The sequence below is a fragment of the Candidatus Nitrotoga sp. BS genome, assembly GCF_927797785.1.
GTDB lineage: Bacteria > Pseudomonadota > Gammaproteobacteria > Burkholderiales > Gallionellaceae > Nitrotoga.
In genome coordinates, this window is the sequence record NZ_CAKMLL010000099.1 from 1 (window position 1) to 57,671 (window position 57,671).

The window sequence follows — 57,671 nt, forward strand, 5'->3', positions numbered from 1 at the left end:
CAAGTGCATAATTAAAACAAAATTAAATCAATATGTTAAAATTGTTTCTTAAGAGTACTGACCCCGTGCGTTTCGTACGTTTTGCCTTGGCAAGTGAATGATATTTCGTTTGCCACCAATATCGTTTGGGTTAGACAACTACATGGCATACCTCCGTATCGAACTGCACATTAACCTAGTGGATGCGAGGAATGGCAGTATCAGATTGGAGTGGGGTGGGCAAATAGGTGATGGAGTAGATGGGGAGCGGCGAAATGTTGAATCTTACTTGATGGTTCGAGGCTTTGCGGTTTTAGGTTTTGAGGCAGATTGAGCTGCAGACTCCTTTGTGGCAGCTACCTTAACCAAGAGGCGAGGGCCAGTTATTTCACCCTCCTCCGTCGTTGCCATAAGCCTCAGAACAGTGGATTTTTCAATAGCAAACGGAGCAAATACGATTGCAGTACTGAGGATTGTTCGCGTGGAGGTTTCATCTAAAATCTGACTTGATACTGTAAGGTTTTCTTTTGGAATATCAACTCGAGCTAATTCAATATCAACGTCCTGCACGACCCGAAGCGTCAATGATTTAAGTGGCCTTTCTTTTGGAGTCAGAATCGATGCAAACACACATAGCTTTGGCAATGTAATGGGTGCCATTTGAACAACGAGCTCACCTTGGTAACACCCCATAAATGACAACTTGTTACCTACCTCTTGTCGGATATCGTCGCAAAAGATTGCCGTTATCAAACAAGCATCATTCATTTTCATTGTTCATCCTCAGGTGAAATTGCTTCCAAAATTACCTCTACTGGCACTCCAAGCGCCCGAGCAAGTTTTTTTACTGTACTGACCTGTGGATCAACATTGCCGAGTTCAATCCGCGCGATATGAGGCTGGCTTGTACTGGCTCGTTTCGCGAGCTCTACTTGCGACCAGCCTTTTTGAAGGCGAAGCAGTGCAATTGAAGCAGGCTGGTTACTGTAAAAACATTTCGCTACCCATTGCCGACCTTTGGTAATCGCTTCCGATACCTCGTTGGACTGTTCAAACTCGGCGACTAAATCATCAATGTCGATGGCACCGGGAATTTCTGGGAGCTTTGCAGGAACAGTAAATTCCATGCGAATCACATTACATGGTGCTGTACTAGTCGGTTGCTCCTCAAAAACCTTAGTAGGTAGTAATGCTAAGGTCTTTGTAGGCTTTACGGATGCGGCTTGTAATTTCATGATCTTTTTTGTAGTTAAAATTCCGATTAACGACGGCTAATACATAGTATTGATGCGACTTTGGCGCATATGCGTATATTATGCGATAGCGCAAACTACCTTTTGGTTCTGTCCAAATTTTCAATCGCCAAATGTTGAGTCCGGCATTCCAAAACTCATACCACTTGCTCACGTGGTAAGTCGCCGAGTAGTCAGCCCCAAAATCATGGTCAAGCAACGAGTCAATGATTTTAAGGTCGTATTTGGCCTGTTGCAGTAGAGCGACCACTTTACCAGCAGCAAACCGATCACTCACCATCAACTGCCTCAAATCATCAGCAGCATCAGGATGAATCGTCAGCGCGGATACGATACCCAATTAGGTATTGCTCGTCAAGTTGCGAGCTGGATAGACCGAGAATCCCTGCGTTAGCAGAGTGCTAAAGATGGGTTGAGTCATCGCGTTATGCTGACAGTAGTTGAAGACGCGAGAAAATGCTTCATTAGTGAATTTCATGTGGCAGAAGGTTAGCATAAATGTGGGTTATCACCTTCATCAATGATGCCGGCCCAGATGTCTTAATTACTCTGTCTAAGGCGCACTTATGCATAGAGGGATAGCCAAATTTATATTCCTGCCGCATACCAGTATCTGAAATGAATGCTATTTTACGGTGAACGACCACGATAGAAGACGTTGGCCTCATCAACCACATTCATCGGTGATGCGCGCGAACTCCACTACTCCCAGGTTTTCCGCGCGCAATTGCGCATCTATTCCCAGCCGGACGAAATCATCTTCAGATAAATAGGCCTTGAGCGTGTTACGCAGGGTCTTGCGCCGTTGTCCGAAAGCTGCGGCGACAATTTGTGAAAATAATCTTTCGTTTTGCACCAGTACTTCGCTGGCTGGCAGCGGGATCAAGCGCACAATGGCGGAATCCACTTTGGGTGACGGACGAAAAGATTCCGGCGGGACGTCGAGTAACTTTTCCATGTAAAAACGGTATTGCAGCATCACCGATAAGCGACCGTAGGCTGGGGTTGATGGTTCGGCCACCATGCGCTCCACGACTTCGTTTTGTAACATAAAGTGCATGTCGTGTATGCGGTCGCAGTAACCTGAAAAGTGGAACAACAGCGGCGAAGAAATGTTATAGGGCAGATTGCCGACAATGCGCAAGGGCGCGGGCAATTGCGCCAGATCAAATTTAAGTGCGTCGCCCGCATGGATGATCAGCTTATCCTGCGGATAGTCTTTTTCCAGGTGCGCGATAATGTCGCGATCAATTTCCACTACGTGCAGTTGATTAAGCCGCTGCAGCAATGGGCGCGTCAGCGCACCCAGGCCGGGGCCGATTTCCACCATGATATCCGCCGCTTCTGGGCGGATCGCCCGAACGATGTCGGCGATGATTTGCTCATCCACTAGGAAGTTTTGACCAAACCTTTTACGTGCTTTATGCATGGGAATACCAGGAAACTGTCATTTTTGATTTCGCGAGGAAAACGACTTCTCGATCAAGGGAGGGCTGGATCATGCAGTCTTTCGTGTTGTGCCATATCGGCCGCCATTTGAATCGCTTCAAGCATGCTGCCTGCCTCGGCACGCCCACTACCGGCCAGTTCCAGCGCGGTGCCGTGATCCACGGAAGTACGAATGATGGGCAGGCCCAGCGTCACATTCACACCCCGTCCAAAGCTGGCGTGCTTTAATACCGGCAACCCTTGGTCGTGGTACATGGCCAGCACGCAGTCACATTGGGCAAGCCGTTGCGGGGTGAAAAGTGTGTCGGCGGGTAAGGGTTCGCTGACATTTATACCTTGCGCACGTAACCGATTCAGCACCGGAATTATGATGTCGATTTCTTCGCGCCCAAGATAGCCGCCCTCACCTGCATGAGGGTTGAGACCGGCAACCAGAATGCGCGGCTGGGCAATGCCGAAACGCTCTATAAGATCACGTTGAATGACGTGCAGTACATTTTCCAATAGTGCAGGTGTAATTGCGTCGGCTACCTGCCGCAAAGAAAGGTGAGTAGTGGCTAGTGCCACACGCAGCCCACCACCCACTAGCATCATGACCTCTTGCTCGGCATGCAATTTTTCCGCTAGAAATTCAGTGTGTCCCGTGAAAGGAATGCCGGCATCGTTGATGACACCTTTGTGGACAGGCAAGGTGACCATGCCCGCGAATTCGCCCGACTGACAACCTTGCATCGCGCGGATTAGCAAATTGAGAACATGCGGGCTGTTGGCTGAATTTAGCTGGCCGGCCTGGACGGGTTGTGCCGTCGGCACATGCAGTACGCTCAAATGGCCGGGTGGCAGAGGCGATATTTGCTGCGGATCATAATCATGCCATTGGATACTTAGCCCAAGCAGAGTCGCGCGCTGTTGCAGCAAATTCTTGTCGGCCAGCACCACCAGTGCCTGTTCATGACGAGCCAATTGCAAACATAGGTCAGGGCCAATGCCGGCGGGCTCACCGGCTGTAACAGCCAACAAGTTGGCCTGCGCCATTAGATCGCTTTTTCAGGGCGATACTCGATGGTAGCCCCGTCGCGTAACTGGCGCAGCCAGTTTTGATAGGCAGCGTCAGATTTATCGGCACGTATCGCCAATTGCGCCTGCTGTTTTTTTTGTTTCTCACTTACATCGGCGTTTCGGCGATCTAATACCTGAATCAGATGCCAGCCGAAGGGAGACTGCACGGCGCTACTCATCTGTCCGATCTCCAATAGATTCATCGCGGCTTCAAACTCGGGTACCGTGTCGCCGGGTGAAAGCCAGTCCAAAGCGCCACCCTTCGCAGCACTGCCGTCCTCAGAATATAGTTGAGCCTGCTTGGGAAAAGAAGCACCCTTCTCTATCCGTTGTTTAATAGCTAACAGACGGCTCTTGGCCTCCTTCTCAGGCACCAGTTCGCTGGTTTTGATCAGGATGTGACGTGCTTGGGTCTGTGTAATGACCACAGAGCCCGCTTTGCTGCGTTTATCAAGTAGTCTGAGGATGTGAAAACCGTTCGGACTGCGGAATACTGGGCTGGTCTCACCGGGAGCCATTTTTTTCAGTTCGTCCATAAAAATGGAGGGCGTGCGATCAGCCGATCGCCAGCCGAGATCACCGCCTGTCAAGGCGTCCTGGGCATCAGAAAACCCTGCCGCCACCTGAGCGAATTCCGCACCATCTCGTAATTGTGTCAAGGCTTGCTCGGCGCGAAGTCGGATAGTCTGGATTGTTTCGGCATTGGCCTGTTCCGGCACCAGTACCAAAATGTGTACCAAATGGAATTCCTCATCCTTACCCAGTTTCTTGGCCTGGGTCTTCAGGTAATTTTCGATCTCGCCCTCACTAATCACCAGCTTACTGTCCACTTCGCGATCACGCAGACGAGCATTGATAATTTCGCCACGAATCTCCTCTCGGAATTTTTTGAATTCCACACCTTCTTTCTCCAGTTGGGCGCGAAATTCGGTCAACGTGGAGAATTTATTTTCCTTGGCGATGCGCTGCATGGTTTTTTCGAGTTGGACATCATCAATTCGTATGCCGGTTTCCCTGGCAAACTGGGCGAGCAACATTTCCGTGATCATCCGATCCAGTATCTGTTTTTTCAACATTTCTGTATCGGGTAACGTCGTACCCTGTTTTTTCAACTGGCGCTCTACGATGCTGAGCCGGTCTTCAAGTTCATAGCGGGTAATTGCATCGTTGTTTACCACTGCGACAATTTGATCGATCAATTTACGCTGAGTTTGCGACGTGTTTTTTGTCGTTGTATCGGGGGTTTGCAAATCGACGTCCGACGGTAGGATTTTATTTTGCGACGGTATTTTTTGTGTTATGTCAGGGCCGTGCTCATCAATAGCAGGCAGTGTGGCCTGAGTTTTCGATGTGTTTTTTTGCGTTACGACTGGTGCGGGCAAATCAGCGACGGGGGGTACGGCTTTAGCTTCCAACTTGTTTGCTTTCGTTGCACCGGAAATTTTCTGCTGATCAGCGGCGGAGACGTTTGCCGTGCAGGCTAGTGACAAAAGGAGTGCCAGCATCAACTTGATATGCAGCATAATAATCTTTATTCCTAAGTGAAAATTTGTTAACGAAATCCCTGCTCTGGACTTACTACTATGGGGGTGTTCAGTTTGGTAAAGCCGGCAATACTCTGACGCAACGCATTCAACGGATCGGAGCCTATCCTGACCAGGCCACTCAATTCCAATTGCATAAAGATGCCGGTCGAAACCTCATTGGTGGCTGTAGCAAAACGTTGTGCCACCACTCGTGCTGTCCAACAGCAGGCATTATACTCGACCCCGGTCAACAGCTCCAAAATACGATTATCCTGTAGGGAATAGTTCCAGCGTGCCATCGCATGCCAACGTTGCGACAATGGCCATTGGGTAGATATGTCCACCTGTCTCAGGCTGTTACGCGTAAAACGGTAACCCAGGTTGAGTACTTTTCCACTTTCCGGCTGGTAACGCGCGCCCACGTTTAATTTCTCTGTGCGCGCTTGGTTGGGGTTGTACTGTAAAGCGCTATTCAGCGACCACGCGGGTGTAACCTGACCTAAAACAGCAAGCAAAATATCCGATTTGCTGTTGGTGGCTTCTACAGGGCTCACCAGATTTACCAGCGGTGTCTTAAAGCTGAAGCGCTGACCTATGGCTACACGCAACCGTTCCGCACCACTATTCGCATCGAGCAGACGTGAGGTAAGCGACAGTGTGACTTGTTGGGCATCACCAATACGATCGTTACCGAAAAAACGGTTCTCGGTAAACATCTGAGCAAAGTTGAAGTCGGCTTGGGCTGTGTCGAAATTCGGCAGTTGGTTCTGATTGCGATATGGAATGTACAAGAAATAAGCGCGCGGCTCCAGCGTCTGCACGTATTCACGCTTCCCCACTTTCCAATCACGTTCCAGCGCCATGCCGCTATCCAGGCTGACTATCGGCAAGGTGCGGCTTGAATCGGGTAACGCCCCCACATTGTTCGCACCCAGCGAATAATCAGTGTAGTGCACGCCAAATTTTGGAGTCATATAAAATGAAGGGGCGGTAATCAGCGGGTAGCTCAAGCTAGGGTACATCACCAAACGCCGCCCATTAACACTAGTGGGATGGCTGAAACTCACCAACTCTCCGGTAAACGCCATATCTCCCCCAGCCAGCGGACGTAGCGCGCCCAGGGTTATTTGTGGCAAGCGGCGATATGGCTCCGCCACTGGCGCGGCCGGATCTTGCAAGGTTTGATAGCTCTGCATCCGAGCTGTGGCATTCCACCAGCCACCGCCATAGTTCAGTACGCCTTCACGCACCAGATTGGTTAATGACGTCTCGCTCAATAAGTTCGACATATCACGGAAATATGCATCGTCTGATACGTAGTTGAGATTTGTCGATGCGCTCAAGCCATTACCAAAATTATGGGCATGCCTGAGCGATGACCGCAAACGGGTGCTATTCGTAAGCGTATCATTGGGCAGTATGTCCAGATGAGCCTCGCCGGCATAATTTGTGTCCAGATAGCGAAATTCGTTTTTCACCATCAATCCCCGCTTGGCCATCACGCGCGGTTCTATGGTTGCATCACGGTTGGGCGCGATATTCCAGTAATAGGGCAGTGACACTTCGCTACCGCTCCTTGCTGTACTTCCGAATATTGGACCCAGAAAACCAGATTGACGCTTGTTGGTGAGCGAAAAATTCATCCACGGCATATACAAAATAGGTACACCCAAAAACTCCACGCGCGCGTTGCGTGCCACTCCTACTTGGCTGTTACTGTCAATTTCCAGTTGGCTCGCCTTTAGCAACCAGTCGTCATTGCCTATAGGACACATGGTATATTCCACATTCTGCACGGAGTATTTCTGCTGGCCTTTCATAAGCAGGATGTCGGCATTCCCACGGGAATTGTTGGCGGCTAACGTGAACACCGGCTTCGTCATTTCACCGATGTTTGTATCCAGATTGAGCTTCACATGCGGGCCTTGCATTTGCATGCCGTTCTGCTCTAGGCGTACCGCGCCATCGGCAACCAATTCTTGGCTGGTTTGCTGGTACACCACACGATCAGCGAATACCGTCTGGCCGCGCTTGCGCAACTCGACGTCGCCGCTAGCAACGATCTGATTTTCAGTCTGACCTTCTAAACGCTGTGCCGAAATGTAAGCAGGAGTCTCTTCTGTACCCTTAGGCATATTCATGAACGTACGATCGAGCTTCAGCAGCAATGCATCACCTTTGGCATAAACCATAGGCGTAAAAACACTGAGCAGGGAAAGCGCAACGAGGTTAAGACGAAGATGCATGGAGCAGGGTCGACAAATTTAAGATGCTAAAATCGCACAAATCCACGATTTAGGCAATCCAAAATCAATAATGAAACGTCAACAACAGATTAAAGCATGGCTGCATAGCAAGTTTCCCGATAGTTTATTCAATCTTTCGCCAGCCTCTGCCGATGCCAGCTTCCGCCGCTACTTCCGCGCTACTTTCGCCGATCGCACGCTGATAGTGATGGATGCGCCGCCTCAAAATGAAGACTGTCGCCCGTTTATTCATGTTGCCCAACTGTTCAGTGCAGCTGGGGTGCATGTGCCGCAGGTGCTGGCACAGGATCTGGAACAAGGCTTTCTGTTGCTGACTGATTTGGGCAACACCACTTACCTGCAAGCACTTCATACCAGCAATGCACATGAACTATACGGCGCCGCCACCGATGCGTTGGTCACTATTCAGCTGGCGAGCCGCGAATTTGAATTGCCGCCTTATGATGAGACACTACTTCTGCGCGAAATGAACCTGTTTCCGGAATGGTATGTCGCTAAACATTTGCAGGTCAAGCTGGACGAGAAACAAAACGCGGCGTTAGAAACCGTGTTTCAGCGCATTCTCCAAAACAACTTGGCACAGCCGCGCGTGTTTGTTCATCGTGATTATCATTCACGTAACTTGATGGTCAGCACACCGAATCCGGGCATTCTGGATTTTCAGGATGCAGTCTATGGGCCGATCACTTATGACCTGGCTTCGTTGTTTAAAGATGCTTATATTCACTGGGAAGAAGCTGAAGTACTGGACTGGCTGATCCGCTATTGGGAAAAAGCGCGCAAGTCTGGTCTACCGGTACACAATTCTTTTTCCGATTTTTTCCGGGATTTTGAATGGATGGGCGTACAGCGGCATTTGAAAGTGCTGGGTATCTTTGCCCGACTGTATCACCGGGACAACAAGGATGGTTATCTGAAAGACATACCGCTGGTGATGGATTATTTGCGCCGTGCTTGTGAACGCTACGTGGATTTAAAACCTCTGCTGCAGATACTGGATACACTGGAGAAAAAACAACCAGTGGTAGGGTACACCTTTTGAAAGCCATGCTACTGGCCGCCGGACGTGGTGAACGCATGCGTCCGCTCACTGACCACACGCCCAAACCTTTATTGCAAGCCGGCGGCAAATCGCTCATTGTGTGGCATATCGAGAATATGGCAAGAGCGGGCATCTGTGACCTGGTAATCAATCATGCCTATCTCGGCAATCAAATCGAAGCTGCGTTAGGCAATGGCTGCCAGTTCGGCATACGCATTCGCTACTCAGCGGAAAATCCTGTACTTGAAACAGCGGGAGGCATTGCTAATGCATTACCGTTATTGGGTGATGCGCCGTTTGCCGTTATCAACAGCGACATCTACTGCGACTATGATTTTGTTCAACTTCCCGAACATGCGGCTGTACTTAAAGCAAGCGGCGATACCGCACATCTGGTGTTAGTCAACAATCCTGCGCATCATCCCAACGGGGATTTTGGTTTGATCAGTGACAGAGTAGTCAATAACGCACCCGCATTTACTTTCAGTGGCATAGGAATTTATCAGCCCAGCTTGTTCGCCAATATCCCGCGTGGCACCGTTGCGCCGCTCGCGCCGCTGCTACGTGCCCAGATTGCGCTTGGCAAGGTGCGCGGCGAACATTATAGAGGCCGCTGGCTGGACGTGGGGACACCGCAACGCCTTGAAACACTCGACAACGAATTACGTTCACAGCACAATGCCAATCATGTTTAATACCTCTCTTTATGCCAGCCGCCGTAACCGCCTTATTAATCAGATGCAGCGGGGTATTGCTGTTATTCCCACCGCACCGGAAGTACTGCGCAATGGCGACGCGTTTTATCCTTATCGCTTTGACAGCCACTTTCACTACCTAACCGGCTTTGATGAACCGGAAGCCGTACTCGTACTGATTGCTGGCGCTGTCCCGCAGTCCTTTCTGTTCTGTCGCGCGAAGGATATGGAGCGCGAAATATGGGATGGTTTTCGCCATGGACCAGATGGTGCAAAAGAAAAATTTGGCTTCGATGCTGCATTTCCCATCGCACAACTGGATGAAAAACTCACCGAGCTGATGGGCAACCAGTCCGCACTGTTCCATCCGCTTGGCGCTCATGCCCCGTGGGATGATCGCATTCTTGCGCTGCGCGCAAGTGTGCAGGCAAAGGTGCGTAGCGGCATAACCGCACCAAATGAAATTCATGACATACGCATGCTGCTTGATGAAATGCGTTTAATTAAAGATAGTGACGAGCTTGCCATCATGCGGCGCTCCGCCACCATTTCTGCTGCTGCGCATATCCGCGCTATGCGCGCCACTCGCCCCGGCAAAATGGAATATGAACTCGAGGCAGAGCTGTTGCACGAATTTCGCAAAAACGGTGCGCAAGCACCCGCCTATACTTCAATAGTTGCCGGCGGCGTCAATGCCTGCGTATTGCACTACATCAGTAACAACGCACAATTACAAGACGGCGAGTTATTGCTGATAGATGCGGCGTGCGAAGTCGATGGCTATGCGGCAGACATCACCCGAACCTTTCCGGTAAATGGTCGTTTTAATGGTACACAAAAAGACGTATATGAGTTGGTATTGACGGCACAGGCCGCCGCAATTGCAGCCGCACGTCCCGGCTCACACTGGAACGAACCGCATGACGCTGCCGTGCGCGTTCTAGCGCAAGGCTTTGTCGATCTTAAGCTATGCAATGGCAGTGTCGACGCTGTGTTGGAAAGCGGTAGCTACAAACGCTTCTACATGCATCGTACCGGCCACTGGCTCGGCATGGATGTGCATGATGTCGGCGCATACAAACTGGACAATCATTGGCGCGCACTGCAGCCAGGCATGACACTTACTGTCGAGCCGGGCTGTTATATCCGTCCGGCCGATGACGTACCGCAAGCATTCTGGAACATCGGTATCCGCATTGAAGATGATGTAGCCATCACCGCACAGGGCTGCGAAGTGCTGACCGAATCCGTACCTAAAACTGTAACGGCTATTGAAGACTTGATGAAACAGCCATGAATGCACATTGCGACATCGCAATAATCGGAGGTGGCCCGGTTGGCAATGCGTTGATGCTCGCACTGCGCGACAGCGGATTGCGGATTACCATGCTGGAAGCGCGCACCATAGAAAAAGTGAGCACTGACCCGCGTGCCTTGGCGCTGTCCAGTGGCAGCCGTCAGTTACTGGAGAGACTCGGGGTTTGGGAAGGTATAACGCAAGTTTCGTTGATCAAGACTATCCACGTTTCACAGAAAAATTCTTTCGGCCGCACCCTGTTACGCGCCGAAGAACTCGAGGTGTCGGAACTGGGCTACGTGCTGCCCTACACTGCATTGCAAAACGCATTACAAAGTGCTTCAAAGGGGAGCACAACAACCTGTCTCACCGGCGCTGCTGTTACTCAACTACAAAGCACAGCGAATGGTGCATCCATCAACTACCACCATGCTGGGCAGGATCACCAACTTGAAGCGCGCTTAGCGGTGGTAGCCGATGGAGGGAAGTTGCTGGAAGCCACCCATCCGCCGGAAATTCGCGATTACGGCCAAAGCGCCATCATTGCACATGTCACCTGCACCCATCCGCAGCCGGACACCGCTTTCGAGCGCTTTACGATGCAAGGGCCATTGGCGCTGCTGCCATTCAGGGACGGTTACGAACTGGTGTGGACTGCGACACATGAAATGGCGCAGGAAATGCTGCACTGGAATGATGAAACTTTTTTAACCCAACTGCACCAACACTTCGGTGATCGAGCTGGAAAATTCTTAACTCTTGGGCAACGTACCTGCTTTCCCCTGCGGCTCAAGCGCGCGCCCGAAATCACGCTACCGCACACAGTATTGATCGGCAATGCAGCACAGACGTTGCATCCCGTGGCCGGACAAGGTTTCAACATGGGGCTGCGCGACGCATGGGAACTAGCGCAAGCGATTCTTGACTGCGAACCTGAGGCACTTGGTTCAGATGCAATGCTTGCCAACTATCGCAAACAACGTCAGCTTGATCGCCGTGCCGGCATGCATTTTACCGATGGCTTGGTGCGCCTTTTCTCCAATGATCTGTTGCTGCTTAAATCAGGGCGCGCGGCTGCACTTACGATACTGGACTGCCTGCCGGGCGCGAAAAAATTCGTAGCAAGACGCATGATGTTTGGAACCAATGGGTAGCAAACCATGTCTGCCAATACCAAGTGGTTTGGTTTATGAAATTCATCCAGTAACTGTTTTTATTCAATAAGATAACGGATATTTTTTGCTACGGTGGTGTTCATTATTTTTCAAGGTTGCAGTATTTTCTGCCATATGATCGCTTAGGCAAATTTGATTGCACCCTCTGATAACTTCCCTAAATAAAATCCCCCCACAAAGTTTGCAAAGTAGCGATGCCCGCCACAGCAGCCGTCTCGGTACGTAGCAAGCGTGCGCCTAAACGGACAGAAACAAAACCCGCCTGCTGAGCAAGCTCCATTTCGTCCGTACTGAAGCCACCTTCCGGTCCAATCAGTAGGATGGCTTTATCTTGCGGTGTCGGCTGCTCATGCAATGTTGTCAAGGCCTCTGGCAACAGGATAAATTTACTGCCCGGCGCATCGCCCATAGCGGCGATCCAAGAGCGGAACTCCAGTGGAGCGTTAACCTTAGGTAAAACGTTTCTGCCACATTGTTCACATGCTGCAATGGTAATGCCATGCCAATGCTGGGTGCGCTTTTCAGCGCGTTCTCCAGCTAGCTTTGTCATGCTACGTTGAGTCTGCACTGGCTGTATTTCGGTAGCACCGAGTTCAGTGGCCTTTTGTATTACCCAGTCCATTTTTTCGCTACTACACAGCGCCTGCGCTAGCACGATATTTAATGGCGTTTCGCGGTTGACCGTGCAGACCTCCAGTTTTTCCAACACCACACTTTTACCTACGATTTCGCAGATGCGACCATGAAGCTCATTGCCTATCCCATCAAATACCCGAACTTCATCAGTCACGCGCAGGCGCAAAACTCGGCTGGCATGATGTGCGGCGGCTTGTGGCAGCTCAAATTTGGTGCTTGCATGCAGCGGCGGAGGGCAATAGAAACGCGGTGTAGTCATTGATCGATTAGGCATAAATTGTCTGCATGATAATATAACGGCCACACCTAAAAACTCAAATTCGATATTAAGGTCAAAGTTGCTTATTTCAGACATATGCCATGCACTATAAATATTTTTAGTGCTGTATCTTGTTTGGAGTGGGGAATTCATGATGAGTATTGCCGTTGAAACCCGGTTTACAACTGCGGGGGCGGCAAGCGCCATGGCTGGCGGCCCGGTTGCTCGATACCGCCACCAAGCACCGGATCGGTTTATAAGTATCCTGCACTTGGCAGTTGCCCCGCCCGAGCTGCTACGTAAGCGAATAGACAACACCAATCTAAAATATTCAAACGATATTTAAATGAAAAAAATCGGCCGAAATGATCCTTGTCCTTGTGGCAGTGGGAAAAAATATAAGCATTGCTGCGAGCCAAATAGCGAAGTTGGTATGGCTAAAACGCAGTCATCGGCTTTATCAATCTCCCAAGTCATCCAGGTTGCACGAGAACACCATCAAGCTGGGCGTTTGTCTCAAGCAGAAGCTATATACCAGCAAATACTCCAGGTAGCGCCAAACCACCCGGACGCGCTGCATTTATCAGGGTTGATCGCCCTTCGGGGAGGAAAGAACGAGATTGCTATTGGACTAATTAGCAGAGCCATCAGAGTAAATCCATCTAATCCAATTTATTACATTAACTTGGGGAATGCGCTCAAAGATCAAGGTCGGCTAGAAGAAGCGATCCTTAACTACCGCCAAGCGCTTTCGATCAAGCCAGATTTTGCAGAAGCGTGCAACAACTTGGGGAGTGCCCTGAAGGAACACGGTGATTTGGAAGCTGCGATTGAAAGTTTCCGTCGGTCAATCGCATTGAAGCCTAACTTTGCCGAGACGCACAGCAATTTGGGAAATGCGCTCAAAGATCAAGGCCAGCTAGAGGAAGCGATAGCCTGCTACGGCCAGGCACTTCTGCTTAAGCCTGATTATGCCGAGGCCTACAACAACTTGGGAGCTGCTCTTAAAGCTCAAAACAAGCTGGATGCAGCAATCAAAAGTTACCAGAAGGCGATTTCGCTCAAGTCAGATTTTTTTGATGCGCATAACAATTTGGGGAATGCGCTCATGGCACAAGGCAAACTGGATGTGGCTGTTGCGAGCTTCTACCAGTCGCTCTTAATCAAACCCGATGTTGCCGAAGTGCACAACAATTTGGGGAATGCGCTTAAAGATCAAGGCAAATTGGATGCGGCGATTGAGAGCTTCCAGAGAGCGCTCGAGATCAAGTCAGATTTTGCCGAGGCGCACAGCAACCTAGGACTTGCGCTACAGAAGCAAAGTAAAATGGACGAGGCGATTGCCCACTACAACAAAGCACTTTCAATCAAGCCGGATTACGCCGAAGCCTACAACAATTTGGGACTTGCGCTACAGGAACAAGGCAAATTGGATGAGGCGATCGACAGCTACCACAAGGCACTTGCGCTCAGGCCAATATATCCCAAGGCACACAGCAACCTGCTTTTTGCACTGAGTTTTTATTCCAAGTGTTTGCCTGATACCTATCTTGCAGAAGCACGTCATTATGGCAATCAAGTGATGAAGAAGGTCCAACCGTATACAAGTTGGTCCGGTTATCCAGCAAACACAGCAGAACGAGATGGGCAGGCTCTGCGGATTGGTTTGGTCTCGGGAGACTTTAAAGCGCATCCAGTTGGTTTTTTCCTGGAAAGCATACTCGCGAATTTGAACCCTGCTCGGGTAGAACTGGTTGCATACTCGATGTCTCCGCAAGAGGACGAACTCACCGCCCGTATCCGGCCTTATTTTGTTGCGTGGAATATTATCGTGGGTCTAAGCGACGAAGCCGCAGCCCGGAAGATTCACGACGATGGTATTCATATACTCATTGATCTGGCAGGGCATACTGCCAGCAATCGTTTGCCCATGTTTGCACTGAAGCCTGCCCCGGTGCAAGTAAGTTGGTTGGGCTATTTCGCTACGACCGGGTTACCTGGGATGGATTATCTGCTGGCAGACCCGGTATCGGTGCCAGAATCTCACCGGGAGCATTTTACTGAAACAGTGTGGTATTTGCCAGAAACCCGGCTTTGCTTTACCCCACCTGCGAATACAACAGGACTGGAAGTAACTCCCTTGCCGGCAGTACCGAATGGCTATATCACTTTTGGTTGTTTCCAAAATTTTACCAAGGTGAATAATGCTGTGCTGGCCGCATGGGGACGAATTTTCCTAGCTTTGCCAGAAGCTCGACTACGGCTGCAAAGCAGTCAGATGAATTGCCCAACCGCGCGCGAATATTTACAGCATCGCTTAGCCCACGCCGGGATAACGCCGGAGCGGGTAACAATGGAAGGACATGTTCCCAGAGCGGATTATCTTGCGGCGTATGCTAACGTGGATATCATTCTGGACACATTCCCTTATCCGGGCGGCACCACAACCTGCGAAGCTTTGTGGATGGGGGTGCCTACACTGACTCTCGCCGGCAGCACTTTACTCGCCCGCCAAGGTGCAAGCATGCTAGCCTGTGCCGGTCTGGAAGACTGGATTGCCAGCGATGAGGATGACTACGTAACCCGGACGTTGTTTCACGCCACTGACATTGATCGGTTGGCGAAACTGCGGTCAGGATTACGTCAGAAAGTGCTTGCTTCACCACTTTTTAATGCTCCACGTTTTGCCCTGCATCTGGAGGATGCACTGCAAAAAATGTGGGAACAGAAGATGTACGTGGAGTTTGACTTGAAATAAATTTGTGGCGTATCTCAAGAGGCATGCATCACACCAATGCTTGAGATTTATGATCTTGCTTGAAACGTTCTCATTCTGATGTTTAATGGGTAGCCCCAATTTGAACTTCTTTGCAATGTTGTTGTCTTTGTGCCAAGGGTTGAAAAAGCTTAAAGTTCAATATATTTCAGGACTTAACCTATAGTATTCATAGTCTAAGTAATTTAATTCAGTGCTGAATTAGTCTAGGTAGCGTGTATAATCTTTTGTTTTTATATGTGTAGAATTTGTGAGCCCAACTCCTTCCTTCACCGGTGAGCGTTTTTTGCCGGAGTGCAGTGGTGAAATCTGGTATGAGCATTGGCACCGCTATGCCTTGGCGCGCCAGTTAAGCCAAGATTGCACAGTTTTGGATGTGGCCTGTGGTGAAGGCTATGGTGCCGCCATGGTGGCTGAAACTGCATATAAAGTGGTGGGTGTTGATTTATCCGTAGACACAGTTCAGCATGCCAAAAACAACTATCGGCATCATGCAAACCTGCAATTCGTTTCGGCTTCATGTGAATGTTTGCCATTTTCAGACGCAAGCTTTGACTTTGCAATCTCCTTTGAAACAATAGAGCACATTGAGAAACAGAAAGAGTTTATTTCTGAGCTCATGCGTGTTCTGCGCCCGGATGGGGTGTTGATTCTGTCCTCTCCAAACAAGCGCTTGTATTCTGATGCACACGATTATCACAATGAATTTCATGTGCGTGAATTGTATCGACATGAGCTGGAAGAATTGCTACATGATCCTTTCCCGCATATATACTGGTTGGGCCAAAAACTATTGTTTCATTCTGCTATTTGGCCAGAAAATCAAGCCTGCGCTACTGCAGAATATTTGGTTAGCCACGATCAGCAAGTGACTGTATCCAGCCATTTTTCTGTTGAGCCAATGTATTACATCGCAGTGTGCAGTCGTAACCCAGCTATGTTGCCCACCACGCTCAATAAACTTTCTTTGTTTAGTGACAGTGTCGAAATGGTATATCAGGATTATGCCAGACAAACGAAGCGTGTCATGGAGCTGGATCAGCTTCTGAAAGATCGCGAGTGTTTGATTGCTGAACGTGATGGTTTCCTCTCGCTCCGCACTCAACAAATGGCAGAACGTGAAAATCTGATCGCTGAACGAGATGCACTTCTGGACATCCGCACCGAACAATTAAATGAACATACTGAACTATTAAGTGAACGTACCGCACATTTAAGTGTTTGTACAGAACAATTAAATGAACGCACTGAAGAAATAATCAAACTCAATGCACTTCTGGTGTTACGCAACGAACAAATTTCTGAACATGAGCGCTTGAATGTTGCCCTCAACCAGCAAATTGATTATCGCGCCAGTCTTGTTTGGTGGCTAAAATCGCCGTTACGCTTCATTACACGTGCCATCAAAGGGAACTCTTGAATTAGCATGCTATCCCCAGCAATCGACATCATCATCCCGGTATACAATGCATATGAGGACTTGCAGCGCTGTCTCGACAGCGTGCTTCGCACCGCCAAGCCCCATCACTGCATCATCATGATCGACGATTGTTCGACGGATAGCCGCATCGCCGATTATTTTGAGACACTGCGCAGCACAGCAGACCCGCGTTTGTGGCTGCTCCAGAACGATACCAATATCGGTTTTGTCAGCACTGTTAACCGTGCTATGGAGCTCAGTCAAAATGATGTGGTGTTGCTCAATTCCGATACCATCGTTACCTCAGGCTGGTTGGAAAAATTTTTCAGTTGCGCCAATTCAGACCCGCTTATCGGCACAATCACGCCGTTTTCTAACAACGCCGAAATTTGCTCGTTCCCGATTTTTTGCCAAGATAACGCGTTGCCGCAAGGAATGAATGCGGAGGACGTCAATTGTGCCATTGAGGCAGCTTCCCTGCGCGTTTATCCTGACATACCCACCGGGGTCGGATTTTGCATGTTTATTCGGCGCCGTCTGCTTAATAAAATCGGCCTGTTCGATGCGGTTACTTTCGGTCTCGGCTACGGCGAAGAAAATGATTTTTGTATGCGGGCGCTGGCCGCTGGATGGCGCAACGTGCTATGCGACGACACTTTCGTCCAGCATGTTGGAAAATGCTCCTTTAGTACGAAAAAAGAGACGCTGGTTGAAGAAAATATGCAGCGCTTGCTGGCTAAGCATCCCGACTATATGCAGCGTGTCATGGCATTCATCGTGGCCGACCCAATCAAGCCGATCCGTCAGTTGGCACAGTCGTTCCTGGCTCTCACCGGAGCGGCTGGCGAAAGGCCTGGCATCCTGCATATCATGCACGGCCGTAGCGGCGGAACCGAGCAGCACACCCGTAGTTTGATGCACAGTGACGGCGGAAACTACCGCCATTATTTGCTGGTAACCATGGATGATGTCTGGCAATTGAAGGATGCCAACAGCGGTGAGCTGCTGACTTATCTATTCAACCGGCAACCCGACCAGCTGTGGACGGAGTTTCTGGCCGGCCTGTGTGCCAATTTTCGTATCCATTTGTGTCACATACATCACCTGGCTGGCTGTCGACCGGGTTTACTGGAAGCGATGCGTAACCTTGAAATTCCATTTGGTTTCAGTGTGCATGATTTTTTTCTGGCTTGTCCGACCATCAATCTGCTCGACGCTTCAGGTCTATATTGTGGCAGCGAAACTGTAGCATCGCGCTGTCAAAATTGCCTTAATGCCCAGCCAGACTTTCGCGGCATTGACATTGTCGCTTGGCGCGCAGTGCATGCTGAGTTCATTGAACGGGCAGTATTCGTGATTGCTCCTAGTGACTTGGCCGCCGAAATGTTTCGCCGCTATTTTCCGCACGGTAATGTTCGCGTTATCCAGCACGGCGTCGATTTTACTGCCAACCAAATTAATGCGCTGACATCGGCGCTACTGCTGCCGAAGGATACGGTTCAAAGTATCGGTGTATTGGGTGCCATCGGCCCGGTCAAAGGTGCCCGTCAACTGGAACGCTTAGTGGCACGCAGCCGCGAACGCAAGCTGCCATTTCGCTGGGTTGTGGTCGGCTACATGGATCGCCAGTTTCAGCCCTATCAGACTGCCGACGCCATATTGACAGTGCATGGCCAATACACACCGGATCATATGGAAGCCTTGCTCGACCATTATCGAATTAACCTGGTGGTGTTCCCGTCCGCCGGCCCGGAAACCTATTGCTACACTCTGACCGAAGCCTGGATGGCTGGACGACCAGCATTGGTACCACCGATCGGCGCGTTACATGAGCGTGTGCAAACGAATGGTGCCGGCTGGATCATGCAAGACTGGTGTGATACGGATGCTATTTTAGATGACATCATTTCGATATTACTACCGGAAAACAGTACCGATTTTGCGCTCAAGCAAGCACAGGCGCGGGCAGTGCCGGTCGCCTCGGTTCGCGACATGGCTAACGCAACCGAGATGGTATACCACGAAGTTTTGTCACACCAAATCGTCAAATTTGCCGCACCGTTGCCGCAAATTACCCTTTATACCGCGCTGCAAACCGCGCTGGGATTGGCTGCTGCCGACAAGCACCGTGCGCTATCAATCGGTGAGCATTGGTTGCTGCGGCTTGCACATCTCGGCTTGCGTTTGCGTTATACACTGCTTGGCCGGTGGCTATATCGCATCATCCCAGTTAGATGGCAACAAATCCTTAAGCAACGTCTATTGGCATAGGTATCCTTCACCCATCTATCCCTGAACGATTTGGGGAAATGGCGTATTTATTAGCTTTTCTGGATGTTCAAGCCATGTAGAGTACCGATTTCTTACAAAATAAAACCACCTAAATTGGAGCGAATTCCTCGTTTATTTAACCTCTGAATCAATGGTAATGACGATGTCTTTTTGACCAGTTTTTACCGGTTTCGAAAAACCCTCCAGATCTTTTGAGCTAGGAGTTGCATTCCCCGACTTTGATATGCGCGCACCGACGATAACACTGGTCACAGACGATATGTTAAAACCTGGCGCCATCGACATGCTGTCATCCAGCGTAAAATTGAAAGGTAGCTCCTTTGCAGTCTTACGAATAACGGCCAGCGGCGGTTTGCGCCCACCCTCCACAACCCGGGCGAAAATAAAAACTGTGTCGGTATCTGCGACTCGTGCCTTGAAGGCAGGATCAAGACGTATCGTTCCACTCACCGATCCATTCGCAACTTTTGATTGTGCCGCAGCTCTGTCTCCAGCCGGAGCAGCGGCTGCCGAGGGCAGCCCAGCCAATCCACGTGCCTCCTTGATGCTGTCGCTGATCGCGGCCACCACAGGAGAATCTGGTGGCAACAAATTGAGAATCTTTTGCCACCATTTAATGGCATCTTGGTAGTCCTTGCGTTCGAAAGCGGCAGAACCCGCCAGAGATAACGCTTTTAGGTTATCCGGATCGATTTTCAGCGCCTGCTGGATTATTTTTTCTGGCTCACCCTGTAAGGTCTGCTTGAGCATGGCCAGCATATCGGCGTGATCGGTCAGCACAGAGGCGTTGCTCGGTTGCAGTGCTACTGCGTGGGAGTATGCCGCACTGGCATCCTGATAGCGCTTGAGAGCGGTGTAGGAGCGAGCAAGCATCACCCAGCCATCGGCGTTATCCGGTTCTGCCTTAAGCCGCTCCGCAAGCCACGTCACCATGGACTCAAATTGTTCCGGTGTGGCCGGATGTGCTTCGTCAACGGCTGCTGTTGGAATTTGTGGTTTTAATCCGGCTGGGGTACCCAGCATAAAATATAGAGAAATCGCCAACAAAGGTACTGAAATTACCAACGCTGCGATCGAAGCAATACCCCAGCGGCTATCGGTCGCTGAAGCAGTAGCGATTTCGGCGGTACCGGAATCTTCCAGTACGCGACTCTCCAAGTCGCTCCTCGCATTTTGATATTGAACCTCATTCAGCACTCCACTTGCCAGATCTGCGTCTAATTCGCGTAACTGATCCCGATAAACAGACAGATTCACCTCTGAGTGTGTGGTGGATATTGCGCTATTACCTCGTCTGAGTAGTGGTAGCAAAAGAACCACTAGAGTAACAGCAATCAGAAGCCCCACTATAAGCCAAAACGTTATCATGAATGCCCCTCGCCTCCGTTTCCAGACAGCATCGATGCCGCGCGGGCATGTTCATCTGCGCTCAGGGTGGGCGCCTGCTGCATCAACTTGCGACGCTGGCGCAAAATTACGATGAGCACACCCAATCCCAGTAATAGCAGCAAAAGTGGGCCAAACCAGAGCAACCAGGTGGTTGACTTTACCAGTGGCTTGAACAGAACGAATTCACCATAGCGTTTTACCATGTAATCCAATATTTCTTGCTCTGTCTGTCCTTGCCGCAGTTTCTCACGCACTTGATTTTTAAGATCAACTGCGAGCTCAGCATTTGAATCGGCGATCGTCTGGTTCTGGCAGACGAGACAGCGAAGATGTTCAGACAGAGTCATAACGCGTTTTTCCAGTACAGGATCGTCCTTCTTAATGACCGCCTGATCTGCGTGAGCCAGTGGCATTACAAGCAATAGCAAAAGAACAACGAGAAATTTACTACGCACCGTTCAACTCCTTAATGAGAGGAATTAGTTTGTTCTGTATCAGTTCAGGCGTGAGCGCTCCGATAAACTTGTGGCGGATGAGGCCTGATTTATCGATAACGAAAGTTTCCGGAACCCCATAGACGCCCCAGTCTATGCCAACGTTGCCCTCTCGGTCGTAGGCTGACAGGACATATGGGTCACCCGAGTTTTTTAACAAAGCCAGACCGTCATCGCGATTATCCTTGTAATTCAGCCCATAAATCGGCACCAAGTTTTGCCGTCCCATTTCTACCAACAGAGGATGCTCCTGACGGCAAGTCACACACCAAGAGGCCCAAACGTTAAGCAGCCAAACTTTGCCGCGCAAATCTTCCGGGCCAATGGTTTTAGTGGAGTCTTGCAGTTGTGGCAGTCGGAAAGTCGGTGCTACCTTGTTAATTAAGGGTGACGGAACTTCCCTGGGATTGAGTGTGAGTCCGATCCACAAGAAAATAACGAGAACAATAAAAACCCCAAGAGGAAGAAGAAAGCGGTTCATCAGATTCCCTTTCAGGGCTGCGTGGGTGACTTTAATGGCAGACGATAGCGACGATCGCTCACCGCCAGCAAACCGCCAAGCGCCATGAACAAGCAACCTCCCCAGATCCAGTTAACCATTGGTTTGTGCTGGATGCGCATAACCCACTCGTCCCTGCTGACTTGTTCGCCTAGCGCAACATAAAGATCGCGGAACAGGCTCGTATAAATGGCCCCTTCGGTCATGGCTGAATCCTGCATGGTATAAAGGCGCTTCTCAGGATAGAGCGTGTCTATCTTCGCTCCCTTCAGCGTTACCTCCAGAGTGCCACGAATTCCGCTGTAGTTCGGCCCTTTCATTTTCTCCATGGCAAGCAAGCGAAAGGCGTATCCATCCAGCATAGTCACATCACCCACACGCAGTCGCATTTCATTGCTGGTTTCATAACCCTTGACTAAAGTCACACCGAGAATAAACACGCCAATTCCAGCGTGGGCGAGGAGCATGCCGTAATTAGAACGAGACATGCCTCGCAGCGTTGTCCAAGCGCTTCCACTAGTGGATCCTCGAACCCGAGTGACCAGGTAGGCCATACTTGTGAGTAAGGCCCACATTCCCAAGGACGTCCCGGCTACCACTGGCGCCGTCCAGCGGCCGAACCATAATGGCACAAGTATGCCTAATGCCACACTGACGATAAACCACGGCAACAGATGCTTTAATATCTTCGCCAGGTTGGCCTGCTGCCATGGTGCGCGTGGCCCGATGCCCATCAAGAAAACGGCAATCGCCATGATAGGCGCAAACACAGCTTCAAAATAAGGAGGGCCGACTGAAATTTTACCCAGATTCAATGCATCCAAAAATAAAGGATAGAGCGTGCCAAGGAATACTGCGCCAGCGGCGGTGACCAGTAGTACATTGTTCATAAGTAACATCGACTCGCGTGAAATTAATCCGAATCCGCTGCCCAGCCCCACTTTCGGTGCGCGCCACGCAAATAGCACTAGGGAACTACCGATCACCACACTCAGGAATGCCAAAATGAAAAGTCCACGCGCCGGATCTGTAGCAAAAGAATGAACGGACGTCAGCACTCCGGAACGCACAAGAAAGGTTCCGAGTAGACTTAATGAAAAAGCGACAATAGCCAGCAATACGGTCCAGTTTTTGAACGCACCACGTTTTTCCGTTACGGCCAGGGAGTGGATTAGTGCAGTGCCCACCAGCCAGGGCATGAACGAAGCATTCTCGACCGGATCCCAGAACCACCAACCGCCCCAGCCCAGCTCATAATAGGCCCACCAACTACCGAGCATGATACCCAGTGTAAGAAACATCCAAGCTACTGTGGTCCAGGGCCGAGACCAACGCGCCCAAGTTGCATCAAGCTTGCCGCCGATCAAGGCTGCAATGGCGAAAGAAAAGGCCACCGAGAAACCTACATAACCCATATACAGCAAGGGCGGGTGAAATATCATGCCGGGATCTTGCAGCAGCGGATTCAGGTCACGGCCATCCATTGCGGCTGGTAGCAACCGTTCGAAGGGGTTGGAAGTGAATAGCGTGAATGAGAGGAAGCCAACACTGATTAGCCCCATTACGCCTAATACGCGTGCCAGCATCTCTTCCGGCAAACGCTTGCTAAACAGCGTCACCGCTAGCATCCACCCACCGAGCATCAGCATCCATAGCAGCAGGGAACCTTCATGCCCGCCCCATACCGCAGCGATGCGATACTGAACCGGTAACAGCGAGTTGGAGTGGGCGGCAACGTATTTAACCGAGAAATCGTTGGTAACAAAAGTGTAAACGAGACAGCCGAAGGCAATAGCAATGAAGGCGAGTTGTCCACGAGCTGCCGGGCGGGCGAGCGCCATCAGCCGCCGATTGCCGCGTATACTACCCGCTATAGGCAGCACACCCAGCGTTAGCGCCAACACGAGCGCCAACATGAGAGAAAAATTACCTATCTCGGGTATCATTTACTGTCCCCTTGTCCGCTATAAACACAACCAACCGCTATCCTTGTATTGAATACAGCCTTGTCTGGCGTTGGTAATTTATTCATCAGCTTCATCTTTTCCAATTCCTTCAACTTGCCCTCCAATTCTTTCATCTTGCCCATACTTGAGCCGACGGTGTTCTTTCAAGAAGCCTAGAAATCTCCTTTATCATCGTGAAGGTCATCGTGAAGGTGAGAATGACATATTCAGAATTTTATTAGATGAGTCCTAAAACACTCGGATCGCATACATCTTACGACTCGACACAACATTTGATTTTAACATGGACACTCTAGTTTTTTAAAAACAACTTTAAGTGAGACCATTGTTTAGTGCCATAGACGGAAGTGTCTCTTATGCTATCGCCTGCATAATATTCAAGGAGACCCGCCTCCCTTAAAATTAATATCGTAATCCACCGTCAGCGGAGCGTGGTCACTAAAGCGCTGATCCATATAGATGCTGGCTGATCGAGCGGACTGTGCAATACCCGGTGTGGCAATGTGGTAGTCAATACGCCAGCCCACGTTTTTTGCCCAAGCTTGGCCGCGATTTGACCACCATGTGTAAACTTCCAATTCGGGATGCAGGTGACGGAACACATCTACGAACCCAACTTCATTAAATAGTTCAGTAAGCCAGGCACGCTCTTCTGGCAAGAAGCCGGAGTTCTTGCGGTTGCCGCGCCAATTTTTCAAGTCCTTTTCGGTGTGGGCTACATTCCAGTCGCCACATAACAATACCTCACGTCCACTGGCCTGAAGTTCACGCAGATGCGGCATGAAGGCAGCCATAAATTTGAACTTCACAGCCTGGCGCTCCTCCCCGCTGGAACCTGAAGGAAGGTAAAGCGACACGACACTTAAGTTGCCGAACCGCGTTTCAATATAACGCCCTTCGCTGTCGAATTCAGGTATGCCCAATCCTTCCATTACTACTTGAGGCTTTTGCCTGCTATAGATGCCCACGCCGCTATAACCCTTTTTTTCGGCATAGTGGAAATAACCGTGGTAACCGGATGGAGCTAGCATTTCCGGCGTCATGTCAGCAGCTTGTGCTTTGAGTTCCTGTACGCAGACAATGTCGGCATCTTGCTGCGCCAGCCACGGCAACAATCCTTTGCTACAGGCAGAACGAATTCCGTTAAGGTTAATGCTGATGACGCGCACTAAAATTCTCCATAAGCAAAGCTTGGAATTATAATGGCGGCACGTCTAATTTTTTGATCTATTTGCCATGTCTAATTTTCGCCAGGATTTCATCCGTTTCGCTATCAAGCAAGAGGTATTGTGTTTCGGTGAATTCAAAACTAAGGCTGGCCGCTTATCGCCCTATTTTTTTAATGCTGGCCTGTTCAACGACGGTGAATCGTTGAAACAGCTTACACAGTTTTACGCACAGGCCATCCTGTTCTCAAAAATCCCCTTCGATATTCTGTACGGCCCTGCTTATAAAGGTATTCCACTCGCCGCAGGCACAGCCATTGCTCTAGCAGAGGCAGGCCTCAATGTGCCCTACTGCTTTAATCGCAAGGAAGCCAAAGACCATGGTGAAGGCGGAAGTACGGTGGGGGCGAAACTGCAGGGACGTGTGCTTATTATCGATGATGTTATTTCCGCTGGTACCTCAGTACGGGAATCCATAGCCTTGATCCGTGCAGCGGGCGCGACGCCTTGCGGGGTGGTTATTGCTTTGGATCGCATGGAAGTGGGACAACAAACTGAGCGGAGTGAAGATGAACTTTCCGCAACACAGGAAGTACAGAGTAGTTATGGTATTCCGGTAGTATCAATTGCCACATTGGACGATTTGCTTGGTTTTTTGCAGGATAATCCCGCGATGGTGCAGAACCTGCAAGCAGTAAAATCCTACCGTGACCGTTATGGGATAAAACATAAACAAGATGAAAATTTTTAGAGCGAGTCTAGCGTTGCTTGTTGTTGCTTTCAGTACAACAGCCGAAGCAAAATTGTATAAGTGGGTGGACGACAAGGGCGTAACTCATTACAGCGAAGTCATTCCGCCGGAACATACAAACAAAAATAATGTGCTATTAAACAATCAGGGACGCTTGATCAAACGAAACGAAAAAATAAATAACATGGAGCAGCGCGCCAATGGGGAAGATGAGGCCAATATACGTATTGAAAATGAAGCTAAACTCGAACAAAGTCGCAAAGACAACGCGTTGTTGAACACTTTCAGTAACGAGAAGGAAATTGACTTGGCTCTTGAACGCAACCTGCATCATTTAGAGTCACATATCAGCAGCATTCAGTCACTGCAGAAAGCAGCTCAGGAAAGCTTGAAAAATTATCAGCAAGAAGCAGTGGATATCAAGGCCGCTGGCAGAAAGCTTCCCGTTTCAATACAAGCCGATATTACTGAGGGTGAGAATAAATTAGCTAAATTGCAACAAAATTTGGTCAAGGCTCAGGAAAAGATGGCCGCGGTTAAAGCAAGCTATGAAGCCGACAAGATACGCTTCCGTGAGTTAAATGAAGGCACCAAGAAATAAGTAAAGGACGCCTTAAAATTTCTACATTTCCCCCAGCATATTGAATTTTAAGGCTTCTTTAAGATCGAATTGGTTGAGCAGGCTAACGACAAGTAAGACACACTGAACATTCAGGGTAGAAGTTTTTAAAGAACAAGGGAGTCTGGCAGGACCTAATTAGAAAGCCCACTGTGTGCGGAAAGTCAAAACATCAATATTGTCCGGTTGGTCTCCGTTTAGTTTCGTCACTGGAGAACCTTTAATATCAAAGCTTCTGCTGTAATCAGCCATCAAACGCACGCTTTCACTCATGTACCAGTTCAACGCTAATGTAGCTCTTTTCTCACTGCCACCCTTAACGTCTTTGTCAGTCAGGTCATTCTGGTCATATCGAACTGCCAGCTCCAAAGCTCCTAAGCCAGGTTTCCCTACCTGGAATCTATTCTTAGGTTTAAAGCGTTTGAATTCGCCATCAGAACCTTTATAAGTGCGGGATTCACCTGTCAGAGTCCATCCCGCCTGTACGTAAAAAGCATTGAAATCAAGTGATGCTAGACTCTTCTCCCGTTGTACCTTAACTTTTGAGTATTCACTTTGAATTGAGAATGGGCCATGCATAGCGGCTAATTCCAAGCCAACCATCTTGGCTTCTTCGATACCCACAATTGTACCCGTGTCAGTCAATTTCAGATTGGACATGTGCGTTGTTTCATAGCCGAAGCTTGGGCTGTTGTCATTTAACTCACCCTTGCCATTTGTTGTACGATACCCAGCAAACCCACCAATATGGATTACGTTCTCAGAGGAATTGATTGGCGCGAAGGTCCAACGAGTTGAGGCACCAAAGCCTTCATCAGCCTTACCGGAACCTTTATTACTATTACTTCTGTTTGACCTCATAGAGTCACCATAAATCCCGCCTTGCACAGACCAGTTCTTATCTGATTTTTTCAAGTTCAAACCGATAGCACGATCAAACAGTGTCCCGGTTAAAGAGTTAACCAACGAGCGCTCAGTGAACATAATATCGTTTGAACTCTCCTGCAATTCCATACTGATATTCTGCTTTTGATTACCAACAGTAATGTCCGCGAAATCCCAGCCGGTATAGTTCAGAAACAGATCTTTCATCCCTACTTCATTGTCTGCGAAATCTGCTTCTGCTTGAAAATTAAAAACACTCCATAACGTGCCTTTAAAATCTATACGAGCACGGCGTATTTCGGTGCCATCGTTTGCTTCTATACGATCACCACTTTTTAGTAACCTGTCATTACTATGGTAGGTCGCATCTGCATGCAGACGGCCACCAACGCTAAACTTAAACTGCTCATCCGCAGTTTCAAATTTCAAACCCTTTTGATCCAGCTTTACTTTTACATCTTGGGGATCTACTGCGGTAGCTGATTTTGCAGTAACGGCTTGGAAGTCTCCTATTTTTACTCGGTTGGGGCCGGGGCCGGAGTAAATCTGCTCAGTTACCGGATCAATATATACCGTCAATATTTGCGCTTTATCCGCAGCAAGGACATGAGCGGATGCCGTGAATAGTAATGGAACCATTACAGCAATCAACTTCAGTTTAAATGTATCGGTCTTAGTCATTGTCATTTCCCATGCTCCCCTTAATTATCAATGCCAAATATTAGTTTGGCGCTCAACTGTGCACGGTGCTCGGATCAAAGCTAGCTTTCAGTCATTCGTGCTAAACACCGATGGGATTATCAAGACCAAGTGTTACAGGAATATTAAAAAGAACGGAAAAATTGATGGTTTCGTAAATAAATCTCCGCCAGCCAAAATTTTAGGGAATGCCAGGAGCTCATATTGAGGTCGGCTTGTGAAGTGCTTCTCCGTAAACGGTTAGCACCTACAACGCCCTGGGCTGAATTGATGCCGTGCAGAGAGCCGAATCGAAGCACCATGCAGTCTTCTCGCGTAAACCAATTGGTTAGCCTGCGTAAAATGCGTTGTGCCATGCGACGAGCGGCTGCATGGGCCGTTATGCGCTTTATATGCGCCTGCGTGCGGTTAACCGTGTAAGCACGACTTGTTCCATCCTTTAAGAATGGCTTCAGTCAAGGTAAAATTGATATGCTACGCACAAAATTACAATGGAAGTTCTAATTTACTATTGGACTGTATTCCCATAGGGAAGCATGGATGGATAGGTGCCATATTTAGTGTGTGGCCTCGTAATATGAGGTCGGTTGGCAATAATGGATTCAAGAGGTTAAGCAGCGAACTGACTTTAATAATACTGCTACATGTGAACGCAAGCGCCAAGAAAAGAGATTGGTGGTATGCGTTTATTTGTGTCCATTATTTGGCTATTGGCAACTGGCCTCAAATGAACTGGTATGAAACCATGGCTATGGGATAGCTGACCTTTGTGCAATTTGTTCGATGCGCTGATACAAGCGGAAAGGTTCCGATTTAACCCCCTTGCGGTTGCCTTCCCATAACATGATCCAAGTTGTTTCGCCTTCGACTAACTTGGCGGCACGTTCTCCTTGCACCAGCAGTAGATCGCAAACGAGTAGTGTTTGAGTGTGCGTAGTGATATTTCCCAAGTATTGCAACATGGCGCGTTGGGTAGCGCCTACATCCAGGCTCGCAATGCAGCCATGATGTAGGGGCATGGCCTGCTTAAGAGAAGCGACCATGCCGCGATAGCTCTTGCCGTTGTCCAGCCATGGTAGCCATAGCGTCATGGCAAGCACCCACAACAGAGTCACTCCGCCGGCCCAGTTAAGCACAGCACGGCGCATGGAGCGTCCAACGCGCCACACCAGTAGCACCCATAACACAGTGAAAGTCACTGCAACCCAGAATGTTGTAGCATGGAACGCTGGTTCGAAACCAGGCTGATAATCTTTCAGCCAACGCGTGATCTTGGCATGATTATCCTGTAGCAGCCCAGCCCAGCCCCACCACATCAAGATGGCGACAAAACCGAACATCATGATGCCAAACCAATCTAGCGCGTTGGCTGCCCCCCGGCGCAGGGTGGAAAGGGCTGCAGTAGCAAGCAAAGCTAGCGGCAGCAATATGGGTAACGCGAACACTTCCTTGATATTGGGCACCACACTCAGCGTAAGCAACATCACAAAGAAACACACCAGCAACAGCTGGAACTCTGTTTCATGCAGCACTCTTCCTCGCGCCTCCCAAACTGCCCAAGCAGCCAATGGCAAAGCAGGCCAAGCAAACCAAGGCAATATCTTTACGTAATATAACGCCTCTGCATAATCGCCACGTTGAATATAATCAAACCAATGGCCGATATTAAGCGTCCACACCCATTCCATAAATAGCTCTGGTGATCGTTGGTACAACAAGAAAGGCCAAACGGTTAACCAAGGCAATGCAAACAGTAGTGCGATGCCCAAGCTGGAAAAGAAGGGGCGCATTCGCCATGTACGGAACAACAGTAGCGCGGCACTGATAAGCACGAATAGCGTGGGAGCGATAAAACCCTTGGCCATAAAACCGATGCCAATGCCATTGCCAATGAGCATGCCTGCCAATAGAATACGGCGCATGCTTAATGTGTAGCCGTATATCATCATGGCGCAGCCAGTGAGTAAAGCAAGATCGGTTATAAGCTCATGTGACCGTACCAACATACCGAGGCACCCGATCAGAATGATCGCCGCACTCCAACCGCGGCCTCTCCCGAATAATTCGCGTCCAGACAGCCCTACAAACAACAGCGTAAAAGCAGTATAAAAACCGCTTGCGAGACGCGCGCCATCATGTAGCTCCAGCAAAGGGGAAAATAGCTTGGCGAAAAACGCGGCAGTCACATAAAACAGCGGCGGCTTGTCCATATGGGGTTCGCCAGCCAAGGTGGGGACTAGCCAGTCGCCACTTTGCAGGATGTGATAGACCAATCCGAAACTATAGGCATCGCTTGAGTGCCACGGGCCATGCCCTACCAGCCCTGTGCCTAACCACACCGCACACAGTAGTGCCAGCAACCAAGCTTTGGCTTTCGTAATCGGGTGTTCTTGTGTGGGAGGATAGGAATACATGAGATGACGCGCTTATTCCAAGGCTTTGATGCGTTGCCAAGGTGTAAGCTTGTAAAGGATTAGGGAAAGCCCTACCCTGCTTAAAATTAGAAACAAAAAAAGGCAGCGTCCGCTGCCTTTCACTTGTTGCTTATCTTTTAATTTCATTATGGTGCAGATTTTTCACCAGGCTTGGCATATTTTTGACGGAACCTCTCCACTCGACCAGCGGTATCCACGATTTTTTGCGTACCAGTATAGAATGGGTGGCAGTCCGAGCAGACTTCTATATGCAGCGGTTTACCCATAGTAGAGTTGGTTTTGAAGGTATTGCCACAACTGCAAGTAACTGCGATCTCATCGTATTGAGGATGAATGTCGGCTTTCATTTTGGCTTCCTTAAAACATGAAAATAATATTGAGAATTTAAAAAACCTACTTATTGAGAGCATGAAAAATTACAACAATATGTGCTAATGCACATATTTAAGGGCTCGGATTATCCCTGAAAGGAACCACCCACGCAACTTTATGTTACATCATTTGCCGTCCACCCCTGTATTCCAGTATAGTTCTACTTGCCGTTTAAACCAATGGAAGAATATGCTGCCTAGTATACAGTAAGTACAGGCACATTGCCGAAGACGCAACACCCGTAATCGCTCAGGCTCAAGAACTATTGGCACAGGCAAATCTGGAGAGTGCTGTTAACGCAGCCACCGAAGGGGCACACGGATTTATTCGTAATCTCTCAGGTAAAGAGGACAGATGGGGCGAGGCAGATATTTTGCCTCGCCTTTTTTATTTTTTTGAAAGATTACTCATGACACTCAAACATACTCCTCTGAATGCAGCACACTGCGCAATGGGCGCGAAAATGGTCGATTTCGGCGGCTGGGATATGCCGTTACATTACGGTTCACAACTTGACGAACATCATCAAGTACGTCGCGATGCCGGCATGTTTGATGTCTCGCACATGCGTGTGCTTGATATGAGAGGCGACGGGGTGCGCGACTTCTTACGTTATCTGTTGGCAAACAACGTGGATAAACTGCAATCTTCTGGGAAAGCGCTGTATTCCTGTCTGTTGCGTCCGGATGGTGGTGTGATCGACGATCTCATCGTATATTTTATGAGTGAGTCGTGGTTTCGCATCGTAGTGAATGCGGGCACAGCGGATAATGATATAGCGTGGATGATCGAACAGGCTGCTGTCCGCGCACCTAAATTGCAGATCTCGTCACGCGATGATCTGGCAATGATAGCTGTGCAAGGACCAAATGCACCGGCAAAGCTATGGTTGGCTCTGCCCGGATCACAGAAATTGGCGGAAGGGCTCAAGCCCTTCAATGCCGTAGAGTGGGATTCGATGTTTATCGCCCGAACTGGTTATACTGGTGAAGATGGCTTCGAGATCATACTGCCAGCCACAGCTGCCCCCTCATTCTGGCAGACACTGAATGACGTGGGAGTGAAGCCTATCGGGCTAGGCGCGCGTGACACATTGCGTCTGGAAGCAGGTATGAATCTGTACGGGCACGACATGGATGAGACCATAAATCCGCTAGAAGCCGGACTGGCGTGGACAGTAGACTTAGTGAGTGAACGCGACTTCATAGGTAAAGCCGCACTCGTCACCAAGCCTAAAACTCGAAAATTAATCGGCCTTGTCTTGCAGGATCGCGGAGTGCTGCGTGATCACCAAGTAGTAAAAAGCAGCCATGGAGATGGTGAAATTACCAGCGGCAGTTTTTCGCCCACGCTGAATCAGTCAATTGCCTTGGCACGCGTACCCTCCGCGGTGCAAATAGGCGACATGGTGCAAGTGGCAATTCGCGATAAAATGCTGGCGGCTAAGGTAGTGAAATACCCATTCGTACGTAATGGCAAAGGCCTAATCTAATTTTTTCTTTTTTAAGGATATAACCATGAGCAATTTAGACAATCTGCCAGGCAACCTGAAGTACACAACATCCCATGAGTGGATCAACAAAGAGACCGACGGTACGATCGCAATCGGCATTACCCAACATGCACAGGAACTGCTGGGTGACATGGTGTTCGTGGAAAGTCCAGCGGTTGGCCGTCAACTTAAGGCCAAGGAAGAATGTGCAGTAGCAGAGTCGGTGAAGGCTGCGGCTGACATATATGCACCGGTTACCGGTGTAGTGGTAGCGATTAACTCTGAGCTCGGCGATACGCCAGAAAAGATCAATACTGATCCTTATTCCGCTTGGATATTCAAAATGAAGCCAGATAATGCCGCCGATGTAGACGCATTAATGGATGCTGCAGCGTATCAGACGCTAGTCGATAGTGAAGCACATTAAAACGCTGTAGATGAATACATAATTCCCATTTCTAATACTTGTTTACACTCCTTAAAATTATAAAACCAGCAATGATTACAACCGATAAATTTGTAAACCGTCATAACGGTCCGCGCGAAAATGATGTTAAAGCTATGCTAGAAATCATTGGTGCAGGCTCTGTGGATGAATTAATTGATCACACAATTCCTGCCGCAATCCGCTTAAAAAAGCCTTTGAATTTACCAGATGGACTGACTGAATATCAGTACCATAAGCATTTACGTGGCGTTGCTGCTAAAAATAAAGTTTTTAAAACCTATATCGGCTTAGGTTATTACAACACGATAGTTCCGCCTGTCGTCCAGAGAAATGTTTTAGAAAATCCAGGTTGGTACACCGCTTACACTCCTTATCAGGCTGAAATTTCGCAAGGTCGTCTGGAGGCTTTGTTGAATTTCCAAACCATGATTATGGATTTAACAGGAATGGGAATTACAAATGCATCATTGTTGGATGAATCCACTGCAGCAGCTGAAGCAATGGCAATGTTATTCAATAATCGCGGGCGCGAAGCAATTGAAAATGGAGCGAACAAGTTTTTCGTTTCTAACGAATGTTATCCGCAAACTATCGATTTATTAAAAACACGTTCAACTCCAATGGGAATTGAATTAGTGGTTGGAGACTTTAAAACTGGAACGTTAGATAGCAGTATTTACGGCGCATTGCTTCAATATCCAAGTGTTGATGGCAAAGTTCACGATTACGCAGACTTTGTAAAACGAGCAAAAGCAAATGGAACCACCATTGCTGTAGCAGCCGACATATTAAGTTTAGTATTACTAACCCCTCCAGGCGAATGGGGAGCAGATGTTGTTGTTGGCTCCACACAGCGCTTTGGTGTCCCAATGGGGTACGGTGGCCCGCACGCCGCTTATTTTGCTTGCCGTGAAGAATATAAACGATCCATTCCAGGCCGCATCATTGGTGTTTCGATTGATGCAGATGGAAATCAAGCATTACGTATGGCCTTACAAACGCGCGAGCAGCATATTCGTAGAGATAAAGCCACCTCCAATATATGCACCGCACAAGCATTATTAGCCATTATGGCGAGTATGTATGCGGTATACCACGGTCCGGAAGGCCTCAAAGGAATTGCTCAGCAGGTACATAGTACTGCTATAGCATTGGCAACTGAGTTAAAAAATTTAGGCTATGCTATTGAAGATGGTGTTTATTTCGATACCATTAAAATCAATGGAACAGACAATGCAAAAATTAAACAATTAGCTGAAACAGCACAAATTAATTTCCGTTATTCGGATGATGCAATTACTATTTCTGTTGATCAAACTACCGATGCCGATGACTTGAATGCAGTTATTAATGTATTCGCACAAGCAGTTGGAAAAACCGCTACTAGAATTACTGTAGAACAGATTTTTAATCAAGAATTTTTAATCAATAGCCGTCAATCCTTAATTCTCCAACATCCTGTATTTAATATTTATCATTCTGAATCTGAGATGATGCGTTATATCAAGCGACTGGAAAATAAGGATTTGTCTTTGACGCATTCAATGATTTCATTAGGCTCTTGTACTATGAAATTAAATGCCGCATCCGAATTAATTCCGATTACATGGCCTGAATTTGCACATATCCACCCCTTTGTACCCGTTGAACAAGCCGCGGGTTACCATGAAATCATCGATGATCTGGATAAATCATTAAGTGAAATTACCGGTTTCGAAAAAATGAGTTTTCAGCCCAACAGTGGCGCTCAGGGTGAATATGCCGGATTATTGGTCATTCAGGCATACCATCAATCACGTGGCGATGCGCACAGAAATATTGCATTGATTCCTACATCGGCACATGGCACCAATCCTGCCAGTGCTGCAATGTGTGGCTTAAGAATAGTATTAGTTAAATGTGACAAAGTAGGAAATATTGATGTCAACGAATTGCGTGAAAAAGCAGTTCAGCATAAAGATAATCTGGCATGTTTAATGATTACATACCCCAGTACGCATGGTGTTTACGAAGAAAGTATTATCGAGATTACCAACATCATTCATGAAAACGGCGGACAAGTTTATATGGATGGCGCCAATATGAATGCACAAGTAGGCTTAACCAGCCCGGGAAATATTGGCGCGGATGTTTGCCACTTGAATTTACATAAAACTTTTGCAATTCCTCACGGTGGTGGTGGCCCAGGCATGGGGCCAATTGGCGTTGCAAAACACCTGGCTCCTTTTTTACCTTCACATCCAGTAGTCAAAACTGGAGGAGAAAATGGTATCCACGCCGTATCCGCAGCGCCTTACGGCAGTGCTTTAATTTTATTGATTTCTTATGGATATATAAAAATGTTAGGCCGTGATGGCGTTACAGAAGCAACACGCATCGCAATTTTAAATGCCAACTATATTAAAGAGTCATTAAAAAATTATTTCCCTACCTTATATAGTGGTGCCAATGGACGTTGCGCGCACGAAATGATTTTAGCTTGTGTTACGTTTAAAAAAGAAGCTGGAATAGAAGTAGGGGACATTGCAAAACGATTAATGGATTATGGATATCATGCACCGACAGTTTCATTTCCAGTAGCCGATACATTAATGATTGAGCCAACAGAAAGTGAATCAAAGGAAGAATTGGATCGTTTTTGCTCTGCTATGATTTCTATACGTAAAGAAATTGACGAAATAACTTCAGGCAAAGCGGATAAAGAAGATAACGTAATTAAAAATGCACCGCATACGGCTAAAGCAGTTCTCACGAACAATTGGAAACACAGCTATTCGCGCGAAAAAGCAGTCTATCCATTAAAGTGGGTTCAAGACAATAAATTCTGGCCAAGTGTCGCCCGTGTAGACAATGTCCATGGTGATAAAAACCTGATTTGTAGTTGTCCGCCAATACAATCATATGAAGATGATACACTGTGACACGCCTTAAAAAATGAGAGAGCAATCATGACTAATGAAACTTCAAATAACTCTGCAGTTACCTTGAATGGTTCGCCCATTACTTTGTTCGGCACCTTCCCAACCGTTGGTCAAACAGCCCCTGAATTCGCACTAGTGGATAAAGACCTGAAAGATGTGGCGTTAAAAGACTTTGCTGGTAAGCGCAAGGTTCTTAATATTGTGCCTAGTTTGGATACCGCCGTGTGCGCCACCTCTACGCGCAAATTCAACGAGGAGGCAAGCAAACTTGACAACACAGTGGTGCTGGTAATTTCCGCCGATTTACCATTTGCCATGAGTCGCTTTTGCGTGGCTGAAGGATTAGACAATGTCACCACGCTGTCTTTGATGCGCGGGCGAGATTTCATGCGAAACTATGGCGTAAAGATTGCTGATTCTATATTACGTGGCTTAACCGCACGAGCTGTGCTGGTACTGGATGAAAATAACCAAGTGTTGCACGCCGAACTAGTGGACGACATCACGCACGAACCTGACTATCAAGCTGCATTAAACACACTAACGCAGCAATAATACAACAAAGTTATAATCAAGCTTTTCAGCCAAAACGGGGGGAATGGGGGTAGGCATAAAGTACTCGCCCTCCCAACCACGCTCTTCTCATCCACTGCAATCTGACACACATTCCACTCGGCGGTATAAAAGTGATCTGTATGCTAATACATCCTGTTGCGCCGTGAAAAACATATTTGAGGCGTATGGCTAAAGGACATCGCTAAATAGAATTAGGGATTCATTGAGAATTGCGTGCTGAAGTGTCGGCTGCTATTTCAGTAGAAGTCGTCCGAGACAGGGTTGCCTTCCAGCTCTTGGAAAGTGCCGGACACTCGGCCAGCGCGTGCGCAGCTACGTAATCCTCCTTGCGATGAAGCATTATGTTATTTGCGATCGCGACTGTCCATTCAGGATAAGGACGGTCCACCAATACCAGTGCCGCTCCAGCTTGAATGTTTCCCTCGCGCAGAACACGGAAATACCAGCCTGTCCTACCTGTTCGCACAACTCGAGCCACAAAGTCCTGAATCCTCCATCGGCGAGACAGCTTCCAGCATGGTTGGCGAGGTTGAGAAATCTGTACCAATGCACCACCAAGTTCGAAAATATCACCAATGCAGGCCTTCGCCTCTAGTATCCCTGCCACGGTGAAGTTTTCTCCGAATGCGCCATTGGACAGCTCTTTATTATCGAGCTCGTCGAGCCAAAATGCATAGTGTTCGAAAGGGTAGACGTTAATCGCTTTATCGGATCCACCATGGACTCGAAGATCGGCTTGCCCATCGCCAGTCAAGTTAGTGGTTCCGGCCCAAATTGGACCAGACACAGGCTCCTTGAAGAAACCGGTTGACCACTCCTGGTCCATGGGGTCTGAGGCACTAGATGTACCCAGTGTTTTAGGCAGACCAACCTGAATAGTGAGGAGTTTGATACTTGTATTTTCCATTAAGAATCTCCTTGTGTGAAAATCAATCGCCGGACTCAGACGTATTGCAACAACCTGGGGTTATATCAAGCACGTTATCACCATGGCAAGCACTGCGAGTGCCACCACCACGGTCGTCAAGTCAGCCGGAAATTCGAAGGACGAGGCGTCGTCGCGAATTGTCCTATAGCATCCAGTCTTGCACTGTTAATACTATCAAGATCAAGATGGGCACCGCAATAACGTCATAGCAACAAAAGCCGTAGAAAACGTATTTATCGTTATCACTGATAGCTAAGCACAACCTGCCGAGTGCTCCCAACTGCGAGTTGGCAAGTGACATCAAGCATGTCAGACAGATGAAGGTTGGTTGTATTTGACGGCAGTTACTTGCTCAGTATAGCCGCCGGTGGCGCAAACGTACAAATATGCAGACCAGCTTGGTGGCAGATGCATGCGAATAGCATGGTTCAGGAGGTCGCCGGCCGAAGCTGAGTCTGACCTTTCATTCGAACCGTGGTGCCAGTATTGCATCCATGAACTCCAAAAACACTGGTTGAATGCAGTATACAAAGGTTGATGAATCTCAGAAAACTTCTGGTACACTCAATTTATGAATGCACTTGAACGTCGATCAATCTTACCGTGTAGGGATTGGCGAACCTACCCTTGGTTGATCTGTCAGGTTGCGGGCGCCCCCCCAAGCATTGCCGACCTGTTGCCTGTACCTATAGGAGCTTAGTACTGCGCCGTGAGGTCAATTCGCCCGGAGAGATGTTTTACGAACAACAGAGAAAATGAATCGTTGAATCTGATTCGTTATATCTAATAATCTTTTGCACAAAGCATTAAGCTTAGTACCACTACGTTTCTTTGCTTCACCCTCGGTTATTTCTTCATAGAAAGCCAGTTCGCAATCATCTTGGCAATTACTACCGCATCGGGCGCGACGGTAGGGCGCCCTGCCGCAATGGAGGGCAAGGGTAGCTGACGACGATCCCCGATATAAAAATCAAGCGCGGTTTCCAGTGCCTCACTGGCATACTCCAGTGCTTCGTCTTTATCATCGCCTTGGGTAATAGCTTCCGGAACATCGGGAAAAGTCACGACAAATCCGCCTTCCTTGGCAGAAATCAATTCAACTGGGTATTCGAACAATATAAACCTCCTAATTCAACCCTAGCTGTTTCTTAATGTATTCGATAGCATCTATTTTTAGTTCCGTGCCGTGCATCGGCAGAACTGATTGACGGCCATTTAGATGCACCTTGATATGAGTGCCTTGACCTGGCTGAAATGTAGCGCCTTGCTCTACAAGCCATTGTTTAAATTGATTGCTATCCATTTTTTGAATATAACAGAAATACTTCTGGCGGTCAAATTGACCGAACGAAATGAACAAAAACGCCGACGTTTGAGATAGCTAGACAGATTTTAAATAAATCCATATAGCTATTGTTTTACATGGATTCGCTTGGGGTGAACCGTGCCTATCCGGTTTTCACACCCACCCACTAGATGTAGTGTTTTGTGACTTTTCTGAGTAAAGCTCGGCATAGGTCTGGGCGGTGACATCGCCCGCGATGCCCAGCAGGGAGCGGAAAGCGTTAAATGGGTAGAAGCGTCGGTTGAAACGGAAGGTGAATTCGTCGAGATAGGCTTGCAGGTGTTGCGGGCTGACGCCGTGATGGATGCCGCGCAGCCAGGTCTTGAGATTGGAGAATACGAGATGAATAATGGGCAAAAAAGTTTCCGCGACTTCCATGTCGCCTCGCTCAGCGACGGCGGTATGACGGTACCCGCGTTTCCCAAGCGTCGCATAGCTGCTCCAATCGTCGGTAATAATGGTCGCACCCGTTGCCACGGTGCGCTCGATGAAGCCGACCAGCGACTTTGCGCTCCGGTCAGGCACCACGGAGAGGCGGACGCGTCCGGCGTAACGGCCGATCTTTCGCTTGTTGAGGCTGCTGGTGCGTTTGCGTTGCCGGACTTCGACGGCGCAGGCCACGAGCACCATGTCGTGGACGCCACGACCCTTGCCCCGCGTGCGTCCTCCAATCCATGTTTCGTCGGCTTCGACGATCTCATCCGGCTTGCTGCCGATCTTGTCCTGGTCGGGGCGCACCATGCCGGCGCGCAGCTTGTGGAGGATCTGGAAAGCAGTTTCGTAACGCGATAGCCCGAGCTGGCGCTGGAACTGGACGGCAGATATGCCGGGCGTCTGGCTGGCAACAAGGTACGCTGCCCAGAACCAAACCGAAAGCGGCGTATGGGTGCGTTCCATGACGGTGCCCGCCGTGAGGCTGGTGTCGCGCCGGCAATGACGGCATCGCAGTACCGAACGGCGCGTAGAAATGTACCGTGGTTCATCGGCCACCGCGCAGTGCGGACAGACGAATCCTTCTCTCCATCGAGCACGCTCAAGGTAGGCTGCGCACGCCGCTTCGTCTGGAAACAGGCGCTGAAACTCAGGAAGCGAGTGAGGGAAAGCCAGTTCGTCTCGATCGAGCACGTCGATAACCATGAACACTCCAGATTGGCACCGATGCTCAACTACTACCTCTAGTAGGTGGGTGTGACAACCGGATAAGCACGGAATCAATCTCCATTTTTTTCATTGCTTACCCAGTTAAGGTTTTCTACAGGAAGTGTACGCTCGGCATAGGTAAAATAGGAAGGTTTACCTTTTCCACCAGTATCTCTGAAAACAAAGTTAATCGGCTTGTTTTCTTCCTGCGACGTTTTGAGCACTGAGTAGAACAAATCTAGCGTCTCTATCTTCTTTCCATTGACGGAATTCAATATGTCCATTTTTTCAATTTCATTGAAATCCCCTACTGAGCCGTCTTCGACGAAATAAACAGCAATTTTTCCCGGATTGAAATCATCTAGCCCCATATAGGGCGGAGTCTCGCAAAGAAGTACGCCAGAAAACATAATACAAGTTTTGTCGTTAACTTTTCTTACGGGTTCCAGTTTTCCATTAAGTACAAGCTGTTGCCCCTCACGCTTGATCCGTAAAGCAACATTGCCGAGCCTTCCACGGAGAGCATGAATAAGTTGGGTTTCGTTTTCTACGGACTCCATTACACCAGGCACACCGAGTATTTCGTCGCCTGGCCGGAAATCAAATTTGGCAGGGTCAATCAGGCTACGGGCAATTTTGAGCTGCATTCGCTCGTTGGATGCCTTGAAAAAAACCAGTGGCAAATCAGGGGGAGAAGGGTCTTTCCCTTCGCGCAGGAGTGCTAGCACGCGGCAAGCATATTGCATTGGCACGGCAAAATTACTATTCTGAGAATTATCCATCCTAGAAGTATTGATCCCAACAATACGACCAGACGACAAACTTATCAACGGCCCTCCCGAATTCCCGGGATTGATTGGAGCATCGGTCTGCAGCATTTCCGAGTCATACTTAGCTGTATGTCCGGATATGATGCCGCGCGTCCCAGTAAATTTCAGGCCGTTTGGGTGGCCGAAAGTACCCACCGTACGACCAACTCCAGGCAGATTCGTGCACTCTAATTCAGGTAAGGCTGATGTAGCGTTTTGCATTTCTTCCTTAATACCAATAATGGCCAGATCAAGGAAAGGGTCAACATAAATTTTTTTGGCTGGCACGAACTTTCTGCCAAAAAATGCAACTTCCAACCGCGCGGGTGAGCGTGACACCACGTGAGCGTTGGTCATAATCCAGCCACGCTTTGTATCTACAACGAATCCGGCTCCGTAAGCGGTACCTTTTTTATCGTTCCCAAATGGAATGGAAACAGCTTTCCTGATTTGTACTGTGTAGTGCTGTGCCTTTGAGAAGACCTCTTCGTCGTTTTCAGCATGGACAGAAATTACGCTGAGCAGGAGGAAGCTAGCAATTATTCCAATCAAGTTAAGTTTCATTTTGTCTCAATACTAATGAAATGACCAGCTTTACACTATGAATATAAAGCTATTTAGTTTTTTGGACTATATCTACAATCGTTTAATGAATAATCCAGCAGCATTTGGATAGTACGAACAAATTCATACTTGAATCTCATCCCACCCATATTGTTTTTCGTCAAACTATAGCAATGCTTTAGGGAAACGCTGAAAAATTCACCGCGTAGCCTAGGAACTGGTTTCGATTAGAGCGATTATAGAGTCGGCCATTATGGCCATTAAAATAGTACGATTCGTCATACCCGCGAAGGCCGGAATATGGGTACTCTAATTAATCTATTTAATGACCGACTCTATAATAAGATGGTGGAGCAGATGAATCGATCTGGGGCGGGGGTAATATGAAAGCGTCGGGGGGTGCAGGAGGCGGAACACCACCAGGGGGAGGCGGAGGCTCGAAAACACCAGCAGAAGGCGACGAAAGTGAGCTACTAGGTGTCGGAGACGATACATAATTGCTTTTCTTGACAGGCTGCCTCGAATATTCCATTCGCCCTGACACTGGGACACGATGGCCTTTCGCATACATACACTGCTGATATCCAAAGTCGTAACGCTGCTGAAGGTTGAACCCCGAACTTTCACCAGTTCCCATTCCCGCCATAGAACCAATAAGCAATCCAGAGCCAGCACCCACCCCTACGCTATTACGGCCACCAAACAATGCACCCGCCGCCGCACCGACTGCAGTTCCGATAACCGCGCTTCTTACGCCACTATCAGTCGCTGCTGCATTCGCCGTGCCGCCGCCTATCTGAGCGCTGGCATATTGCCTGCAATCAGCATCATCCAAGCGGAACCGATCAAAGCTTTTACCCGAACCCGGCAATACAAGCACGCCTGGACCCGTTGGTACCGAAGTACAGGCATTCAGCATCAACACTGCCGCCAGAACAACTGAGAACCGCAACGTGAGCGTCATGGGGCGGGCGAATCATTTAAAGCAGGCTGGTCGTCTGAATCAGGCTGGTCGTCTGAATCAGGCTGGTCGTCTGAATCAGTTACAGCTGCGGGTACAGCTGCGGGTACAGCTGCGGGTTGAGGTGCGGGTTGAGGTGCTACTCGAAGCCATCCTCCTGGGCATTGATTGACATATGGATAATAGGCTTTGGCATCAACGCAGTAATACCACCATGATCCCTGAGCATTTTGCGACGAATCATTCGGGGCTGCTTGTGCTTGTGTATCGACCTGTTGTTCGTCACTTCGCTCGATGTAAGTCACCGGCGCAGGCTGTACTAGCGGGTAATAGGTGGGAGAATAGGGCACCCCATAGTATGGGGTTCCATAGTAAGGAACCCCGTAGTATGAGTACGGATTATATCCATAGCCAAAACCAATCGGTGCACCCAGGTATATGCCTACTCTCCCACCTCGATTCCAGCCACCTGAGTACCTTCCACCTCCCCCTACGTACCTTCCACCTCCCCCTACATTCCTTCCACCTCCACCTCCGTACCCGCCACCTACGTACCTTCCACCTCCACCGACATGCCTTCCACCTCCACCTGCGTATGCGCCGCCTACGTACCTTCCACCTCCCCCTACATTCCTTCCACCTCCACCTGCGTATGCGCCACCGCTAAACCCATGTCCCGAGCGCCCGCCGTCTGCCGCAATCGTCACCTCGCTCATTAATGTTCCGACCAACAGCATCGCGATTAAGATTAAAAATTGGCAGATTTTTGATGTATTCATTATTTCTATACCCCGATCATTCAGTATACGTACGATTGAATTTTACGAATTGCTGTCTTATACGCTTAAGGAGCGATACTACTCTGGTTGCCATAAAACACATCTAACCGGCAATTGTAGAAATGACGATCAATATTCAATTCCAAGCCACTCCGAAAGAACTCTAAAAATTTAGATTGTATTAATACAAACGTATATCTTCTATCACCGTTGACAAGCGCGCATATTTAACCCTGTAAACCATTTCGTAACTACTCGCCCCCTCATCTCACCAGCCAAAGCCATTTGGATAGCGATAATGAGACCACCCCCTTGTGAGCTAGTGTTCAGGTACGGGTGATGCAATAAAACGTGAGCCTAGCAGCCTGTCGGACATAAAGAAAACCGACTACAAATTTAGCTGAACGGTGACTATTTCGTCACTTTTTTGGGTAAAAGAAGAGCTATTGCCCTAAAAACTGCCAAGTAGAGTAAGCAGGCATTTCGCCGCAAAGTGAAATGCTCGCAAAATCTACTTCGGCTCAGCTAAATTTTCACTACGATTCTTTAAGTCCAATAGGCTGCTAGAAACTTGAATTTAAAGAGGCATTATTTAAGATTGATTTCATTATGTTTCCGATTTTGCTAATGTTGAATTTCAGTTTTTCACTGGCTTGGCTGTTATTGGCCTAGCAAGTGGTTGCGTCTGTTGGGATGGAGTTTGAGAATAACCCGCTGTATCCAGCCCACCACCCCACTGTTCCGCCTGAAAACCTTTGAACCAGGTTTTTCCAACCGCGAGTGTCGGAACGACATCACTTCCAGATAACTGCTTGAAAGCATCAAGATCTTCTTTGGTACGCAAGCTATTTTCGGTAAATGGAATAGCGCGCTTATTAAGAAATTCGCGTGCTTGTTTGCACGGATCGCCACAATTCTCAGTTATATACAGAGCGACGGGGAAATTTTGTTTGGCGCGACGCGTTGCATATGGTAAATCATTAACATCAACTGTTGGGGCAGCACCGAATTTCTTTTTCTCAACGTCTGCCGCATCCGCCGCCGGGGCATCGCCGTAATGCACTTTGCCGGATTTATCCAACCAACGGTACAGCCCATCTGCCTGCGCACTGCCACACACTAGCGCTATCAATCCTGCCCATAACAAACGTTTTCTCATATTGCTCTCCCAGAAATCGAACACAAACTTAATTTGCCGCCACCAAACCGCTGTGCCGCAATAGTGCATCAATTGACGGCTCACGACCTCGAAATGCTACAAATGATTGCATCGCATCACGGCTGCCTCCCACCGCTAATATCTCTTCGCGGAAGCGGAGACCCGCCGCCAAGTTGAGCACACCACTTTCCTCAAACAGACTATATGCATCAGCCGATAATACTTCCGCCCACTTGTAGCTGTAATAGCCAGCCGCATAGCCACCAGCAAAAATGTGCGAAAAGCTATTAGGGAACCGGTTGAATGCGGGCGGGATCAGTACCGCTACTTCGCTACGTACTTCGCCCAGCAATTGCTGGATAGTCATCGAACCCTGCGGGTCGAAGTCACTATGCAGTCGCATGTCGAACAAGGAGAATTCTATTTGGCGCAAGGTTTGCAAGCCATTCTGAAAATTTTTCGCCGCCTGCATTTTGTCGAATAATACGCGCGGTAATTTTTGTCCTGTCTCTGCATGCCTCGTCAAGTCTTGCAGTACATTCCATTCCCAGCAGAAGTTTTCCATAAACTGGCTGGGCAATTCTACCGCGTCCCATTCCACACCGTTGATGCCGGACACATCGAGATCTTCCACTTGCGTTAGCAAATGGTGCAAGCCATGGCCGAATTCATGGAACAGGGTAATGACTTCATCGTGCGTGAAGAGCGCGCGTCTGTCTCCTACCGGTGCAGCAAAATTGCAATTGAGGTAAGCGACGGGGGTTTGGATGCCAGCTGCAACACGGCGACGCGTGATGGCATCATCCATCCACGCACCGCCGCGCTTACTGCTGCGCGCATACAAATCAAGATAAAACTGGCCCACCAACCTGCCATCACTGTCCAGTACATCGTAAAAACTCACCGTTAAATGCCACAGTGGTGCTGGCGCAGAGCGAACGGTTAGGCCATATATCGTTTCCACCAACTTGAACATGCCATCCAGCACTCTATCTTCCGGGAAATATTGCTTCACTTCCTGTTCGGAAAAAGCATAGCGCTGTTGGCGTAAATGTTCACTGACATAGCTGACATCCCATGCCTGCATATCTGTTATGTTAAGTTGCACACGGGCAAACTCACGCAGCTCTATCAGATCTTGTTCGGCGAAAGGCCGTGCACGTTGCGCCAATTCACCCAAGAACTCTTGCACTTGTTGCGGCGTACTCGCCATCTTGGTTGCCAGCGAAAGCTCTGCAAAATTGGAAAATTCCAGTAAATGTGCTTCTTCCTTGCGCAGCTTTAGAATCTGCTTCATCAGCGGTGTGTTATCCCATTCCGGCTTGGATTGATCTTCGACTGAAGCGTTCGGTGATAGCTCGCTGGCGCGAGTGCTACTTGCCGTATACATGCGCTCGCGCAGCGCACGATTATCTGCGTATTGCATAAGCGGGCCATACGAAGGGGCTTTCAGGGTAAACAACCAACCCGTTTTCCCTTCTTCTTGGGCCGCTTCAACAGCAACTTGGCGTTCATCTGCCGGAATGCCGGACAGCTCTGCTTCGTCTTCAATCAGCCATGTGTAAGCGTTAGTGGCATCCAAAATATTATCGGAAAAACGCGAGCTCAACGTGGAAAGTTCTTCCTGAATGGAGAGAAAACGGGCCTTTTGCTCTTCCGGTAATTCAGCCCCGCCGAGGCGAAAGTCACGTAATTGATTCTCAATAATTTTCTGACGTGCCATACTCAAAGTCGCGAATCCTGCGCTGGCGTGTATAGCTTTCACCTTCTGAAACAGTGCGAGATTTTGCGCCAGCTCGGCGTAATACTGCGTAATCTTTGGCAAATTGGCGTTATATACTTCGCGCAGCGGAGTCGAGTTCAACACTGCATTTAAGTGTGAGACCTGTCCCCATGATCGCGACAAACGCTCGTTGGCATCTGCTAACGGCTGTATAAAATTGTCCCAGGTGGGGGCAGACACATCGGCCAATAATCGCGCACATAGCGCACGATTTTCAGCTAAAAGTTGATCAAGCGCCGGCGCAACATGTTTAGATCGAATTTCCTCAAAACGTGGCAAACCGGAAAAATCAAGTAATGGATTCATATCTTAAAAACAACCTTTCACTTATGATTAATTTTAGCCTGTAACAGGCAGATTCAAGTACAGATCGTAGCAGATCAACATTAACTATCCCGTTAATGTTTTATGTCGGGATGGAATGACTTAGCCCTGCGCTAAATCAAAGTAACTGCGGTTTCGCCATCGACATGCAGCGCCCCTCCTTGAGCAGAATCTCGAATTCCTCGGCGGGGATCGGCTTGCTAAAAAGGTAGCCTTGCATTTCGTCACAATGATGTAAGCACAGGAAGGATTTCTGCTCCTCTGTTTCGACTCCCTCTGCGGTTACCCTGAGTCCCAGATCATGTGCCATGGAAATGATGATCTTGGTGATTGTCGCGTCATCTCGGTTGGTGGTGATGTCGCACACGAACGACTTGTCTATTTTAAGAAAGCTTATTGGGAAATGCTTGAGGTAATTCAGGCTTGAATAGCCGATACCGAAGTCGTCAATCGCGAACTTCACCCCGATTGCCCTGAGTTGAGTGAGTGTATCAATAGCTGCTTCTACATTCTGCATGACCATACTCTCGGTCAGCTCCAGCTCAAGATAGGTAGGATCCAGTTCGGTCTCTTTCAAAATATCGGTAATTACTTTAACTAGATCCTGCTGCTTGAACTGGCGCGCGGAAAGGTTGACAGTGATGCTCACTGGCTTGAGCCCAGCCAGCTGCCACGCTTTATTCTGTTTGCAAGCGGTGCGCAACACCCATTCCCCAAGCGGCACTATCAGGCCAGACTCCTCTGCCACAGAGATGAATGTGATCGGGTAAAGCAAGCCTTGGACGGGATGTTGCCAGCGTACCAAAGCCTCCATGCCGGTGATTTCGCCGCTAACCAGATCCACTCTCGGCTGATAATAGAGCAGAAACTCTTGGCGCTCAATTGCTAGTCTCATGCCGTTTTCCAGCGTTAGCCGCCCCAGTGCTTTGGCATTCATTTCGGCGGTACAGAACTGGGCGTTGTTGCGTCCTTTACTCTTAGCCAGGTACAAAGCGCCATCGGCACCCTGAAGCACGGCCTTGATGTCCTCACCGTCCTTGGGGTAGAGCGCGATGCCGATACTGCATGTGACAATTAGCTCGTGCCCTTCAATGGTGATTGGCTGAGTCATAAGCGTAAGGATTTTCTGCGATACCATCCATGCATCGTCTTCTGATGCGATGCTGTCCAGAATTACCACGAACTCGTCCCCGCCCAGGCGAGCCACAGTATCGCCCTCTCGCATGCAGGTAGCAAACCTGGCAGCAACCTGTTTCAGTAGAACATCGCCGGCATGATGGCCCAAGCTGTCGTTTATGTTCTTGAAATGGTCCAGGTCAATAAAAAGCACGCTTAACATTTTCCCGTGACGATGCGAGTTGGTCAGCGCTTGGACGAGCCGATCCTGGAACAGGGTGCGACTGGGAAGCCCGGTCAGGGCATCGTGGTAAGCCAAGTGATTGAGCTTATCTTCCTTTTTGATGTATTCCAGTGCATATGAAATATTTGCGCTCAACTCAGTGAGCAGTTTTATTTCTTCCCTATCGAAAAAATTTGGCTCTGAAGCATAAAGGACAAATAAGCCAACTGGCAGGTCACCACTATCCATCATCAGAGGGAAGATACCCATGGAACGGTAGCCACGCTGTAATGCATCAAAGCGCCAGTGGGCTACTTTTGGGTCGGAATCAAAATCGTTGCAGAAGATGGGCGTTTTTTCCTGTAGCGCCCGCACTACAAGCAGCAATGAACTTGTCCCCTTGTCCTTGATATATGAGGTCATTTTATCAAGATACCCTTCGTCAACACCTGACCAGGCCGTGGGTGTCAGCTCCCCTCCGTCGGGGTTCACCAATCCTACCCAGGCCATCCTGAAATGGCCTTGCTCCACCGCGATACGGCAAGCGTCGTCAAATAACTCCTGCCGGTTCCGAATACGGACAATAGCAGCATTGATGCCGCTCACAATCGCATAGAGTCGGTTGAGTCGAATAACAAGTGCCTCCGCACGTTTGCGCTCTGTAATTTCCTCGTTCCGCTCGCGCACTGCCAGCTCGAGGAGCTGATTATGCTCGGCGAGACAATCGCTGTATTCTTTTAAGCGTAACAGGTTGCGCACGCGCACCCACAACTCGGCACGATCAATCGGCTTAGTCAGATAATCTTCTGCCCCAGCGCTCAGCCCAGCCAGCAGAGAGCTGCGGTCATCCAACGCAGAGAGAATAATGATGGGAAGGTTACGGGTGGCGGAATTGGCTTTAAGCTTGGCCGCCACCTCAAAGCCATTCATGCCGGGCATCATGACATCGAGCAGAATCAAGTCTGGGGACTTCTCCGCCACCATCGCTAATGCCTCCTCGCCACTGTTAGCTGTAATGGTAAGGTAACCTTCCGGTTTAAGCATGACCTCCAGCAACCTCCTGTTTTTGGGATCATCTTCCACAATCAGGATTGTTGCTTGACGAGGTTTCATGGCGGACTCTCTTCTTTGTCTGGCTCCGTGAAAGAATATATCAAATAATCACACTTCGCCAACTATGCCTTGATCTTTGCCAACAATTCCAGTCGGATGCAGATTCACTCTGCCGTCCATAGCGGCAGCCAAACCGTGAAGCAGGTGCCCTGACCTTCAGCGCTTTCTACCGCCACCGTGCCGCCATGCAGTTCAGCGAGCCCCCTTACTATCGCCAAACCTAATCCCGTCCCTTCGAATTTGCGCGTCAGACTGCTATCAATCTGGCTGAAAGGTGTGAATAGTCGCTCGAAATCTTTATTAGCAATGCCGATGCCGCTGTCGGTGACGCTAATCTCAATGAATTCCAAAATTTTGTTATCACGCCAAGGGAGACTCAGCCCCGCCCATCGACCGGTTAACTGCCCGACTTGGGCACGCGACACGCGACGGGCACGCAGGGTGACATCACCGCCTTCTGGAGTAAATTTGACTGCATTTGATAGCAAGTTATAAACGATTTGCTTGACCTTGTGCACGTCTGCCTGAATATCGCTCAGTCCATCGGCAATATCCAAATTGAGGTGGGTGTGCTGAGCAGCAGCTTTCTCCCTGACCATAGTTAGGCAGTTGGAGAGTAGCAAAGCCATATCGACCGGCTCTGGATGGAGGATCATCTTACCGGCGTCCATTTTTGATAGAGTCAGGATTTCGTTGATCAGAGCCAACTGATGGTGGCCGCTCTCTAGAATGTCACTTATATAGCCACGTTGCTCATCAGTCAGATCACCAATCAGGCCATCCTTGAGCGCTTCAGAAAAACCGATAATGGCATTAAGCGGCGTTCTCAGCTCGTGTGACATAGTAGACAAAAACTCCGATTTCATCCGGCTAGCCGCCTCCAACTCAACGTTTCTCTGCTGTACCTGCTCATGCTTCTTCTGCTCTGCCTCCGCCTGCCTGCTGGCGGTCAAATCCCTTGTCACCACTATATAAAGCAGCCCCATATTGAAGTGAATTTCGCGCGTTTTTAATTCAAGCGGAAAACTTGTGCCGTTCTTGCGCACGCCCACCACTTCCCTGCTCAATCCAGGAGCCGTGGGTTTATTCAATTGCTGATGTCGTTCAAGAGAACCATCACACTGACCTCGGCTTGGCTCCCACGTCAACAGGCTGGCATTTTTACCGATAATCTCGTCGCCTTTGTAGCCAAAAATCTGCTCTGCGGCCGGATTGAAAATTTCGATCACTCCACCTTCGTTGATTGAAATGATGCCTTCATCCACGTTGTCCAGCACTGCACGGGTATGCGCCTCGCTATCACGTACTTGGCCGATGACCTTCACCAAGTGATCGTGAATTTCCTTCAGCGCTTTCATCAGTTGGCCAATTTCATTTGTGGAGCGAATTTCGATCCGCTGCGTCAAATTGCCTGCGGCAACGCCCCGAGCAATCCTCACTACGTCATTCAGCTGCTGGGAAATGGCACGGACAAGCTTAAAGCCTATCCATACAGCCAACGCCAGGGCAATGATTCCTGCAGCGATGATGATGTCACGAATGGTATCGTAGCGATTCTGTACATCTTCATACTCTTGCTTGGTCACACTCAATTGCAGCTTGCCAAGTGTCTTAATTCCCTCCCCAACTGGTTGATAGAGTGGGCGAATTTTTTCAACGAGGATTCGGCTTGCCTGCTTTATTTCGTTTGCCTGCAAAGCTGTTATTGCTGGATTAAGACCCTGATTAAAGAATTTTTTACGGTCATCGTCAAATTTAGCCGCCAGTATCTTTTCTTCTGGCGTTAGATAGGTGGCCATGTAGGTTTCCCATATCTTGTTGATCTTCGCTTCATTTTTTTTAAGTTTTGCAACATTCATACTAATTACGTCGGGCGTTGGCGACTCCAGGCTAGCCGTCAAGGCGATGCGATTAAGTAATATCAACGACTCAATGTCCGTCAACTGATCGAGTGCAAGGATGCGATCCTCATAAACAGTTTTCAGACTGTCTCTCGCCTTGCTCATTCCAAACAAAGAAGCCGACTCAATTCCTAACAGGATAACTGTTATGGAGAAAATGGTAACGATCAAGCGCCATTTAATGGTCGAATGTCTAAACATCTTTTTAAGGATAGTGGTGTCTGCCGCAGCTAGAATGCTGTTAACTATCTAAATACACTGTTTCCCAATCTCAATTAACTTGTTGCTCAACCGTCTAAATGAAATGTCGAACACTGAATGATTCAGACATGAATAGCGCTGTGATATTTGTTTTCACACCTCGCTCTGGACGAACTTGAACTATTTTAGAAAAGTTCATTATTGAATTACCACCCTAAATCTACAGCCCCCCGCGCAACCAAGGTTATTGACTAACCTTAGATTGATAAACAAGCTGCCCATTTACCAAGGTATAACGCACGCGCCCCTGCAATTCCATACCGATGAATGGCGTGTTTTTACCCTGGCTTTTCAATGCCGCAGGTTCAACCTTCCAATACACTTCCGGATCGAACACGCACACATCAGCAGCGGCTCCGACGGTCAAATGTCCGGCGTCAAGGCCTAATATACGCGCAGGTTGCAGCGTTATCTTGGCTAGTCCATCGGCGAGTGCACGATGGCTCTGCCTCGCCCATTTTAGTGCCAGCGGTAGCAGTAATTCCAATCCGGTTGCGCCAGCTTCAGCCTCGGCAAAAGGCAGTTGCTTGGCATCTTCGTCCACCGGTGAGTGATTGGAACAAATAGCGTCTATTGACCCATCGAGCAAACCGGCATGCAATGCATCGCGATCACGCTGACTACGCAACGGCGGTACCAGATGGCAGTTGGCATCGAAAAATCCGATATCCATTTCGGACAGGTGTACATGATTGGCAGATACATCGCAGGTAAGCGTCAATCCCTGTTGTTTGGCGGCACGCACCAGTTCCACTCCGCTTGCACTGGAGATCCGACAGATATGCAGCCGCACGCCGGTCTCATGCGCCAATTGTAAAATAGTGGACAGTGCAATGGTCTCCGCACACACCGGAATAGCGGGCAAGCCCAGACGTGTCGCTACTTCGCCATCGTGCGCCACGCCGTCGCGTGTCAGGAAGCTATCTTGGGGGCGCAACCAAACACTGAAACCAAATGTGGCAGCGTATTGCATGGCGCGCATCAACACACGAGTGTCAGTAAGTGCAGCATCGGCTTGACTGAATGCAATGCAACCGGCATCGGCCAGTTCTGCCATCTCGGTAAGTTCCGCACCATTCAGCCCGCGGGTCAGCGCACCCACAGGATAAAGGCGCGCTTTATTTAATTCACGGGCGCGGTGCTTGAGCATTTCTACCAGACCCGGCTCATCCAGCGGCGGATCGGTGTCCGGCGGACATGCCAGTGTCGTAATGCCGCCAGCTACGGCTGCATCCATCTCGGATTCAAGCGTGGCCCTGTACTCGTAACCCGGTTCGCGCAGACGCGCGGCAAGGTCGATCAAGCCGGGGGCAACAACTAGACCTGTTGCATCAATCACCTGTTGTGCCACAAAATCTGCAGGCGCACTGCCAACAGCTGCCACTTTACCCGCCGTGATAAATAAATCGCGGAGACCATCAATCTGATTTTTCGGGTCAATTAAATGCCCATTTTTAATCTGGATGTTCATCACTCAACTCCCGCCAAAGTGCTCATCACTGCCATGCGTACAGCAATGCCAAAAGTGACTTGTGGCAAGATTACTGATTGTGTCCCGTCCGCAACGCTGGAATCGATCTCAACACCACGATTCATCGGCCCCGGGTGCATGACTATGGCATCCTTTTTGGCTAGCACCAATTTTTCTCGGGTGAGGCCATAGTACTTAAAATATTCTTGTGCGCTGGGCAACACCGCGCCCTGCATGCGCTCGCCCTGCAAGCGTAACATCATCACCACATCGACATCGCGCAAGCCTTGCGTCATGTCGTGATAAACCTGCACACCGAGTTTATCGGCGCCGCTTGGCAATAACGTCTTGGGGGCGATGACGCGAACTTCCGGCACACCCAAGGTAGTCAGCGCATGAATTTGCGAACGTGCCACGCGCGAATGCAGTATATCGCCGACGATGGCCACTCGCAGGTTATGAAATTCTTTCTTGTAATGACGGATGGTGAACATGTCGAGCAGCGCTTGTGTCGGGTGTGCATGGCGCCCGTCACCGGCATTAATAACATGAATTTCCGGCGCAACATGCTTGGCGATAAGGTGAGCTGCGCCACTCTGCGAGTGGCGCACCACGAACATGTCAGCGTGCATGGCGCATAAATTATCGACAGTATCAAGCAAAGTTTCGCCTTTACTAGCAGAGGAAGAACCAATGTTCAAATTGACTACATCGGCCGAAAGACGCTTGGCAGCAATCTCAAAAGTAGTACGGGTGCGGGTGCTGTTTTCAAAAAACAAGTTGAATATTGATTTGCCGTGCAGCAATGGGATTTTTTTAATGTCGCGCCCTTCAGTCACACTCATAAAGGAAGCCGCTCTATCTAAAATACTGCGCAAGATAGGTGCTGGCAGTCCCTCAGTAGAAAGCAAGTGCTGTAGTTCGCCATGTTTGTTGAGTTGTGGATTATTCATGCGATTTGTTCTATGGCGGGTTCATCAAAATAGGCCTGCAGAATTTGCTGCGCCGCAACCTGATCGAGCAGCGGCTTTTGTTTGATGCCACGAATACCCATCTCAGTCAGCTGCGAACTTGCGGCAGTGGAAGTATATCGTTCGTCCACTAAAAGGGTAGGCAAATCAAAGCGCCCCTTGAGGCGCTGAGCGAAGCGGCGACATAAGCGGGTTAGTTCGTGCGGCGTACCATCATCGTGACAAGGTAACCCCACTACCAGCGCAGATGGCTCCCATTCACGAATAAGCTCAGCGATGGCAGCGAAGCGCTGTCCATTATGTTCGCCATGCAGGGTTGTTAATGGTCGTGCAGTGCAAGAAATTGAATTGCCCACCGCCACGCCGATGCGCTTAGTGCCAAAATCGAAACCCAGCAAAATACCATGTACTGAAATAACAATGCTCTCGTCAGGCATGTCCCACATACTCTGAGAGCGATGCATAATCCACGCCCAGCAGCGCCATTGCAGCAGGCAAGCGTTCCTCGGGAGGCAGCTCGAATAAAATGTGCTCTGAGGCCGGCACGGTGAGCCAAGCATTTTCTGTTAACTCATGCTCTAATTGCCCTGGCGCCCAGCCGGAATAGCCCAAGGTCAGCAGCAAGTTTTTAGGTTCTCGTCCCGCACCTACCGCTAGCAAAATATCTCTGGAGGTAGTCAGACCAAGATTGTCATTGATGGTCAGAGTTGATTGCCACCGACCTAACGGTTTATGCAACACAAAACCCCGATCAGTCTGCACAGGCCCGCCAAAATACACTGGCATGCCACTTAATTCAAACTCCCCCATCGGAATTTTAGTTTGCTCGAACAACTCGCTAAGTGTGAGATTGGTCGGACGGTTCACTATGATGCCCAATGCGCCTTGCTCATTATGTTCACAAATATAAACAAGAGTTTTGGCAAAAGGCGAATCCACCATGGCTGGCATGGCAATGAGAAAATGATGCCTGAAATCAAGTTGCGACATGGCTCTTATTGTAATCCATAAAGCGGCCTCTTAAGTCAAGAGATTAATGTATCGCACATAGAGAGTAGCCCATCACCACAGGGCTGTCAAAGCCCCAGACGTTTCCATATTTCCAACGAAGGAGCGGACTGGTTGAGTGTATAGATATGAAGACCAGGCGCACCGCCGGCGAGCAGACGTTCGCACAGTTGCGTGACAACATCCAGGCCGAATGCCTGCACGGATTCGTTGTCATCTCCATAGCTTTCCAACATTTTGCGGATCGAGCGCGGAATTTCTGCGCCACAAGCATCTGAGAAGCGCGCCAGCTGCGAGAATTTAATAATGGGCATTATGCCTGGCACGATGGGAAGGGTGACGCCCATCTTGCAACATTCCTCAACAAAGCGGAAGTAGCCGTCGGCGTTATAAAAATATTGAGTGATCGCGGAATTTGCTCCAGCCAATACTTTGCGCTTAAAGTTTAACAGGTCGTCGCGTGGCGATTTCGCTTGCGGATGAAATTCTGGATAGGCTGCCACCTCGATATGAAAGTGTTCGCCAGTCTCAGCGCGGATGAATGATACCAATTCGTTGGCATAGCGGAATTCGCCAGAAGTAGCCATCCCTGAGGGCAGGTCACCACGCAGCGCCACGATGCGCCTGACCCCCATGTTTTTGTAGATGTGCAAAATCGCGCGGATATTCTCGCGTGTAGAACCTATGCAAGACAAATGAGGCGCTGCTTCATCGCCATCGGCCTTGATCTGCTGCACCGTCTCCAAAGTGCGTTCACGCGTAGAGCCACCAGCGCCAAAGGTAACCGAGAAGAATTCGGGCTTGAGTACTGCCAATTGCTTGCGCGTAACGGAGAGTTTGTTTGCGCCTTCTTGCGTTTGTGGAGGAAAGAATTCAAAACTGAATGATTTAGAGTTTGTCATGATCAATAGTCACTGGCCCCTGCTGCGAAACTTGTTGCCGCAGGAGCAGCGAGAGTAAAAAAGAAAAAACACTGTATAACAAAGCACCCATCACGCCAGCCCAGAAGCCATTGACTTCGAAGCCTTTCAGCACTGAACCGGCAAACCAGAATAGCAAGCCGTTGATGACCAGGATAAACAGGCCAAGCGATAGCACGGTGACTGGCAGCGTAAGCAGAATCAGCAGGGGCCGCAGCAACGTATTAATGAGGCCCAGTAACAATGCTGCAATTAATGCGGATATAAAACCATTTACATGAATAGCTGGTAACAGATAAGCAACCGCTAGCAGTGCTAGCGCATTGAAAATCCAAATCAGGATGATTCGCATAAAGTTGCCTTTGATGTTGCTTTAAAGATTGTGTGAAATCTCACATGCTAGTAGCGATAATGATCCGACTTGTAAGGGCCTTCCTTAGGCACGCCGATGTAAGCAGCTTGTTGGTCTGTGAGCGTGCTCAGTTGCGCATTTAGTTTCTTCAATTGCAGTACCGCCACTTTTTCATCCAGATGTTTGGGCAAGGTATACACACCGACTGGATATTTGCTGGTGCTTTTTTCTGCCTCACTCCACAGCTCGATCTGGGCGATGGTCTGATTGGCAAATGAAGAACTCATCACGTAAGAAGGATGGCCTGTGCCGCAACCCAGATTCACCAAACGGCCTTCGGCCAGCAAAATGATGCGCTTGCCGGGCTGGCCGTCTACTGCGGGGAAAATTATGTGATCGACTTGTGGCTTAATGTTCTCCCAAACGTAAGCTTTAAGCGAGGCAACGTCAATTTCATTGTCGAAATGGCCAATATTGCACACGATCGCCTGATTCTTCATTTTTTTCATATGCTCATGAGTAATCACATGATAGTTACCGGTGCAGGATACGAAAATGTCGCCATGCTCAGCAGCATAATCCATGGTGACGACGCGATAACCTTCCATGGCAGCCTGTAGTGCGCAAATCGGATCAATTTCAGTTACCCAAACCTGGGCAGACAGTGCGCGCATTGCTTGTGCCGAGCCCTTCCCCACATCTCCGTAACCGGCAATAACAGCAATCTTTCCCGCAATCATTACATCGGTTGCACGTTTAATGGCATCAACCAGTGATTCCCGGCAACCGTACAGGTTGTCGAACTTGGATTTGGTGACTGAATCGTTAACGTTAATAGCAGGGAATTTCAGTTCATTGCGCGCATGCATTTGGTACAGACGATGCACGCCTGTTGTAGTTTCTTCCGTCACCCCTTTAATTGCCGCCAGGCGTTTGGAATACCAGCCAGGCTGCGTAGCAAGGCGCTGTTTGATAGCAGCATACAGAAAAGTTTCTTCTTCCGAAGTGGGCTTGCTAATTAGAGACGCATCTTTTTCGGCACGCGCACCCAGATGCAACAACAAAGTCGCATCGCCACCATCGTCCAGAATCATGTTGGCGTGATTGTCATTAGGCCACTCGAAGATGCGATGGGTGTAATCCCAATAATCTTCAAGTGATTCACCTTTAATTGCAAATACTGGTGTACCACCCTCGGCTATGGCTGCTGCCGCATGATCCTGGGTGGAATATATATTACAGGAAGCCCAGCGAACCTCTGCACCCAAGGCTTTCAGGGTTTCAATCAGCACGGCAGTCTGGATGGTCATATGCAGCGAACCGGCGATGCGTGAACCACGCAGCGGTTGTACGGCAGCGTATTCTTCGCGAATCGCCATCAAACCCGGCATTTCAATTTCGGCAATGGCGATTTCCTTGCGTCCCCAAAGAGCAAGATTGATGTCGGTAATTTTGTAGTCGGTAAATCCAGATTTGGTAACGGCGTTCATACTTTCTCCATTCAAGTTAATGAATGAGCGCCGTTGCTACAGATACACTCCTGTGCTCCAAGCCTGGCCTTATTCAAGGTCGCAGCGCCCCTCGGAACTGGAGAAGGTAAAGATTTTTGATAAAATATTCGATATAACGACAGCTAGGATTTTAACACGATCATAGCGGCTGTTTACAACCTTGGGATTTTAAACTCCTCTTTCCTAGGCTCCCACTCGGTGTGCTTGTGGCCAAAATTTTGACGCATACTCGAGCTCGTCTGAACAGGAGCACCACAGCCGCAGCAGGCTGCGGGCAATCCTGGCTCGCGAGCGATGCAGACAACAGACTCACCCGGATTCGACTACAGTCTGAATTTGCAAATTGGACTTTGCGCACAGCAGTGGCGATTGCACTGCTGACATGAATCTGGGAAAGATGTCCATGAGCCGTAGCTTGTTCCCGTCCGATGAGGCATTATTGAAACTCTTTAATATCGAGCGCTACAAAACATTAGCAGAGAATTGACGATGCCCATTTTAAAGTCTGGGCAGCGATGCTTAACCGTTTTTCTATTCGTTCGAAAAACGGATACCGCAGTATTAGCAAAATCCATTGACCTAAAATTTAGGATCCTCTCATGCGAACAGCTAACCAATCAGCTAAATCTTCCGGCTTGTACCAACAATTGACAAGGCTTTGGGCAGCGTGCCTGCTTCTGCTCTGTAAGCACACCATTGTGGTGCTAAGCATTATCTTTTGTAGCGGTACGCTACTAGCGTTGTGGTATCTATCTCATGCCACTAACACCTTGGTGCAATCTGCCGCACTACAGGGCATGACTCTGCAAGCAGAGACGCTAATGGAACTACGTAACGCATACACCTCTGAAGTTGTGGATCGCTTAAGCAGCCACGACATAGAAGTGACACACGACTACCTGCACAAGCCAGGGGCTATCCCGTTACCTGCAACCTTTACCATGGACCTTGGTAGAAGGATCAGCTCACACAGTTCTGGCATGGTGGTGCGTTTATACAGCGACGCCCCCTTTCCCTGGCGCAAGGATGGCGGCGCGCATGATGATTTTGAGGTACAAGCTTTGAAAACGTTGCGGGCGAATCCACAACAGCCCTACTACCGCTTTGAGGATTTTCAGGGGCGTGCATCGCTACGCTACGCTACGGCGGATGTAATGCACGCGGAATGCGTAGGTTGCCACAATTCACGCCCGG

General features: G+C 49.0%; 50 protein-coding genes and 3 riboswitches (1 of these 53 running past the window's edge). Of the genes, 15 read left to right on the forward strand and 35 right to left on the reverse strand.

Annotated elements, in window-relative coordinates:
* Positions 1 to 264: 264 nt before the first annotated feature.
* The 7 genes from MJ769_RS11915 to MJ769_RS11945 all read right to left on the reverse strand — a co-directional run bounded on the left by MJ769_RS11915 (position 265) and on the right by MJ769_RS11945 (position 7,512).
* On the reverse strand, positions 265 to 753 hold the full coding sequence (locus MJ769_RS11915) for a hypothetical protein (RefSeq protein WP_239237361.1): 489 nt from the start codon (positions 751 to 753) through the stop codon (positions 265 to 267).
* Entirely contained in the window at positions 750 to 1,106 is a 357-nt protein-coding gene (locus MJ769_RS11920; RefSeq protein ID WP_239237362.1) for a helix-turn-helix transcriptional regulator, read from the reverse strand. The genes MJ769_RS11915 and MJ769_RS11920 overlap by 4 nt, the downstream gene beginning before the upstream one ends.
* Before the next feature lie 49 nt (positions 1,107 to 1,155).
* Positions 1,156 to 1,572 carry a hypothetical protein gene (locus MJ769_RS11925; RefSeq protein ID WP_239237363.1) on the reverse strand — a complete coding sequence of 139 codons (417 nt, stop codon included), beginning with the start codon at positions 1,570 to 1,572 and terminating at the stop codon, positions 1,156 to 1,158.
* Between the two features lie 327 nt (positions 1,573 to 1,899).
* Positions 1,900 to 2,661 (reverse strand): 16S rRNA (adenine(1518)-N(6)/adenine(1519)-N(6))-dimethyltransferase RsmA, encoded by a 762-nt coding sequence (rsmA, locus tag MJ769_RS11930; protein WP_239237364.1) that lies wholly within the window; start codon positions 2,659 to 2,661, stop codon positions 1,900 to 1,902.
* Between the two features lie 53 nt (positions 2,662 to 2,714).
* Positions 2,715 to 3,716: a 4-hydroxythreonine-4-phosphate dehydrogenase PdxA gene (gene pdxA / locus MJ769_RS11935; protein WP_239237365.1), complete on the reverse strand. Its 1,002-nt coding sequence runs from the start codon at positions 3,714 to 3,716 to the stop codon at positions 2,715 to 2,717.
* A complete protein-coding gene (locus MJ769_RS11940) occupies positions 3,716 to 5,263 on the reverse strand; it encodes a peptidylprolyl isomerase (RefSeq protein ID WP_239237366.1) in 1,548 nt (515 codons plus the stop codon). The genes pdxA and MJ769_RS11940 overlap by 1 nt, the downstream gene beginning before the upstream one ends.
* Positions 5,264 to 5,292: 29 nt before the next feature.
* Positions 5,293 to 7,512, reverse strand: coding sequence for an LPS-assembly protein LptD (locus MJ769_RS11945; protein WP_239237367.1), 2,220 nt, complete (start codon positions 7,510 to 7,512; stop codon positions 5,293 to 5,295).
* Between the two features lie 70 nt (positions 7,513 to 7,582).
* On the opposite strand from MJ769_RS11945, the gene MJ769_RS11950 reads away from it, so the two are divergent.
* From MJ769_RS11950 to MJ769_RS11965, 4 genes are read left to right on the forward strand one after another with little or no spacing between them, the layout of a single operon-like run.
* A complete protein-coding gene (locus tag MJ769_RS11950) occupies positions 7,583 to 8,575 on the forward strand; it encodes an aminoglycoside phosphotransferase family protein (RefSeq protein WP_239237368.1) in 993 nt (330 codons plus the stop codon).
* A 5-nt stretch (positions 8,576 to 8,580) separates the two neighbouring features.
* Positions 8,581 to 9,270, forward strand: coding sequence for an N-acetylmuramate alpha-1-phosphate uridylyltransferase MurU (gene murU, locus MJ769_RS11955; protein WP_305854710.1), 690 nt, complete (start codon positions 8,581 to 8,583; stop codon positions 9,268 to 9,270).
* Entirely contained in the window at positions 9,263 to 10,567 is a 1,305-nt protein-coding gene (gene pepP / locus MJ769_RS11960; protein ID WP_239237370.1) for a Xaa-Pro aminopeptidase, read from the forward strand. The genes murU and pepP overlap by 8 nt, the downstream gene beginning before the upstream one ends.
* Positions 10,564 to 11,721: an FAD-dependent monooxygenase gene (locus MJ769_RS11965; RefSeq protein WP_239237371.1), complete on the forward strand. Its 1,158-nt coding sequence runs from the start codon at positions 10,564 to 10,566 to the stop codon at positions 11,719 to 11,721. The genes pepP and MJ769_RS11965 overlap by 4 nt, the downstream gene beginning before the upstream one ends.
* 178 nt (positions 11,722 to 11,899) lie before the next feature.
* Here MJ769_RS11965 and MJ769_RS11970 read toward each other — a convergent pair whose 3' ends face one another.
* Positions 11,900 to 12,652, reverse strand: a complete 753-nt coding sequence (locus MJ769_RS11970; protein ID WP_239237372.1) for a 16S rRNA (uracil(1498)-N(3))-methyltransferase — start codon at positions 12,650 to 12,652, stop codon at positions 11,900 to 11,902.
* A gap of 136 nt (positions 12,653 to 12,788) precedes the next feature.
* On the opposite strand from MJ769_RS11970, the gene MJ769_RS11975 reads away from it, so the two are divergent.
* The 4 genes from MJ769_RS11975 to MJ769_RS11990 all read left to right on the forward strand — a co-directional run bounded on the left by MJ769_RS11975 (position 12,789) and on the right by MJ769_RS11990 (position 19,104).
* Positions 12,789 to 12,983, forward strand: a complete 195-nt coding sequence (locus MJ769_RS11975; protein ID WP_239237373.1) for a hypothetical protein — start codon at positions 12,789 to 12,791, stop codon at positions 12,981 to 12,983.
* Positions 12,984 to 15,395: a tetratricopeptide repeat protein gene (locus tag MJ769_RS11980; RefSeq protein WP_239237374.1), complete on the forward strand. Its 2,412-nt coding sequence runs from the start codon at positions 12,984 to 12,986 to the stop codon at positions 15,393 to 15,395.
* A 268-nt stretch (positions 15,396 to 15,663) separates the two neighbouring features.
* Positions 15,664 to 16,833 carry a class I SAM-dependent methyltransferase gene (locus tag MJ769_RS11985; RefSeq protein ID WP_239237375.1) on the forward strand — a complete coding sequence of 390 codons (1,170 nt, stop codon included), beginning with the start codon at positions 15,664 to 15,666 and terminating at the stop codon, positions 16,831 to 16,833.
* A 6-nt stretch (positions 16,834 to 16,839) separates the two neighbouring features.
* Entirely contained in the window at positions 16,840 to 19,104 is a 2,265-nt protein-coding gene (locus tag MJ769_RS11990) for a glycosyltransferase (RefSeq protein WP_239237376.1), read from the forward strand.
* 132 nt (positions 19,105 to 19,236) lie between these two features.
* Here MJ769_RS11990 and ccmI read toward each other — a convergent pair whose 3' ends face one another.
* The 6 genes from ccmI to MJ769_RS12020 all read right to left on the reverse strand — a co-directional run bounded on the left by ccmI (position 19,237) and on the right by MJ769_RS12020 (position 24,643).
* Complete coding sequence (gene ccmI / locus MJ769_RS11995; protein ID WP_239237377.1) at positions 19,237 to 20,493, reverse strand: c-type cytochrome biogenesis protein CcmI; 1,257 nt, start codon at positions 20,491 to 20,493, stop codon at positions 19,237 to 19,239.
* Positions 20,490 to 20,969, reverse strand: a complete 480-nt coding sequence (locus MJ769_RS12000) for a cytochrome c-type biogenesis protein (RefSeq protein ID WP_239237378.1) — start codon at positions 20,967 to 20,969, stop codon at positions 20,490 to 20,492. The genes ccmI and MJ769_RS12000 overlap by 4 nt, the downstream gene beginning before the upstream one ends.
* On the reverse strand, positions 20,962 to 21,489 hold the full coding sequence (locus MJ769_RS12005) for a DsbE family thiol:disulfide interchange protein (protein ID WP_239237379.1): 528 nt from the start codon (positions 21,487 to 21,489) through the stop codon (positions 20,962 to 20,964). Before MJ769_RS12005 ends, MJ769_RS12000 begins: the two co-directional genes overlap by 8 nt.
* A gap of 11 nt (positions 21,490 to 21,500) precedes the next feature.
* A complete protein-coding gene (locus tag MJ769_RS12010; protein WP_239237380.1) occupies positions 21,501 to 23,453 on the reverse strand; it encodes a heme lyase CcmF/NrfE family subunit in 1,953 nt (650 codons plus the stop codon).
* On the reverse strand, positions 23,450 to 23,596 hold the full coding sequence (locus MJ769_RS12015; RefSeq protein ID WP_239237381.1) for a hypothetical protein: 147 nt from the start codon (positions 23,594 to 23,596) through the stop codon (positions 23,450 to 23,452). The genes MJ769_RS12010 and MJ769_RS12015 overlap by 4 nt, the downstream gene beginning before the upstream one ends.
* A 255-nt stretch (positions 23,597 to 23,851) precedes the next feature.
* Positions 23,852 to 24,643, reverse strand: coding sequence for an exodeoxyribonuclease III (locus MJ769_RS12020; RefSeq protein WP_239237382.1), 792 nt, complete (start codon positions 24,641 to 24,643; stop codon positions 23,852 to 23,854).
* A gap of 67 nt (positions 24,644 to 24,710) precedes the next feature.
* On the opposite strand from MJ769_RS12020, the gene pyrE reads away from it, so the two are divergent.
* On the forward strand, positions 24,711 to 25,391 hold the full coding sequence (gene pyrE / locus MJ769_RS12025; RefSeq protein WP_239237383.1) for an orotate phosphoribosyltransferase: 681 nt from the start codon (positions 24,711 to 24,713) through the stop codon (positions 25,389 to 25,391).
* A complete protein-coding gene (locus MJ769_RS12030; RefSeq protein WP_239237384.1) occupies positions 25,378 to 25,992 on the forward strand; it encodes a DUF4124 domain-containing protein in 615 nt (204 codons plus the stop codon). The genes pyrE and MJ769_RS12030 overlap by 14 nt, the downstream gene beginning before the upstream one ends.
* A 156-nt stretch (positions 25,993 to 26,148) precedes the next feature.
* On the opposite strand, the gene MJ769_RS12035 is transcribed toward MJ769_RS12030, so the two are convergent.
* The 3 genes from MJ769_RS12035 to rpmE form a co-directional block, all read right to left on the reverse strand.
* Positions 26,149 to 27,576, reverse strand: a complete 1,428-nt coding sequence (locus MJ769_RS12035; protein ID WP_239237385.1) for an OprO/OprP family phosphate-selective porin — start codon at positions 27,574 to 27,576, stop codon at positions 26,149 to 26,151.
* Between the two features lie 767 nt (positions 27,577 to 28,343).
* The gene (locus MJ769_RS12040; RefSeq protein ID WP_239237386.1) at positions 28,344 to 30,008 is read right to left on the reverse strand and encodes an ArnT family glycosyltransferase; all 1,665 of its coding nucleotides are present in this window, start codon (positions 30,006 to 30,008) and stop codon (positions 28,344 to 28,346) included.
* Between the two features lie 146 nt (positions 30,009 to 30,154).
* Positions 30,155 to 30,376 carry a 50S ribosomal protein L31 gene (rpmE, locus tag MJ769_RS12045; RefSeq protein ID WP_239237387.1) on the reverse strand — a complete coding sequence of 74 codons (222 nt, stop codon included), beginning with the start codon at positions 30,374 to 30,376 and terminating at the stop codon, positions 30,155 to 30,157.
* A 195-nt stretch (positions 30,377 to 30,571) separates the two neighbouring features.
* A riboswitch (glycine riboswitch) is annotated at positions 30,572 to 30,676 on the forward strand.
* Positions 30,677 to 30,765, forward strand: a riboswitch (glycine riboswitch).
* A gap of 45 nt (positions 30,766 to 30,810) precedes the next feature.
* Here rpmE and gcvT point away from each other — a divergent pair.
* The 4 genes from gcvT (at position 30,811) to tpx (ending at position 35,817) form a co-directional block, all read left to right on the forward strand.
* Positions 30,811 to 31,893, forward strand: coding sequence for a glycine cleavage system aminomethyltransferase GcvT (gene gcvT / locus MJ769_RS12050; RefSeq protein ID WP_239237388.1), 1,083 nt, complete (start codon positions 30,811 to 30,813; stop codon positions 31,891 to 31,893).
* A gap of 25 nt (positions 31,894 to 31,918) precedes the next feature.
* Entirely contained in the window at positions 31,919 to 32,320 is a 402-nt protein-coding gene (gene gcvH / locus MJ769_RS12055; protein WP_239237389.1) for a glycine cleavage system protein GcvH, read from the forward strand.
* A 71-nt stretch (positions 32,321 to 32,391) separates the two neighbouring features.
* The gene (gcvP, locus tag MJ769_RS12060; protein ID WP_239237390.1) at positions 32,392 to 35,262 is read left to right on the forward strand and encodes an aminomethyl-transferring glycine dehydrogenase; all 2,871 of its coding nucleotides are present in this window, start codon (positions 32,392 to 32,394) and stop codon (positions 35,260 to 35,262) included.
* A 27-nt stretch (positions 35,263 to 35,289) separates the two neighbouring features.
* A complete protein-coding gene (gene tpx / locus MJ769_RS12065) occupies positions 35,290 to 35,817 on the forward strand; it encodes a thiol peroxidase (protein WP_239237391.1) in 528 nt (175 codons plus the stop codon).
* A gap of 220 nt (positions 35,818 to 36,037) precedes the next feature.
* Here tpx and MJ769_RS12070 read toward each other — a convergent pair whose 3' ends face one another.
* From MJ769_RS12070 to ahcY, 18 genes are all read right to left on the reverse strand, one after another.
* A complete protein-coding gene (locus MJ769_RS12070; RefSeq protein WP_239237392.1) occupies positions 36,038 to 36,745 on the reverse strand; it encodes an MOSC domain-containing protein in 708 nt (235 codons plus the stop codon).
* Between the two features lie 867 nt (positions 36,746 to 37,612).
* Complete coding sequence (locus MJ769_RS12075; protein WP_239237393.1) at positions 37,613 to 37,882, reverse strand: type II toxin-antitoxin system HicB family antitoxin; 270 nt, start codon at positions 37,880 to 37,882, stop codon at positions 37,613 to 37,615.
* 10 nt (positions 37,883 to 37,892) lie between these two features.
* Positions 37,893 to 38,069, reverse strand: coding sequence for a hypothetical protein (locus MJ769_RS12080; RefSeq protein WP_239237394.1), 177 nt, complete (start codon positions 38,067 to 38,069; stop codon positions 37,893 to 37,895).
* Positions 38,070 to 38,225: 156 nt separating this feature from the next.
* A complete protein-coding gene (locus MJ769_RS12085; protein WP_239237395.1) occupies positions 38,226 to 39,248 on the reverse strand; it encodes an IS1595 family transposase in 1,023 nt (340 codons plus the stop codon).
* 74 nt (positions 39,249 to 39,322) lie between these two features.
* On the reverse strand, positions 39,323 to 40,624 hold the full coding sequence (locus tag MJ769_RS12090) for a S1C family serine protease (protein ID WP_239237396.1): 1,302 nt from the start codon (positions 40,622 to 40,624) through the stop codon (positions 39,323 to 39,325).
* Positions 40,625 to 40,946: 322 nt separating this feature from the next.
* Complete coding sequence (locus MJ769_RS12095; RefSeq protein ID WP_239237397.1) at positions 40,947 to 41,588, reverse strand: hypothetical protein; 642 nt, start codon at positions 41,586 to 41,588, stop codon at positions 40,947 to 40,949.
* The gene (locus tag MJ769_RS12100; RefSeq protein ID WP_239237398.1) at positions 41,585 to 42,364 is read right to left on the reverse strand and encodes a hypothetical protein; all 780 of its coding nucleotides are present in this window, start codon (positions 42,362 to 42,364) and stop codon (positions 41,585 to 41,587) included. Before MJ769_RS12100 ends, MJ769_RS12095 begins: the two co-directional genes overlap by 4 nt.
* Before the next feature lie 637 nt (positions 42,365 to 43,001).
* On the reverse strand, positions 43,002 to 43,523 hold the full coding sequence (locus tag MJ769_RS12105) for a DUF4124 domain-containing protein (protein ID WP_239237399.1): 522 nt from the start codon (positions 43,521 to 43,523) through the stop codon (positions 43,002 to 43,004).
* Between the two features lie 28 nt (positions 43,524 to 43,551).
* Positions 43,552 to 45,612 (reverse strand): M3 family metallopeptidase, encoded by a 2,061-nt coding sequence (locus MJ769_RS12110; RefSeq protein WP_239237400.1) that lies wholly within the window; start codon positions 45,610 to 45,612, stop codon positions 43,552 to 43,554.
* 136 nt (positions 45,613 to 45,748) lie between these two features.
* Positions 45,749 to 48,082 carry an EAL domain-containing response regulator gene (locus MJ769_RS12115; protein WP_239237401.1) on the reverse strand — a complete coding sequence of 778 codons (2,334 nt, stop codon included), beginning with the start codon at positions 48,080 to 48,082 and terminating at the stop codon, positions 45,749 to 45,751.
* Positions 48,083 to 48,186: 104 nt separating this feature from the next.
* The gene (locus MJ769_RS12120) at positions 48,187 to 50,184 is read right to left on the reverse strand and encodes a Tar ligand binding domain-containing protein (protein WP_256445724.1); all 1,998 of its coding nucleotides are present in this window, start codon (positions 50,182 to 50,184) and stop codon (positions 48,187 to 48,189) included.
* 244 nt (positions 50,185 to 50,428) lie between these two features.
* On the reverse strand, positions 50,429 to 51,715 hold the full coding sequence (locus MJ769_RS12125) for a dihydroorotase (protein WP_239237403.1): 1,287 nt from the start codon (positions 51,713 to 51,715) through the stop codon (positions 50,429 to 50,431).
* Positions 51,715 to 52,668, reverse strand: coding sequence for an aspartate carbamoyltransferase catalytic subunit (locus tag MJ769_RS12130; protein ID WP_239237404.1), 954 nt, complete (start codon positions 52,666 to 52,668; stop codon positions 51,715 to 51,717). Before MJ769_RS12130 ends, MJ769_RS12125 begins: the two co-directional genes overlap by 1 nt.
* Positions 52,665 to 53,150 carry a Holliday junction resolvase RuvX gene (ruvX, locus tag MJ769_RS12135; protein ID WP_239237405.1) on the reverse strand — a complete coding sequence of 162 codons (486 nt, stop codon included), beginning with the start codon at positions 53,148 to 53,150 and terminating at the stop codon, positions 52,665 to 52,667. The genes MJ769_RS12130 and ruvX overlap by 4 nt, the downstream gene beginning before the upstream one ends.
* On the reverse strand, positions 53,116 to 53,676 hold the full coding sequence (locus MJ769_RS12140; RefSeq protein ID WP_239237406.1) for a YqgE/AlgH family protein: 561 nt from the start codon (positions 53,674 to 53,676) through the stop codon (positions 53,116 to 53,118). The genes ruvX and MJ769_RS12140 overlap by 35 nt, the downstream gene beginning before the upstream one ends.
* 86 nt (positions 53,677 to 53,762) lie before the next feature.
* Complete coding sequence (metF, locus tag MJ769_RS12145; RefSeq protein ID WP_239237407.1) at positions 53,763 to 54,596, reverse strand: methylenetetrahydrofolate reductase [NAD(P)H]; 834 nt, start codon at positions 54,594 to 54,596, stop codon at positions 53,763 to 53,765.
* A complete protein-coding gene (locus MJ769_RS12150; protein ID WP_239237408.1) occupies positions 54,583 to 54,966 on the reverse strand; it encodes a phage holin family protein in 384 nt (127 codons plus the stop codon). The genes metF and MJ769_RS12150 overlap by 14 nt, the downstream gene beginning before the upstream one ends.
* 47 nt (positions 54,967 to 55,013) lie before the next feature.
* Positions 55,014 to 56,456, reverse strand: coding sequence for an adenosylhomocysteinase (gene ahcY, locus MJ769_RS12155; protein ID WP_239237409.1), 1,443 nt, complete (start codon positions 56,454 to 56,456; stop codon positions 55,014 to 55,016).
* Positions 56,457 to 56,474: 18 nt separating this feature from the next.
* Positions 56,475 to 56,555, reverse strand: a riboswitch (S-adenosyl-L-homocysteine riboswitch).
* Positions 56,556 to 57,076: 521 nt separating this feature from the next.
* Between ahcY and MJ769_RS12160 the strand changes: the two genes are divergently transcribed.
* Positions 57,077 to 57,671 carry the 5' end (the start) of an ATP-binding protein gene (locus tag MJ769_RS12160; RefSeq protein WP_239237410.1) on the forward strand. The gene runs 2,675 nt beyond the window's last position, so 595 of the gene's 3,270 nt are visible here — the first part of the coding sequence; it begins with the start codon at positions 57,077 to 57,079; its stop codon lies off the right edge, out of view.

Excerpts from the sequence above, each read along its gene's own strand:
- MJ769_RS11915 (WP_239237361.1), bottom strand. The coding sequence starts at position 753 with ATGAAAATGAATGATGCTTGTTTGATAACGGCAATCTTTTGCGACGAT.
- MJ769_RS11920 (WP_239237362.1), bottom strand. The coding sequence starts at position 1,106 with ATGGAATTTACTGTTCCTGCAAAGCTCCCAGAAATTCCCGGTGCCATC.
- rsmA (WP_239237364.1), bottom strand. The coding sequence starts at position 2,661 with ATGCATAAAGCACGTAAAAGGTTTGGTCAAAACTTCCTAGTGGATGAG.
- pdxA (WP_239237365.1), bottom strand. The coding sequence starts at position 3,716 with ATGGCGCAGGCCAACTTGTTGGCTGTTACAGCCGGTGAGCCCGCCGGC.
- MJ769_RS11940 (WP_239237366.1), bottom strand. The coding sequence starts at position 5,263 with ATGCTGCATATCAAGTTGATGCTGGCACTCCTTTTGTCACTAGCCTGC.
- MJ769_RS11945 (WP_239237367.1), bottom strand. The coding sequence starts at position 7,512 with ATGCATCTTCGTCTTAACCTCGTTGCGCTTTCCCTGCTCAGTGTTTTT.
- MJ769_RS11950 (WP_239237368.1), top strand. The coding sequence starts at position 7,583 with ATGAAACGTCAACAACAGATTAAAGCATGGCTGCATAGCAAGTTTCCC.
- murU (WP_305854710.1), top strand. The coding sequence starts at position 8,581 with ATGCTACTGGCCGCCGGACGTGGTGAACGCATGCGTCCGCTCACTGAC.
- pepP (WP_239237370.1), top strand. The coding sequence starts at position 9,263 with ATGTTTAATACCTCTCTTTATGCCAGCCGCCGTAACCGCCTTATTAAT.
- MJ769_RS11965 (WP_239237371.1), top strand. The coding sequence starts at position 10,564 with ATGAATGCACATTGCGACATCGCAATAATCGGAGGTGGCCCGGTTGGC.
- MJ769_RS11970 (WP_239237372.1), bottom strand. The coding sequence starts at position 12,652 with ATGCCTAATCGATCAATGACTACACCGCGTTTCTATTGCCCTCCGCCG.
- MJ769_RS11975 (WP_239237373.1), top strand. The coding sequence starts at position 12,789 with ATGATGAGTATTGCCGTTGAAACCCGGTTTACAACTGCGGGGGCGGCA.
- MJ769_RS11980 (WP_239237374.1), top strand. The coding sequence starts at position 12,984 with ATGAAAAAAATCGGCCGAAATGATCCTTGTCCTTGTGGCAGTGGGAAA.
- MJ769_RS11990 (WP_239237376.1), top strand. The coding sequence starts at position 16,840 with ATGCTATCCCCAGCAATCGACATCATCATCCCGGTATACAATGCATAT.
- ccmI (WP_239237377.1), bottom strand. The coding sequence starts at position 20,493 with ATGATAACGTTTTGGCTTATAGTGGGGCTTCTGATTGCTGTTACTCTA.
- MJ769_RS12005 (WP_239237379.1), bottom strand. The coding sequence starts at position 21,489 with ATGAACCGCTTTCTTCTTCCTCTTGGGGTTTTTATTGTTCTCGTTATT.
- MJ769_RS12010 (WP_239237380.1), bottom strand. The coding sequence starts at position 23,453 with ATGATACCCGAGATAGGTAATTTTTCTCTCATGTTGGCGCTCGTGTTG.
- MJ769_RS12015 (WP_239237381.1), bottom strand. The coding sequence starts at position 23,596 with ATGGGCAAGATGAAAGAATTGGAGGGCAAGTTGAAGGAATTGGAAAAG.
- pyrE (WP_239237383.1), top strand. The coding sequence starts at position 24,711 with ATGTCTAATTTTCGCCAGGATTTCATCCGTTTCGCTATCAAGCAAGAG.
- MJ769_RS12030 (WP_239237384.1), top strand. The coding sequence starts at position 25,378 with ATGAAAATTTTTAGAGCGAGTCTAGCGTTGCTTGTTGTTGCTTTCAGT.
- MJ769_RS12035 (WP_239237385.1), bottom strand. The coding sequence starts at position 27,576 with ATGACTAAGACCGATACATTTAAACTGAAGTTGATTGCTGTAATGGTT.
- MJ769_RS12040 (WP_239237386.1), bottom strand. The coding sequence starts at position 30,008 with ATGTATTCCTATCCTCCCACACAAGAACACCCGATTACGAAAGCCAAA.
- rpmE (WP_239237387.1), bottom strand. The coding sequence starts at position 30,376 with ATGAAAGCCGACATTCATCCTCAATACGATGAGATCGCAGTTACTTGC.
- gcvT (WP_239237388.1), top strand. The coding sequence starts at position 30,811 with ATGACACTCAAACATACTCCTCTGAATGCAGCACACTGCGCAATGGGC.
- gcvH (WP_239237389.1), top strand. The coding sequence starts at position 31,919 with ATGAGCAATTTAGACAATCTGCCAGGCAACCTGAAGTACACAACATCC.
- gcvP (WP_239237390.1), top strand. The coding sequence starts at position 32,392 with ATGATTACAACCGATAAATTTGTAAACCGTCATAACGGTCCGCGCGAA.
- tpx (WP_239237391.1), top strand. The coding sequence starts at position 35,290 with ATGACTAATGAAACTTCAAATAACTCTGCAGTTACCTTGAATGGTTCG.
- MJ769_RS12070 (WP_239237392.1), bottom strand. The coding sequence starts at position 36,745 with ATGGAAAATACAAGTATCAAACTCCTCACTATTCAGGTTGGTCTGCCT.
- MJ769_RS12080 (WP_239237394.1), bottom strand. The coding sequence starts at position 38,069 with ATGGATAGCAATCAATTTAAACAATGGCTTGTAGAGCAAGGCGCTACA.
- MJ769_RS12085 (WP_239237395.1), bottom strand. The coding sequence starts at position 39,248 with ATGGTTATCGACGTGCTCGATCGAGACGAACTGGCTTTCCCTCACTCG.
- MJ769_RS12090 (WP_239237396.1), bottom strand. The coding sequence starts at position 40,624 with ATGAAACTTAACTTGATTGGAATAATTGCTAGCTTCCTCCTGCTCAGC.
- MJ769_RS12095 (WP_239237397.1), bottom strand. The coding sequence starts at position 41,588 with ATGACGCTCACGTTGCGGTTCTCAGTTGTTCTGGCGGCAGTGTTGATG.
- MJ769_RS12100 (WP_239237398.1), bottom strand. The coding sequence starts at position 42,364 with ATGAATACATCAAAAATCTGCCAATTTTTAATCTTAATCGCGATGCTG.
- MJ769_RS12105 (WP_239237399.1), bottom strand. The coding sequence starts at position 43,523 with ATGAGAAAACGTTTGTTATGGGCAGGATTGATAGCGCTAGTGTGTGGC.
- MJ769_RS12110 (WP_239237400.1), bottom strand. The coding sequence starts at position 45,612 with ATGAATCCATTACTTGATTTTTCCGGTTTGCCACGTTTTGAGGAAATT.
- MJ769_RS12115 (WP_239237401.1), bottom strand. The coding sequence starts at position 48,082 with ATGAAACCTCGTCAAGCAACAATCCTGATTGTGGAAGATGATCCCAAA.
- MJ769_RS12120 (WP_256445724.1), bottom strand. The coding sequence starts at position 50,184 with ATGTTTAGACATTCGACCATTAAATGGCGCTTGATCGTTACCATTTTC.
- MJ769_RS12125 (WP_239237403.1), bottom strand. The coding sequence starts at position 51,715 with ATGAACATCCAGATTAAAAATGGGCATTTAATTGACCCGAAAAATCAG.
- MJ769_RS12130 (WP_239237404.1), bottom strand. The coding sequence starts at position 52,668 with ATGAATAATCCACAACTCAACAAACATGGCGAACTACAGCACTTGCTT.
- ruvX (WP_239237405.1), bottom strand. The coding sequence starts at position 53,150 with ATGCATCGCTCTCAGAGTATGTGGGACATGCCTGACGAGAGCATTGTT.
- MJ769_RS12140 (WP_239237406.1), bottom strand. The coding sequence starts at position 53,676 with ATGTCGCAACTTGATTTCAGGCATCATTTTCTCATTGCCATGCCAGCC.
- metF (WP_239237407.1), bottom strand. The coding sequence starts at position 54,596 with ATGACAAACTCTAAATCATTCAGTTTTGAATTCTTTCCTCCACAAACG.
- MJ769_RS12150 (WP_239237408.1), bottom strand. The coding sequence starts at position 54,966 with ATGCGAATCATCCTGATTTGGATTTTCAATGCGCTAGCACTGCTAGCG.
- ahcY (WP_239237409.1), bottom strand. The coding sequence starts at position 56,456 with ATGAACGCCGTTACCAAATCTGGATTTACCGACTACAAAATTACCGAC.